The organism is Arthrobacter sp. ISL-5 (assembly GCF_018613835.1).
Taxonomy (GTDB): Bacteria; Actinomycetota; Actinomycetes; order Actinomycetales; family Micrococcaceae; genus Arthrobacter.
The window spans coordinates 55,985-110,664 of record NZ_JAGGPM010000019.1 but is presented as its reverse complement, the minus strand read 5'-3'; the positions used below and the strand labels follow the sequence as shown (position 1 = coordinate 110,664).

59 protein-coding genes and 3 pseudogenes (1 of these 62 cut by a window edge) are annotated in these 54,680 nt (G+C 65.4%); 30 read left to right on the top strand and 32 right to left on the bottom strand.

Translation table 11 applies throughout. The features are described 5' to 3' along the window. Positions 1 to 743, bottom strand: partial view of an MFS transporter gene (locus J7I89_RS11065; RefSeq protein ID WP_214969969.1) — the 5' portion only. The gene continues 613 nt to the left of window position 1, outside the view; 743 of the gene's 1,356 nt are visible here — the first part of the coding sequence; it begins with the start codon at positions 741 to 743; the stop codon falls past the left edge of the window. 49 nt (positions 744 to 792) lie between these two features. Beyond that, positions 793 to 1,596, bottom strand: a complete 804-nt coding sequence (locus J7I89_RS11060) for an SDR family oxidoreductase (protein WP_214969967.1) — start codon at positions 1,594 to 1,596, stop codon at positions 793 to 795. A gap of 164 nt (positions 1,597 to 1,760) precedes the next feature. Between J7I89_RS11060 and J7I89_RS11055 the strand changes: the two genes are divergently transcribed. Beyond that, positions 1,761 to 2,507, top strand: coding sequence for a GntR family transcriptional regulator (locus J7I89_RS11055; RefSeq protein WP_308159870.1), 747 nt, complete (start codon positions 1,761 to 1,763; stop codon positions 2,505 to 2,507). Positions 2,508 to 2,598: 91 nt separating this feature from the next. Here the strand turns inward: J7I89_RS11055 and J7I89_RS11050 are convergent, their stop codons facing one another. Then, positions 2,599 to 3,369, bottom strand: a complete 771-nt coding sequence (locus J7I89_RS11050; protein ID WP_214969963.1) for a DeoR/GlpR family DNA-binding transcription regulator — start codon at positions 3,367 to 3,369, stop codon at positions 2,599 to 2,601. Positions 3,370 to 3,561: 192 nt separating this feature from the next. Between J7I89_RS11050 and J7I89_RS11045 the strand changes: the two genes are divergently transcribed. From J7I89_RS11045 to J7I89_RS11015, 7 genes and pseudogenes are all read left to right on the top strand, one after another. Next, positions 3,562 to 4,605 carry a substrate-binding domain-containing protein gene (locus J7I89_RS11045; protein WP_214969961.1) on the top strand — a complete coding sequence of 348 codons (1,044 nt, stop codon included), beginning with the start codon at positions 3,562 to 3,564 and terminating at the stop codon, positions 4,603 to 4,605. Between the two features lie 60 nt (positions 4,606 to 4,665). Further along, a complete protein-coding gene (locus J7I89_RS11040) occupies positions 4,666 to 6,180 on the top strand; it encodes a sugar ABC transporter ATP-binding protein (RefSeq protein WP_214969959.1) in 1,515 nt (504 codons plus the stop codon). Then, complete coding sequence (locus J7I89_RS11035) at positions 6,177 to 7,232, top strand: ABC transporter permease (protein WP_214969957.1); 1,056 nt, start codon at positions 6,177 to 6,179, stop codon at positions 7,230 to 7,232. Before J7I89_RS11040 ends, J7I89_RS11035 begins: the two co-directional genes overlap by 4 nt. Further along, positions 7,229 to 8,302 (top strand): ABC transporter permease, encoded by a 1,074-nt coding sequence (locus tag J7I89_RS11030; protein WP_251045167.1) that lies wholly within the window; start codon positions 7,229 to 7,231, stop codon positions 8,300 to 8,302. Before J7I89_RS11035 ends, J7I89_RS11030 begins: the two co-directional genes overlap by 4 nt. Positions 8,303 to 8,346: 44 nt before the next feature. Next, positions 8,347 to 9,348 (top strand): dihydroxyacetone kinase subunit DhaK, encoded by a 1,002-nt coding sequence (locus J7I89_RS11025; RefSeq protein ID WP_214969955.1) that lies wholly within the window; start codon positions 8,347 to 8,349, stop codon positions 9,346 to 9,348. 3 nt (positions 9,349 to 9,351) lie between these two features. Beyond that, positions 9,352 to 9,978: a DAK2 domain-containing protein gene (locus J7I89_RS11020; RefSeq protein WP_214969953.1), complete on the top strand. Its 627-nt coding sequence runs from the start codon at positions 9,352 to 9,354 to the stop codon at positions 9,976 to 9,978. Positions 9,979 to 10,138: 160 nt separating this feature from the next. After that, positions 10,139 to 11,031: pseudogene (locus J7I89_RS11015) on the top strand (NAD-dependent epimerase/dehydratase family protein). Positions 11,032 to 11,158: 127 nt separating this feature from the next. On the opposite strand, the gene J7I89_RS11010 reads toward J7I89_RS11015, so the two are convergent. The 4 genes from J7I89_RS11010 to J7I89_RS10995 all read right to left on the bottom strand — a co-directional run bounded on the left by J7I89_RS11010 (position 11,159) and on the right by J7I89_RS10995 (position 14,622). Then, complete coding sequence (locus J7I89_RS11010) at positions 11,159 to 12,430, bottom strand: pyridoxal phosphate-dependent aminotransferase (RefSeq protein WP_214969950.1); 1,272 nt, start codon at positions 12,428 to 12,430, stop codon at positions 11,159 to 11,161. A gap of 49 nt (positions 12,431 to 12,479) precedes the next feature. Beyond that, entirely contained in the window at positions 12,480 to 13,199 is a 720-nt protein-coding gene (locus J7I89_RS11005) for a matrixin family metalloprotease (protein WP_251045165.1), read from the bottom strand. 468 nt (positions 13,200 to 13,667) lie between these two features. Then, positions 13,668 to 13,898 carry a zinc-ribbon domain-containing protein gene (locus J7I89_RS11000; RefSeq protein ID WP_214969947.1) on the bottom strand — a complete coding sequence of 77 codons (231 nt, stop codon included), beginning with the start codon at positions 13,896 to 13,898 and terminating at the stop codon, positions 13,668 to 13,670. 22 nt (positions 13,899 to 13,920) lie between these two features. Then, complete coding sequence (locus J7I89_RS10995; protein WP_214970020.1) at positions 13,921 to 14,622, bottom strand: TetR/AcrR family transcriptional regulator C-terminal domain-containing protein; 702 nt, start codon at positions 14,620 to 14,622, stop codon at positions 13,921 to 13,923. Positions 14,623 to 14,947: 325 nt separating this feature from the next. Between J7I89_RS10995 and J7I89_RS10990 the strand changes: the two genes are divergently transcribed. The 4 genes from J7I89_RS10990 to J7I89_RS10975 all read left to right on the top strand — a co-directional run bounded on the left by J7I89_RS10990 (position 14,948) and on the right by J7I89_RS10975 (position 16,322). Beyond that, positions 14,948 to 15,205, top strand: a complete 258-nt coding sequence (locus J7I89_RS10990) for a hypothetical protein (protein WP_214969944.1) — start codon at positions 14,948 to 14,950, stop codon at positions 15,203 to 15,205. Between the two features lie 4 nt (positions 15,206 to 15,209). Further along, entirely contained in the window at positions 15,210 to 15,482 is a 273-nt protein-coding gene (locus tag J7I89_RS10985) for a hypothetical protein (protein WP_214969941.1), read from the top strand. A gap of 81 nt (positions 15,483 to 15,563) precedes the next feature. Continuing rightward, complete coding sequence (locus tag J7I89_RS10980; RefSeq protein ID WP_214969939.1) at positions 15,564 to 15,779, top strand: hypothetical protein; 216 nt, start codon at positions 15,564 to 15,566, stop codon at positions 15,777 to 15,779. A gap of 261 nt (positions 15,780 to 16,040) precedes the next feature. Further along, positions 16,041 to 16,322 (top strand): hypothetical protein, encoded by a 282-nt coding sequence (locus tag J7I89_RS10975; RefSeq protein WP_214969937.1) that lies wholly within the window; start codon positions 16,041 to 16,043, stop codon positions 16,320 to 16,322. 64 nt (positions 16,323 to 16,386) lie between these two features. Here J7I89_RS10975 and J7I89_RS10970 read toward each other — a convergent pair whose 3' ends face one another. Then, on the bottom strand, positions 16,387 to 17,028 hold the full coding sequence (locus J7I89_RS10970) for an NADPH-dependent F420 reductase (RefSeq protein ID WP_214969935.1): 642 nt from the start codon (positions 17,026 to 17,028) through the stop codon (positions 16,387 to 16,389). A 127-nt stretch (positions 17,029 to 17,155) separates the two neighbouring features. On the opposite strand from J7I89_RS10970, the gene J7I89_RS25785 reads away from it, so the two are divergent. From J7I89_RS25785 to J7I89_RS10955, 4 genes are all read left to right on the top strand, one after another. Then, a complete protein-coding gene (locus tag J7I89_RS25785; protein WP_308159869.1) occupies positions 17,156 to 17,416 on the top strand; it encodes a hypothetical protein in 261 nt (86 codons plus the stop codon). Between the two features lie 18 nt (positions 17,417 to 17,434). Next, entirely contained in the window at positions 17,435 to 17,794 is a 360-nt protein-coding gene (locus tag J7I89_RS25780) for a GNAT family protein (protein WP_308159868.1), read from the top strand. Positions 17,795 to 18,428: 634 nt separating this feature from the next. Then, positions 18,429 to 19,031 carry a DUF1992 domain-containing protein gene (locus J7I89_RS10960; RefSeq protein WP_214969932.1) on the top strand — a complete coding sequence of 201 codons (603 nt, stop codon included), beginning with the start codon at positions 18,429 to 18,431 and terminating at the stop codon, positions 19,029 to 19,031. Positions 19,032 to 19,059: 28 nt separating this feature from the next. After that, positions 19,060 to 19,920 carry an HNH endonuclease gene (locus tag J7I89_RS10955; protein ID WP_214969930.1) on the top strand — a complete coding sequence of 287 codons (861 nt, stop codon included), beginning with the start codon at positions 19,060 to 19,062 and terminating at the stop codon, positions 19,918 to 19,920. Between the two features lie 30 nt (positions 19,921 to 19,950). Here J7I89_RS10955 and J7I89_RS10950 read toward each other — a convergent pair whose 3' ends face one another. Genes J7I89_RS10950 through J7I89_RS10940 form a run of 3 tightly spaced genes read right to left on the bottom strand, consistent with a single transcriptional unit; the run spans position 19,951 to position 23,065 of the window. Continuing rightward, entirely contained in the window at positions 19,951 to 20,274 is a 324-nt protein-coding gene (locus tag J7I89_RS10950) for a DUF6221 family protein (RefSeq protein ID WP_214969927.1), read from the bottom strand. A gap of 50 nt (positions 20,275 to 20,324) precedes the next feature. Beyond that, positions 20,325 to 21,242 (bottom strand): NUDIX hydrolase, encoded by a 918-nt coding sequence (locus J7I89_RS10945; RefSeq protein ID WP_214969925.1) that lies wholly within the window; start codon positions 21,240 to 21,242, stop codon positions 20,325 to 20,327. Then, positions 21,239 to 23,065 (bottom strand): ABC transporter ATP-binding protein, encoded by a 1,827-nt coding sequence (locus J7I89_RS10940; protein ID WP_214969923.1) that lies wholly within the window; start codon positions 23,063 to 23,065, stop codon positions 21,239 to 21,241. Before J7I89_RS10940 ends, J7I89_RS10945 begins: the two co-directional genes overlap by 4 nt. Before the next feature lie 316 nt (positions 23,066 to 23,381). Between J7I89_RS10940 and J7I89_RS10935 the strand changes: the two genes are divergently transcribed. Next, positions 23,382 to 23,717 (top strand): hypothetical protein, encoded by a 336-nt coding sequence (locus tag J7I89_RS10935; protein ID WP_214969920.1) that lies wholly within the window; start codon positions 23,382 to 23,384, stop codon positions 23,715 to 23,717. Between the two features lie 79 nt (positions 23,718 to 23,796). Here the strand turns inward: J7I89_RS10935 and J7I89_RS10930 are convergent, their stop codons facing one another. Beyond that, positions 23,797 to 24,096 (bottom strand): antibiotic biosynthesis monooxygenase family protein, encoded by a 300-nt coding sequence (locus J7I89_RS10930; RefSeq protein WP_214969918.1) that lies wholly within the window; start codon positions 24,094 to 24,096, stop codon positions 23,797 to 23,799. 209 nt (positions 24,097 to 24,305) lie between these two features. On the opposite strand from J7I89_RS10930, the gene J7I89_RS10925 reads away from it, so the two are divergent. Further along, the gene (locus J7I89_RS10925) at positions 24,306 to 25,343 is read left to right on the top strand and encodes an LLM class flavin-dependent oxidoreductase (protein WP_214969916.1); all 1,038 of its coding nucleotides are present in this window, start codon (positions 24,306 to 24,308) and stop codon (positions 25,341 to 25,343) included. A 37-nt stretch (positions 25,344 to 25,380) separates the two neighbouring features. Here J7I89_RS10925 and J7I89_RS10920 read toward each other — a convergent pair whose 3' ends face one another. The 3 genes from J7I89_RS10920 to J7I89_RS25595 form a co-directional block, all read right to left on the bottom strand. After that, complete coding sequence (locus J7I89_RS10920) at positions 25,381 to 25,602, bottom strand: hypothetical protein (protein ID WP_214969914.1); 222 nt, start codon at positions 25,600 to 25,602, stop codon at positions 25,381 to 25,383. Between the two features lie 129 nt (positions 25,603 to 25,731). Continuing rightward, on the bottom strand, positions 25,732 to 27,597 hold the full coding sequence (locus J7I89_RS10915; RefSeq protein ID WP_214969913.1) for a Na+/H+ antiporter: 1,866 nt from the start codon (positions 27,595 to 27,597) through the stop codon (positions 25,732 to 25,734). Positions 27,598 to 27,718: 121 nt separating this feature from the next. Then, positions 27,719 to 27,850: a hypothetical protein gene (locus tag J7I89_RS25595; protein ID WP_285290200.1), complete on the bottom strand. Its 132-nt coding sequence runs from the start codon at positions 27,848 to 27,850 to the stop codon at positions 27,719 to 27,721. A gap of 164 nt (positions 27,851 to 28,014) precedes the next feature. Here J7I89_RS25595 and J7I89_RS10910 point away from each other — a divergent pair. Continuing rightward, positions 28,015 to 28,625, top strand: a pseudogene (locus J7I89_RS10910) (NADPH-dependent FMN reductase). Positions 28,626 to 28,668: 43 nt separating this feature from the next. On the opposite strand, the gene J7I89_RS10905 reads toward J7I89_RS10910, so the two are convergent. The 3 genes from J7I89_RS10905 to J7I89_RS10895 form a co-directional block, all read right to left on the bottom strand. Next, a complete protein-coding gene (locus J7I89_RS10905; RefSeq protein WP_214969911.1) occupies positions 28,669 to 30,213 on the bottom strand; it encodes a carboxyl transferase domain-containing protein in 1,545 nt (514 codons plus the stop codon). Between the two features lie 2 nt (positions 30,214 to 30,215). Next, positions 30,216 to 31,460 carry a CaiB/BaiF CoA-transferase family protein gene (locus J7I89_RS10900; RefSeq protein ID WP_214969909.1) on the bottom strand — a complete coding sequence of 415 codons (1,245 nt, stop codon included), beginning with the start codon at positions 31,458 to 31,460 and terminating at the stop codon, positions 30,216 to 30,218. Positions 31,461 to 31,582: 122 nt separating this feature from the next. Next, a complete protein-coding gene (locus J7I89_RS10895; protein WP_214969907.1) occupies positions 31,583 to 32,974 on the bottom strand; it encodes an SLC13 family permease in 1,392 nt (463 codons plus the stop codon). 133 nt (positions 32,975 to 33,107) lie between these two features. Here J7I89_RS10895 and J7I89_RS10890 point away from each other — a divergent pair, with 133 nt between their 5' ends. Together J7I89_RS10890 and J7I89_RS10885 are read left to right on the top strand one after the other, a co-directional pair. Continuing rightward, entirely contained in the window at positions 33,108 to 33,809 is a 702-nt protein-coding gene (locus J7I89_RS10890; protein WP_214969904.1) for a FadR/GntR family transcriptional regulator, read from the top strand. Between the two features lie 4 nt (positions 33,810 to 33,813). Further along, entirely contained in the window at positions 33,814 to 34,545 is a 732-nt protein-coding gene (locus tag J7I89_RS10885) for a glutamine amidotransferase (protein ID WP_214969901.1), read from the top strand. 104 nt (positions 34,546 to 34,649) lie between these two features. Here J7I89_RS10885 and J7I89_RS25140 read toward each other — a convergent pair. Together J7I89_RS25140 and J7I89_RS25135 are read right to left on the bottom strand one after the other, a co-directional pair. Next, a pseudogene (locus J7I89_RS25140) lies at positions 34,650 to 35,246 on the bottom strand (DUF6454 family protein). Between the two features lie 134 nt (positions 35,247 to 35,380). Beyond that, on the bottom strand, positions 35,381 to 35,653 hold the full coding sequence (locus J7I89_RS25135) for a hypothetical protein (protein WP_251045164.1): 273 nt from the start codon (positions 35,651 to 35,653) through the stop codon (positions 35,381 to 35,383). A gap of 332 nt (positions 35,654 to 35,985) precedes the next feature. On the opposite strand from J7I89_RS25135, the gene J7I89_RS10875 reads away from it, so the two are divergent. After that, positions 35,986 to 36,384, top strand: a complete 399-nt coding sequence (locus J7I89_RS10875) for a cupin domain-containing protein (protein ID WP_214969899.1) — start codon at positions 35,986 to 35,988, stop codon at positions 36,382 to 36,384. Between the two features lie 51 nt (positions 36,385 to 36,435). Here J7I89_RS10875 and J7I89_RS10870 read toward each other — a convergent pair whose 3' ends face one another. Both J7I89_RS10870 and J7I89_RS10865 read right to left on the bottom strand, forming a co-directional pair. Then, positions 36,436 to 38,412 (bottom strand): amino acid transporter, encoded by a 1,977-nt coding sequence (locus tag J7I89_RS10870; protein WP_214969896.1) that lies wholly within the window; start codon positions 38,410 to 38,412, stop codon positions 36,436 to 36,438. Positions 38,413 to 38,476: 64 nt separating this feature from the next. After that, on the bottom strand, positions 38,477 to 38,992 hold the full coding sequence (locus tag J7I89_RS10865) for a hypothetical protein (protein ID WP_214969893.1): 516 nt from the start codon (positions 38,990 to 38,992) through the stop codon (positions 38,477 to 38,479). Positions 38,993 to 39,185: 193 nt separating this feature from the next. On the opposite strand from J7I89_RS10865, the gene J7I89_RS10860 reads away from it, so the two are divergent. Next, complete coding sequence (locus tag J7I89_RS10860; protein ID WP_214969890.1) at positions 39,186 to 40,202, top strand: magnesium and cobalt transport protein CorA; 1,017 nt, start codon at positions 39,186 to 39,188, stop codon at positions 40,200 to 40,202. Between the two features lie 235 nt (positions 40,203 to 40,437). Then, positions 40,438 to 42,774 (top strand): Ig-like domain-containing protein, encoded by a 2,337-nt coding sequence (locus J7I89_RS10855; protein ID WP_251045163.1) that lies wholly within the window; start codon positions 40,438 to 40,440, stop codon positions 42,772 to 42,774. A gap of 104 nt (positions 42,775 to 42,878) precedes the next feature. On the opposite strand, the gene J7I89_RS10850 is transcribed toward J7I89_RS10855, so the two are convergent. Beyond that, positions 42,879 to 43,391: a hypothetical protein gene (locus J7I89_RS10850; protein WP_214969888.1), complete on the bottom strand. Its 513-nt coding sequence runs from the start codon at positions 43,389 to 43,391 to the stop codon at positions 42,879 to 42,881. 300 nt (positions 43,392 to 43,691) lie between these two features. Continuing rightward, positions 43,692 to 44,528 carry an alpha/beta fold hydrolase gene (locus J7I89_RS10845; protein WP_214969886.1) on the bottom strand — a complete coding sequence of 279 codons (837 nt, stop codon included), beginning with the start codon at positions 44,526 to 44,528 and terminating at the stop codon, positions 43,692 to 43,694. 140 nt (positions 44,529 to 44,668) lie between these two features. On the opposite strand from J7I89_RS10845, the gene J7I89_RS10840 reads away from it, so the two are divergent. Next, positions 44,669 to 45,724, top strand: a complete 1,056-nt coding sequence (locus J7I89_RS10840) for an LLM class flavin-dependent oxidoreductase (RefSeq protein WP_214969884.1) — start codon at positions 44,669 to 44,671, stop codon at positions 45,722 to 45,724. 90 nt (positions 45,725 to 45,814) lie between these two features. Then, on the top strand, positions 45,815 to 46,603 hold the full coding sequence (locus J7I89_RS10835) for a DUF4386 domain-containing protein (protein ID WP_251045162.1): 789 nt from the start codon (positions 45,815 to 45,817) through the stop codon (positions 46,601 to 46,603). A 101-nt stretch (positions 46,604 to 46,704) separates the two neighbouring features. On the opposite strand, the gene J7I89_RS10830 is transcribed toward J7I89_RS10835, so the two are convergent. The 3 genes from J7I89_RS10830 to J7I89_RS10820 all read right to left on the bottom strand — a co-directional run bounded on the left by J7I89_RS10830 (position 46,705) and on the right by J7I89_RS10820 (position 48,322). After that, positions 46,705 to 47,370, bottom strand: a complete 666-nt coding sequence (locus J7I89_RS10830; protein ID WP_214969882.1) for a nucleoside/nucleotide kinase family protein — start codon at positions 47,368 to 47,370, stop codon at positions 46,705 to 46,707. A 43-nt stretch (positions 47,371 to 47,413) separates the two neighbouring features. Continuing rightward, the gene (locus J7I89_RS10825) at positions 47,414 to 47,914 is read right to left on the bottom strand and encodes a sensor histidine kinase (protein WP_214969880.1); all 501 of its coding nucleotides are present in this window, start codon (positions 47,912 to 47,914) and stop codon (positions 47,414 to 47,416) included. 171 nt (positions 47,915 to 48,085) lie between these two features. Then, positions 48,086 to 48,322 carry a hypothetical protein gene (locus J7I89_RS10820; protein ID WP_214969878.1) on the bottom strand — a complete coding sequence of 79 codons (237 nt, stop codon included), beginning with the start codon at positions 48,320 to 48,322 and terminating at the stop codon, positions 48,086 to 48,088. Between the two features lie 142 nt (positions 48,323 to 48,464). Here J7I89_RS10820 and J7I89_RS10815 point away from each other — a divergent pair, with 142 nt between their 5' ends. Continuing rightward, entirely contained in the window at positions 48,465 to 49,079 is a 615-nt protein-coding gene (locus J7I89_RS10815; RefSeq protein WP_214970015.1) for a TetR/AcrR family transcriptional regulator, read from the top strand. A gap of 25 nt (positions 49,080 to 49,104) precedes the next feature. Here the strand turns inward: J7I89_RS10815 and J7I89_RS10810 are convergent, their stop codons facing one another. The 4 genes from J7I89_RS10810 to J7I89_RS10795 form a co-directional block, all read right to left on the bottom strand. Continuing rightward, on the bottom strand, positions 49,105 to 49,410 hold the full coding sequence (locus tag J7I89_RS10810; protein WP_214969875.1) for a hypothetical protein: 306 nt from the start codon (positions 49,408 to 49,410) through the stop codon (positions 49,105 to 49,107). Beyond that, complete coding sequence (locus J7I89_RS10805; protein WP_214969873.1) at positions 49,411 to 49,611, bottom strand: hypothetical protein; 201 nt, start codon at positions 49,609 to 49,611, stop codon at positions 49,411 to 49,413. It abuts the gene before it with no gap. Positions 49,612 to 49,760: 149 nt separating this feature from the next. After that, the gene (locus tag J7I89_RS10800; protein WP_214969870.1) at positions 49,761 to 50,219 is read right to left on the bottom strand and encodes a hypothetical protein; all 459 of its coding nucleotides are present in this window, start codon (positions 50,217 to 50,219) and stop codon (positions 49,761 to 49,763) included. Further along, positions 50,209 to 50,691, bottom strand: coding sequence for a hypothetical protein (locus J7I89_RS10795; RefSeq protein ID WP_214969867.1), 483 nt, complete (start codon positions 50,689 to 50,691; stop codon positions 50,209 to 50,211). The genes J7I89_RS10800 and J7I89_RS10795 overlap by 11 nt, the downstream gene beginning before the upstream one ends. A gap of 329 nt (positions 50,692 to 51,020) precedes the next feature. On the opposite strand from J7I89_RS10795, the gene J7I89_RS10790 reads away from it, so the two are divergent. After that, positions 51,021 to 51,509 (top strand): Hsp20/alpha crystallin family protein, encoded by a 489-nt coding sequence (locus tag J7I89_RS10790; protein ID WP_214969864.1) that lies wholly within the window; start codon positions 51,021 to 51,023, stop codon positions 51,507 to 51,509. 33 nt (positions 51,510 to 51,542) lie between these two features. Here the strand turns inward: J7I89_RS10790 and J7I89_RS10785 are convergent, their stop codons facing one another. Further along, entirely contained in the window at positions 51,543 to 52,286 is a 744-nt protein-coding gene (locus J7I89_RS10785; protein WP_214969861.1) for a GAF and ANTAR domain-containing protein, read from the bottom strand. A 378-nt stretch (positions 52,287 to 52,664) separates the two neighbouring features. Between J7I89_RS10785 and J7I89_RS10780 the strand changes: the two genes are divergently transcribed. After that, entirely contained in the window at positions 52,665 to 53,537 is an 873-nt protein-coding gene (locus tag J7I89_RS10780; RefSeq protein ID WP_214969858.1) for an NAD(P)-dependent oxidoreductase, read from the top strand. A 62-nt stretch (positions 53,538 to 53,599) separates the two neighbouring features. Next, entirely contained in the window at positions 53,600 to 54,631 is a 1,032-nt protein-coding gene (locus J7I89_RS10775; protein WP_214969855.1) for an aldo/keto reductase, read from the top strand. Positions 54,632 to 54,680 lie beyond the last annotated feature (49 nt).

Sequence of the window (54,680 nt, the reverse complement as noted above, 5' to 3'; positions counted from 1 at the left end):
GCGGCGAGCTGCGCCTTGATGCCTTCGGTGCTTTCGCCTTGTTCGGCGTCGATCGCGTCGGTCAGCCACGTGCTTTCCGAAGGTGTGAGCCATTTAGCCTTTTGCGGGCTGTCCGGCAGCTTCACGTAGACAACAATTCCCATCAGCACCGCGGGCACTCCGGTGAGGATGAACACCCACTGCCATGAGGACAGCCCGAACCAGTGGATGTTGTCGAGGATTAGCCCGCCGAAGAATCCGCCCACCATGAAAGCGATTGGCTGCGCGAAAATCAGCCATCCGAGTGCCTTCGCCCGGTCAGAACTGCGGTACCACTGGGTGAGGAAGTAGATCATGCCGGGGAAGAATCCCGCCTCGGCAATTCCGAGGAGAAAGCGGGTGGCGTACAGCATTTCGATGCTGGTCACGAACCCGGTCAGGACCGTCACCAGTCCCCAGCTGATCATGATCCGGGTGATCCAGTTACGGGCCCCAAATTTGCTCAGCAACAGGTTGCTCGGCACCTCGAAGATGAAATAGGCGATGAAGAAGATGGAAGCGGCGAGTCCGTACGCCGCTGCCTTGATGCCGAGTTCTTCGCCCATGGACAACTGTGCGAACCCGAGATTGACCCGGTCCACATATGCAATGACGTAGGCGATAAAGATGATGGGAAGGAGGCGACGTGTGATTTTCCGGACGGTGGTGCGGGGATCCGGGTGATGCATCCTTGCAGTCAAATTGGCGGAGCGGCTCTCGCTCATATCGGAAACCTTTCTGGAACGGGCGGGATCTGGCGGTCGGGGCAACCGGTCAGGACATGAACAGGCCGCCGTCGACGTTGATCGACTGGCCGGTCATGTAATCGGACGATGATGAGCACAGGAAGCCCACGACCTCTGCGACGTCAGTGGGCGTCTGCGGGCGTCCCATGGGGATCGCGGCTGTGCGGGACCTCCAGGCCTCGCCGGGCAGCAGGTCTTCCGCCTCACTCCATTCGCGATCAATCTGGGTCCACATGTCGGTGTCGACGATCCCAGGGCAGACGGCGTTGACCGTGATCTTCGGCGCGAGGCCAAACGAGGCTGTTTGGGTGAGGCTGATGACGGCAGCTTTGCTGGCCCGGTAATGCGGAGTCATGGGTGCCATGGCGCCCGCCCCGTACCGGCCCGCGATGGACGCCATGTTGATGATTTTTCCGCTCGGGCGGCCTGGGCTGAGGGGGGTTTGTTCCCGCATAACCCGGGCGGCACTCTGGAGGGTCAGGAAGGTACCGAGTCCGTTGACGGTCATGGTCCTGTTCCAGTCCTCTGCGGTGATGTCGAAGAACGGCTTTACCTGCACGATGCCGGCGTTGCAGACTGCGACGTCGAGGCGTCCGAAGTTCTGCGTTACGGAGCGCATCAAGTCCTCTGTGGACGTTGGGTCCGTGACATCCACCCGCACTGCCATTGCATTGCGCCCCAGATCGCGGATTTCGTCGGCCACCGCTTCGGCTCCGTCCAGGTTTATGTCAGCCAGGCAAACGTCGGCGCCAAGTGAGGCGACCTTGAGTGCAATCGAGCGGCCAATACCCTGGGCAGCCCCTGTCACTGCGACAACCACATTTTCCAGCACGGATAAATCTCCTTTGATTTGGTGGGCGCACCGCATTACGTGTTCTAGGTCACGCGCAACTAGGATACTAGTTCTGCAACAATTGGAATGCAAGACGTTGGCTGCGATTAAAGGGGCTAAGCCATGGGTCACCTGCCCCGCATGGCGCTGAGCGGTCACGAGTCGTGACAAGATTTCCTCAGACGGAAAGACAAGCAGGGAGGTGCGTGTTGAGGGACTCTTCGCTCGCCTATGGTGTCGCAGCAGAGCTTCGCACGGCGATCATGGACGGCGCCTTCAACCTGGGGGAGCCGTTGTCAGAGGACGTCATCTCCGACATCTTCGGCGTAAGCAGGACTCCTGTTAGGGAGGCGCTTCGGGAACTGCAGGCTGAGGGGCTCGTGGATATCGTGCCAAAGTCGGGCACTTATATTTTCAGACCGAGTGCCGACGAGATTCTTGAGCTTGGTGATTGCCGGATTAGGTTCGAGGCGTGGGCCGTAGAGCTCGCGATAGCGGGCAACAAGGAAGGTGCCGCCAATGATCTTGCCACGCTTCTGGCTGCGATGAGCGATGCCCTGGATGCCGACGATCGCCGCGAATACAACCGCCTGGATGCCCGCTTTCACCTGACGTTTTTTGACCATTGTGGCAATAGATACCTTCAGCGGGCCTATCGAATGAACGTGGCGCGGATATCCGCTTTGCGCGCACACCTGGCCTCAAGAACAGCGGGTGCCACGGCCACGTCAATGGAAGAACATGCCCTGATCGTGGAGCGCTTCAGGAGGGGCGACGCCGCCGGGGTCGCAGCGGTGCTGGAACGTCATATCCTGCGGACCCGGGACAGTTACGCCTCGGCGCTGCGCCAGCGCGAGGTTGTGGAGTCAGGCAGCAAGAGGGACCGCCTCGTGCAGAAACTTGGCCGCTGACCGGATGAAAAGTGTGGGGCTCACGCACGGAAGAAAACGACGGCGGGAGGTTCCCGCCGTCGTCCGCTGAGAAACCGTCGCCCTCTGAAAACTATGCGCGTCGGCTTATGCCGCTGGCTTCGGCGTCATTCTTGGTGCTGGCCCGGATCAGGGGAATGGGCCAGCGCGCCGCCCGAATTGGATCAATTCCGTCGTCGGTGATGCCGGCAGTAAAGTCCTCGAATCCAAAGACCTTGAAGAGCGCCTCGCGCCCGAACTTCGTGCTGTCGGCCACGAAGAAGGCCTCCGCAGCGACGGAGCGCATTTTGCGTTTGAGCTCGATCGAGTAACTCGAGCTCGCGTAAATCCCGTCATCCATTACAGCGCCCGCTCCGAAAACGGCCACATTGATGCGCATGTTCTCGAGTTGTTGGAGCGACGCGGGGCCCCACATGGAAGTGGCGCCGGGCAGGAGCTCGCCCCCGATGAACACCAGATTGATTCGTGGCTTCCGGGATATCTCAAGTCCGACGAGCAAGTCATGCGTTACGACGGTGAGGCGTGAGTGGTCGAGATGGCGTGCTACCTCCAGGCAGGTGGATCCGCTGTCAAGAAGCACCGTCTGGTTCTCAAGGATTCTGTCCGCCGTGGCTGCGCCGATGGCTTGTTTCTCCCGTAGCTGGGTCCCCGTCGCATTGAGAGGTGCCACCGGCTCGGCAGGGGCGGCGCCGCCATGTGTCCGCCGGATCCTCTTATCCTCCGCCAGCCGCTCGAGGTCTCGGCGAATAGTAGACGCGTCCACGCCAAATTTGCGGGCGAGCGTGGTGACGCTCTGAAAACCGTGCTCTTCGATGAGCTCGACAATCTCCTGGCGGCGCGACATCGGGCCCCTTTCCCTAGGTATGACCTCAAGGTTAGACCGATGCATGATTTCGCGCAATATGTGCACGAATCTCGGCAATTTTGCACGAATCTCTCGACAGTTGCGCGAATATGTCCTAGCGTATGCACAGATCGGAGAAACCGATGCGCGGATTCAGGCATCCGCCGTGCATGATCACAAAGGAGTGAATTGATGAAGCTTTTGCGCACATCAGCAGTTGTGGCCGCTGGCGTCTCAGCCCTTCTCATGACGGGCTGCGGCTCGGTCAACGACGGGGCCGCGGCGGGAGCGGGGAACGCGAGCGGTGACGCCAAAGCGTCCGACATGACCATGGTGACCGTAGTGAAGCTCAAGGGAATCGCTTGGTTCGACCGCATGGATGAGGGCGTTGAGGCCTATGGCAAACGCACTGGCATCGACACGCGCACCGAGGGAGGCGATGACGTCAGTCCGGAGAAGCAGATCAAGATCATCCAGGACCTGGTCGCGCAGAGCCCGACAGCCATCACCGTCGTGCCGAACTCTCCTGAAGCCGTTGCCAGCGTCCTAGCCCAGGCAAAGGCGAAGGGCATCATCACGGTCGCCCATGAGGCGACCGGAATCAAAAACGTCGACGTAGACATTGAGGCGTTCGACAACGCCGTTTACGGCGAGAAAATCATGAAGAGCCTCGGTGCCTGCATGGGCGGCAAGGGCGAGTACGTCCAGTTCGTCGGCGGCCTCACGGCCAAGACGCACATGGAATGGGTCGGGGCTGCCTATGACTACCAGAAGTCGAACTTCCCGGGCATGAAGCGCGTAGAGGATCCGATCGAAAGCACCGACAACGAGGCGGCTGCCTACCAGAAGGCCAAGGAAATTCTCGCGAAGCACCCCAACATCAAGGGATTCGAAGGCTCTGCCGGCAACGACGTCCCGGGCATCGCCCGCGCGGTTGAAGAAGCCGGACGCGCGAAGGACATCTGTGTGATGGGCACGTCAATTCCGTCTGCCGCGAGCAAGTACCTGGCAAGCGGCGGAATCGACAAGATCTTCTTCTGGGACCCGGCCCTCGCCGGTGAGGCTCAGCTGGAGATCGCGCGCATCCTTGCCAGCGGAGGCAAGGTCGAAGAAGGCACCGACTTGGGCATCAAGGGCTACAACAGCCTGAAGAAGCTGAAGGGCTACGACAACGTGTTCCTGGGCGACGCATCGATCGAAGCCGACGCCGCAACCGCCAAGCAGTACAACTTCTGACCGTTCGGGGCGCGGGGGCGCCCATCACTGCGCCCTGCGCCCTCCTGAAAGGGTTTCGATATGACAAGCACTGCCCTGAAAGGGCCGTCTTCGCCTGTTCTCGAGGTGCGCAACATTGTCAAGACGTTCGGCGGAGTCACCGCGCTCAACGACGTCTCGCTTGATCTGCTGCCCGGCGAGGTACTGTGCCTGGCCGGAGAGAACGGCTGTGGAAAGTCGACGCTGATCAAGATCATCTCCGGAGCCGAGAAACCGGACTCGGGCGAGATTATTGTCGACGGCAACACCTACTCGTCGATGGACCCAACCGACGCCATCAAGAGCGGGATCCAGGTCATCTATCAGGATTTCTCGCTGTTCCCGAACCTCACCGTGGCTGAAAACATCATCCTGACATCGGCCGTAGCGGACCGTCGGCGGCTGTACAGCGGCAGGGCAGCCCGCCCGGCAGCGCAGGCGATTGTCGACGAACTCGGCTTGCATCTGGACCTTGACGCCGACGTCGAGCGGCTCTCAGTCGCTGACAAGCAGCTGACGGCCATCTGCCGTGCGCTCGTCAGTGATGCCCGCGTCCTGATCATGGATGAGCCGACGACGGCACTTACGCACACCGAGGTCGACAGGCTCTTCGTGATCGTTGAGCGGCTTCGATCCCGGGGAGTGGGTCTGATCTTCGTCTCCCACAAGCTGGACGAGGTCCTGAAGATCTCCCAGCGTGTCGCAATTCTTCGTTCCGGCAAGAACGTGGTCACCAGCCCCGCGTCGATGCTGGACCCGCGCGCCATTGCCCTTCACATGACCGGACAGGAACTCGACGAGACACGCCATGTCAGCGAGCTCGACGCCCAGTCTGAGATCGTATTGGAACTCGAGGGCCTTGGCCTGCGAGGCGCCTATGAGGACGTCTCCTTCACGTTGCGCCGCGGAGAGATACTCGGCGTGACCGGCCTGCTGGGTTCGGGGCGCACAGAGATCGCCGAAGCGCTCTTCGGTGTGGTGCCGCACGACAGCGGGGTTGTAAAGGTCAACGGAACGCCGGTCCGGCTTCACTCCATCAATGACGCCATCGATGCCGGCATCGGGTATGTGCCCGAAGACCGCCTGACACAGGGGCTCTTCATGGACAAGTCGATTGCCGACAACATCATCGCAGGATCCCCGAACGAGCATACGACTCGTTTCGGTACCCTCGACCTCCGCGCTGTACGTGAGACGATCCAGGGCCTGTTTGCCCGACTGCGTGTCAAGGCTCCGAACGTCCAAGCGCCGGTGCGGTCCCTGTCCGGCGGTAACGCTCAGCGCGTTGTGCTCGCAAAATGGCTGGCGCGCCGGCCGCGCATCCTCATGCTCAACGGGCCCACCGTCGGCGTGGATATCGGATCCAAGGCAGAAATCCTCGGCATCCTCCGGGCTGAGGCGGCTGCCGGGATGGGCGTCATCGTCATCTCCGATGACGCCCCGGAACTCGTCGCCTGCTGCCATCGCGTACTCGTCGTAAGGCACGGCAGGGTTGTTGAAATTCTCGAGGGCGACGACGTCGCCGTCGACACGATCCGAGAGAAGGTGGCTGCATGAGCGGCGCCAGTCTGGCCATTCCGGACCGTCTTCGGCTGCTGAGGGGAGCGAACAACGAAGGCGTCCTGGCGGTAGTCCTCCTCGCACTCATCGTGGCCATGTCCATCGCAAACCCCGCCTTCTTCACACTCCCGACCGCTTTCAGCATCCTGCGGAGCTCGATTGTTCCGCTGATATTTGCACTGGGCGTCCTCATGGTGATCATTTCGGGCGGCATCGACGTGTCCTTCGCCGCGATTGCCGTGTTTGCGGCCTACACCACGGTGCGGGCACTGCAGAGCGGTACGCCGGACCTTGGACTTATTGGCGCCTTCGCGCTGGCGCTGCTGATCGGAGCCTCGCTTGGCGTCATCAACGGCTTCCTGATTGCCAAGTTCCGCTTGCCAACCCTGATCGTCACCCTCGGCACCCAAGGCATCTTCAAGGGTGCGCTGCTGACCTATGTCGGCTCACGCTACATCGCCGACCTTCCAACCTCGATGGCACACGTGTCCACGACGAACCTCTTCGAAGTCAGTACGCCCACGGGCAGTGCGTACCTGCATGTCCTCGTAGTTCCGGCCGTGTTATTGGCCATGGGGCTTGCCTGGGTCCTTCGCAGCACTATGTTCGGCCGCAGCATCTACGCAATCGGCGGTGATGTTGAGGCTGCCCGCCGGGCCGGCATCCGCGTCATGCGCACACAGGTGGCGGTCTATGTCATTGCCGGCACTATGGCGGCAGCAGGCGGGATGATCTACGTCATCATGGGCCGCAGCGCGAGCCCGCAGATCCTCGTCGGCAGCGAACTGGACATCATCGCTGCAGTCGTCCTGGGCGGTGCCTCGATCTTCGGTGGCCGCGGTTCGGTCCTTGGGACGGCACTCGGCGTCATTTTGGTCCAGGTCATTTACAACAGCCTCATCCTGGCCGGAGTCCCCAGCGCGTGGCAGAGGACGGCCGTCGGCGTCCTTCTCATCATCGGTGTGGGTATCCAGGCTGTAGCCTCGCGGCGATCCTCCCGTGCCAGTGTCATCGATGAGACCCATCAGAAGCAGGAGGTTCCAGCATGAAACTCGCCGATCCTGAAACGAAGCCCCTGAGCAGGCTCAACGACTCCGTGGACGCAGGCTGGACTCGGCTGCTTGGCCTTGGACGCATCGAAGGCGGCGTCCGCCGGATGCTGATCCTCGTGGTCGTTGCCTTCGCGGTCTTTGCCGCGCTCAAACCCTCCATCTTCCTGAGCGGGACCAATCTCCGGAACATTGCGCTGAATTCGCCGGAGATCGGCGTGATCGCCATCGCCATGATGCTCGCAATGCTTACAGGCGGAATCGACCTCTCCCTAGTGGCGATGGCCAACCTGTCGGCCATTACGATGTCGACAATGTTTACGGCGGTCGCAGCGGGCGACCCCGCCCTGGCGGAGCAGCTGTTCCCGGTCATCCTCCTGGCCGGCATCGCCGTCGGCGTTCTGGGCGGTGCCATCAATGGCCTGCTGATCTCCGGGTTGGGCATCACGCCTATTCTTGCGACGCTCGGTACGATGCAGATCTACAACGGAATTGCCGTTGCCTGGACGGGTGGTAAGACGCTCTACGGCTCGCCGTCCGCACTGACGGCAATCGGTTCGTCGACAGTCGCCGGAATTCCTATCCTCTTCTATGTCTTCGTGCTCGTCGCTGTTGCCATTGGAGTCGTGGTCACTCGCACGCCGCTTGGCCTGAGGATCCAGCTCCAGGGAGCGAATCCGACGGCGGCACGATACTCGGGCATCGCCAGCCGCAAGATCCTGCTGAGTACGTACGTTCTCACAGGCTTGCTGAGTGGCATTGCGGGAGTTCTTTTCATTGCCCGAAATCCAACGGCCTCTGCGGATTACGGCGCGTCCTACGTGCTCCTCGTCATCGTTATCGCTGTACTTGGCGGTACTAATCCCAATGGCGGGTTTGCCACCGTTCTGGGCGTCGTGCTGGCAACGCTGACCCTGCAGATCGTCTCGAGCGGATTCACCGCGATGCGCCTGTCGGCCTACCAGTACGCAATAGCCCAAGGCCTGATACTGGTCGCCGCCATGGCATTCGAACAAGTCAAGTGGCGCCGCCGTCTGCGCAGCCGCAAACCTGCCGTCCAGCCAGGCTAGAGCTCACCCACAAACCTCACCCTTGCGTCAACAGAAGGAAAAACGTGAAGAAGATCATTAACAAGCCCGAGGATTTCGTCAACGAGATGATCGAAGGCATCGTCCTTGCGCACCCCGACAAGCTGAAGAATCCCGGCGACGATCCCCGGATACTGGTCCGCGCCGATGCTCCCGTAGCGGGCAAGGTCGGCATCGTCACGGGCGGCGGCTCAGGGCACCTGCCCCTTTTCAAGGGCTACGTCGGCCAGGGCCTTTGCTCGGGTGTCGCCATTGGAAACGTCTTCAGCTCACCAAGCTCGCAGCAGTGTTTTGAAGCGACGAAAGCCGTCGATGGCGGTGCCGGCGTGTTGTACCTGTACGGAAACTACGGCGGCGACGTCTTCAATTTCGACCTGGCCGCAGACTTGGCCGAACTCGAGGACATTGAGACCATGACAGTGCTCGGCCGGGACGATGTCGCAAGCCAGCCCAAGGAAAACCGCCAGGAGCGCCGCGGCGTCGCCGGCACGCTGTTTGCCTACAAGGCGGCCGGCGCCGCAGCTGAGCGGGGAGACACGCTGGAAGAGGTCGCGGCAGCCGCCGAGGACATTGTTGAGAACACCGCGACCATGGGCATCGGACTGTCTCCGACCATCCTTCCGACCACTGGAGCGTTAAGCTTCGACCTGCCCGACGGCGAAATGGAGATCGGCATCGGAATCCACGGCGAGCCGGGCATCCACCGCGGTCCGCTGGAGACTGCGGACGCGATTACGGACCGCCTGGTCGACGCCCTCGTCGCCGACCTCGAGCTTGCCGACGGCGACAGCGTCGCTGTTCTGGTCAACGGCATGGGCGCCACTCCGCTCGAAGAGCTCTACGTGATGTACCGCCGCGTGCACCACAGCCTGACTTCCCGCGGCGTGTCCATCGGGAAGAACTACGTTGGCGAATACGCCACCAGCCTGGAGATGGCCGGCGCATCGATCTCACTTCTCAAACTCAATGACGACCGGCTTGCGCTCCTCGAGGCGCCGGCGTCCTCACCGTTCTTCCAGGAGGTTTGAACCATGCACTCAACAGAGCTGATTGAACAGATCCAGCGGAGCCTGAAAGAGGTGGTTAAGCATGCCGACGAGCTGCGTGATCTCGACCAGGCACTGGGAGACGGCGATCTCGGCATCACCATCACGCTCGGGGCCGGCGCCGTAATCGAAGCCCTCGAGGAGCTCCCCGACGGCGCCACCCCTGCAGAGATCGCCCGCGCGTGCGCCAAGGCCTTCGCCAATGCGAACCCGTCGACGATGGCTGCGCTCGTGGCTGGTGGACTGCTTGCAGGGTCAAAGACGTGGAAAGACCTCGACGACGTGGACATCGCGGCGGCTGCACGCTTTGTCAAAGCTGCCGGCGACAACATCGCACAGCGCGGCAAGACCCAGATCGGGGACAAAACAATCGTTGACGCCATCATGCCGGCAGCAGAAGCGCTCGACGCCGGTGAGGACGGAGCGAGCGGACTGGACGCTGCCATCGCAGCGGCCGAAAAGGCCGTCGTCGACACACGTTCCCTGCGGTCAAGGCGAGGCCGAGCCGCCTGGCTTCAAGAACGAAGTATCGGACTTCAGGACCCCGGGGCGACCGCCATGTGGCGGTTCCTGGAATCTTGGCGCACAGCCGGAGTGCCCGCCAGGTCCTGAGTCAGCCCGTCGTCATTGTCCTGCGCCGAAAGCGAGCGCGTAGCCGACGTTTCGGCGCAGGGCGGGACGGACGGAGCCAGTTCGTCGGAGGATCCGCCGCCTCTAGCTTGGACGCTCGCATCACTGGAGGCGAGGCGCAAATTCAAAGGAAGTATGACTTATGAAAGTTCTTGTAACAGGGGCCCGCGGTAAGGTTGGCACCGCTGCAGTCCGTGCGCTGACGGCGGCCGGACATGACGTCACCGGATCAGACCTCGGCCGTCACGATTTTGACCGTATTCTGCCCGGGGAGCCCGAATACCAGCAGGCGGACCTCACGGATGCCGGTCAGGCATACGCGATAGTTCGCGGATTCGATGCTGTGGTGCACGCCGCGGCAATCCGGAGCCAACCCGCAACCCTCCGCACGTTGTCTTCCAAAACAACATCATGGGCACTTTCAACATGATTGAGGCATCCGTGCGGTCCGGGGTGGGGGTTTTCGTCAACATCTCCAGCGAGACGGTCCCGGGATTCTTCTTCCCCGAACGTCCCGTCCTTCCCGACTACGCTCCGGTGGACGAGCTCCACCCCATCCGGCCCCAAGATCCGTACGCCCTGTCCAAGTTGTTCGGCGAAGAGCTGTGCGACGCCGCAGTGCGCCGGAGCGACCTCCGCTGCATCTCCATTCGCCCCAGCCATGTGCAGCACGCGGGCAACTACGAACGAAACCTTGGCGCTCAAGTCCGCGATGCGGGAAATCTGAGTCCCAATCTGTGGAGCTACGTCGATTCGGAAGATCTCGCGGACGCAATTGTGCTGGCCGTCGAATCGAACATCCCCGGTCACGAGGTGTTCTACATCGCAAATCCTGACAACGTCGGGGGACGCGACTTCGCCGAAGTTCTCAGGGAGTATTACGGCGAACAGATTGAATTGCGGGAGCTGGACCGCGTCGACTCTTCGGGCATCTCGAGCGCGAAAGCCGAGCGCATGCTCGGCTGGAAAGCGAAGCGGTCCTGGCGGGACCATCTGGATGCCGAAGGCCGCGCCATCGCTCGCGAGACGCGGTGAGCTGATGAGGGACGTGGTGCTCGGCGTCGACATCGGAACATCAAGCAGCCTTACTGCGGGCTGAAAGTCCGGTTCGAGTCCCGTGCGTTTCATCGGGCTCCAGCGGAAGCGGCGATGGTTCAGGCGCTCAGGCGCTCAGTTCCGGCAGGACCGGCGCGGGCCGAGCGGCCCGCGTTCGATCTGCCTTGGCACGGTACGCGGCCAGGAAGGTCGCGATGCGGCGCACGGCCTCCCGGATTTCGTCCACGGGCGGCAGGATGACGAACCTGAAGTGATCGGGGGAAGGCCAGTGGAACGCTGAGCCGTGCGAGACCAGGATCTTCTGCTCCTGCAGCAGGTCAAGGACGAACTGCTCATCGTCCGCGAAGGGGTACATCTCCGGGTCCATCTTCGGGAACAGGTACATCGCCCCGGCCGCGGGCACGCAGCTGATTCCCGGAATCTCATTGAGCAGCCGCAAAGCGAGGTCGCGCTGTTCCCGCAGCCGGCCGCCGGGCTTGATCAGGTCCTCAATGCTCTGGTAGCCGCCCAGCGACGTCTGGATGGCGTGCTGCGCCGGAACGTTCGGGCAGAGCCGGAGCGAGGCCAGCAGTTCGAGGGATTCCCGGTAGGCAGCCGTGGCCGTGCGCTGCCCGGTGACGGCAACCCAGCCGGCCCTGTAGCCGGGCATCCGGTAGGCCTTGGACAGGCCCGAGAAGGTCAGCACCGGTAGGTCTCCGGCCACGGACGCGGTGTGGATGTGGACAGCGTCCTCAAAGGTGATTTTTTCGTAGATCTCGTCGGAGAAAAGCACCAGATCGTGCCGCCGGGCGATCTCGACGAACTCGGCCAGGATGTGGCGCGGATAGACGGCCCCGGTCGGGTTGTTGGGGTTGATGATGACGATGGCGCGGGTGCGGTCGGTGACCTTCGCCTCGACGTCGGCCATGTCCGGCCACCAGTTGTTCCGCTCGTCGCAGGCGTAGTGCACCGCTTCGCCGCCGCTGAGCACCGTCGCGGCCGTCCAGAGCGGGTAGTCGGGCGAGGGGATGAGGACCTCGTCGCCGTTTTCCAGGAAGGCCTGCAGCGTCATGGAGATCAGCTCGCTGACCCCGTTGCCGATGAAGATGTCCTCGACGCCGATCTGCATCAGGCCCTTGGTCTGGTAGTACTGCGAGATGGCGGTCCGCGCGGAAAAGATGCCCTTGGATTCGCTGTACCCCTGTGCCTCGCGCAGATGGTGGATCATGTCCACCACGATGGACTCGGGGGCGTGCAGCCCGAACGGCGCCGGATCCCCGAGGTTCATGCGCAGGATGCTGTGGCCCTCCGCTTCCAGCTTCTTCGCGGCATGCTGCACCGGGCCCCGGAGGTCGTACCGGACATCTTGCAATCGGCTGGAATTCTGCATGGGACGCATGAGGCATATTTTCATAGCTGCACTGCCCGAAACAACGTGAGCGGCTCCGTCACAGCTCCGGGACGCATTGACCGCCGCCCAGCACGGCCAGGCCTGCGAGGTCGCCGGCGGCGAATTCCGTGACGCCGGTGCCTTCCGGGTTCATGAGCTGGGTCGGATCGTCCACATGGTCAAGTCCCACTACATGGGCGAGTTCATGCATGATCACGGCGCGCGCATAGTGGCGTCCGTCCGGCCACTGCAGCATTTCGGCGAAATCGGGGGCGTCCAGTTCCACCTGCCCGGCCACGAGGACATACGGGCGCCCGGTGATGTACGCGTACCCGCTGCCGCCCAGCCCGTCCACGTCCCCGGCCAGATCCGGGCTCTCCTCGGGCGTGGACCACGCGATCAGAACAGGCGCCCACCTCTTGCCGTAGCGGTCCGGCTGGTAGCTCTCCCGTTCCTCGCTGGGCGCCTCCGAGGTGAAGCCGTCGTACACGAACCGCAGTCTGGTGGCGGCCGAAACCTTGGCGACGGCCTGCTCCACCAGTTCGTCGGCCCCCGGCGGCGCATTGTCTGGCCGGACCACGTAGTGCACCGGCCGGCAGGGGTCGTAGGCGGCGAACGGCTGACCGGGATCGGGTGATTCCTGCAACGCGTACGCGCGGGATCCGGTGCTGCCCGGCGCGTGCCCCAGCGGGGTATCCGCCGCCTCGAATCCGGGCGGCGGCACGGGAGCCCCGGGAAGGTACGGCAGCGCCGCCGGGAGCACAAAACGTTCAAACACCGCGGGAACGGAGTACAGGCCGGCAAGCAAAGCAATGCCCGCAGCGATGGCCCACTTCCTGCCATGACTCTTTCTGCGAGGCCGCGGATTCCAAGGCGGCGGAGAGGCCTGCCTTGGCGGCTGCGTCGGAAAGGCAGCCCCCGGACGCCACGCAGCCGGGTCCTGCGTCGTCCCCAGTGCCTCATCAATTGCCCACTGCGGTATGCGCCCGCTGGCTGAGCGGCGGACGCCCGGCGGCAGGTCATCGCCTGTCAGATGCGAACGGTCTGACGACGGATCGTCCCGCCAATGAGAAGTCGAACGCAACAGTGTCCCCCTGGTTGCTACGCCATCATGAGCGATGGACCACACCAGCATAAGGGGACGACGTCGGTGCCCTCCCGCCGTCGTCTCCTCGCCTTTGAATCGCAGCTAGTGTCTTCGCCGCTTTGCCTTCGCCGACTCAAAGGGGACCCGGCGGTCCGAACCCTAGCGGCCCAGGGCGTTTTTCTGGCGGGCGGTGATCTTCGACATCTGCCCGCAATTCGAGCAGGTGATGCGGAAGGACCTGGATGTGGTGAACAGCGGAATGAAGAACAGCGTGAATTTCGTGGCGCGTTCCTCGAGGTGATGATGAACGAAAGACCGGCAGTACTGGCACGTCCCGGCGCGCCCCGGCAGGGCACGCCGGATGGTCTTGAATCCGAACAGCAGAAGCATCGTTGTGCCTTTCGAGCGTGCGTTATTGGGGCTTTTTTGACGTTTTCGCCGCTGCGAGAGGGGCTGCGAGGCCTGCGAGCAGGATACTAATGCCCTGGTCCAGTTCGGCGGCCCCGTCGTAGTCCGTGAGTACCGGCCCGAGGGCGCGGAGCCGGGGAAATTCCTTGGGCGGCAGCCGGTGCAGGCCAAGGCGGAGCAGGGCTTCGTTTTCTTCCGGGTCCACGATGAATTCCTGCAGTTCATTGAGGATGTGGCCGTACAGGAATCCGTAGTACGCCCGGTACACGTGCAGGGCATCGGAAGGTTCAAATCCGGCGTCGATCAGCAGGGACAGGATCTGCTCGAGCGGGCGCAAGGTCCCCAGCGGGCGCAGCCCCAGGGGCGTGGACAGCGGGCGGGTGACCAGCAATGGCACCACATTCGGATGCCGGAGTGCCAAGAGGCGCAGGTCGTGGGCGATATTCCGGAGCTGTGACTGCCAGTCCGGGTCTTCCGGGAAGATCGCCAGCTCATCCAGGACCAGCTCCGTTACGCCGTCGAGCAGCGCAGCGCGGTTGGCCGCGTAGCGGTACAGGCTCATCGGGTCGCGGTTCAGTTCCTGCCCCAGCCGGCGCATGGTCAGCGCCTCGAGCCCCTCGGAATCCACGAGGGCCAATGCTGTGGACAGCACGAGTTCGCGGCTCAGCCTCGCTTTGTCCCCGGCTGGGGAAGCGCTCGGCTTCATTGAAGGCGGCACGGGTTCCATCCTGATCTGCTCGCATGGCCGCTCATTTCCACAGCGGAAATAAGCTTGCTTCCTACGTAGTCTACGCGTAACGTCTACAGCGTAGACAAATGGTCTGCCCAGGATTCCTCAGAAGCGACGTCACCGCGGCCACCGGCTGCACCTTCGCTTGAGGAGAAGCCGTGACTGCGCACTCAGACCGCCCGCACCGCAGAGTTCAAAATGACCGGGTGACCCGCTTCAGTGCTTTGTGCACGGCATTGAAGCTTCAGCTGCTGTAGCCAAATGGCGGCACAAAACGCACTCCGCGGACAAGGGCCACCCCATGGCAAATTCCCAGTTCGACCAATTCCTTGAAGAAGCCACCACCCCCAGCGACCGGCGTGACTCAGCCCTGGGCCGGGACTGCCTTTACGGCCTGTACACCAGCTGGTGTTTCCTGCACCAGGCTGCGCCCCGTCCGGAGGCCGCCTTCTGGGCGGCGATGAGGAGGAAGCGGATCCGTCCCGGGCATGACGGGCTCCGCATGAAGGGCCCCGCCGCGGCGGATTACATTCTGGCGAGCTACCCGGGTGTGGTCTGACCCGTTGAGCGCAACCCCCAGCACCTACCTCCCGCGGGGCGCTCACCAGCCGCGGGGAAGCCGCCCGTGGTGCGCAGCCTGCGACACGGACCGGCACCTCCTCGTCGATTCCGTCACCGTCTTGAACCGCCGCTTGGAAACCCTGGCCGTCGCCTTCGACTGCGCGAACTGCGGAGAGTCCCGCGTCCTGGCAACCACTGCAGCTTTCGTCGCCGCGATCCTGGCCCGCTCCGCCAGGCATGACGACGCCAGTCATCTGGAGTCGGCTCCGAATTAACGTGCCCTCCGGTTATTATTTGGGTATTTTCAGGGTCACAGAGCTGGCCAAACGACAGAATCCCGGAAGGCGGAGATAGGAATGAACAGGGCTGAGAACAAGGTTCACGCTCGTGAGGCATTGAGCCGCGCGGAGAAGCGTCTCCGGTCCGGCGGGCGGGCCTCCAGGACAGCGTGGCTGATCCTCGGCATCTTGGCCGCCGCCGTCACCGGATCGGTGATCGTGTGGCAGGTCCTGGAGCGCAGCGAAGAACCTGAAACGGCGCCGGACGGAGAATCCCGCGCGGAAAACATGTGAGGGTTCGTCGTTCCGGAGGACGACGGCGGGACCTCCCGCCGTCGTCCTCCGGAAGGAACCGCAGGGAAGCGGCTATTTTGATCTACTCAAAATAGCCGCTATGGTTTTAACCATGCCAGCTCAATAGCGAGCTGCCCGGTTCAGCCCGGGCAATCCGCGGAATCTTTTCCGCTTCCGCCGGCCTGGTCGAGTGCTTCAAGCTCGCCAAGCGGCCCCCTCCTTGAGCGCCCGGTGGGTAACAACCACCGCCACACCCCATGTGTGCTGCGCCGAACCGGAGACATCGACTGCAGTGGCCCCCATGCCTACAACCATTCGATCCCTCGGGGTCCGCTGATTCCTGCTGCCGCACCCGCCCAGGCGTCCGCCCCGGACCACCTGCCCACGACCACCGCCCACCAGCCACACCGCAGGCGCACCGAAGGCACCTACATCAGCACGCCCGGCGGCCGCGGTAACGGCAACCGCGTCCCGGGACGCTACGTCACGCTCGCCGGCGGGTTGCACGACGAAACCGAAGGTAGCTACGTCAGCGGCAGCTAACAGCGGCAGGAGCAAGCCCCTAGGGGGCGACGGCGGGAATCTCCCGCCGTCGCCCCCTTGCGTTTCAGATGGTGCGTGGAGCTTTGGCGAGGTTCTCGGCAAGCTCCGGCGCGTTCTGCCACACGACGTAGGCGGGGCGGTCCCGCTCGGCGCGCCAGCTCTCGGACAGCGGGCCGATGTTGACGGTATCGAAGCCGAACTCGTCATAGAGCCTCGTTACCAGCGCGCTCGCTTCCGCATAGTCGCTGGCGGTGGCGAGGGCCCTGCGGTTGGCCGTGCCCGCCGGCGTGCCGTCCGCGGTGATCTGCTTGGCCATGATGTGGTTGAAGCCCTTGGCCACCTTGGATGCGGGCAGGTGTTCCTGCGGCAGCCCCGAGGTGGTGGCTTCGCCGTTGTCCAGGGCCGGGAAGCGGCCGTCGCGCTCCCAGTAGTAGTTGTTCGTGTCGATCACGACCTTGCCGGCAAGCGGCCCCACGGGGATATCCAGGTAGTTCCTGAAGGGAACGGTGACGACGGCGAAATCACCCGCCGCTGCCGCTTCGGCCGGCGTCGCGGCCCGCGCCTGCGGCCCCAGTTCCGCCACCAGTTCCGCCAGGGTTTCCGGTCCCCGCGAGTTGCTGATGACCACGTCATAACCCAGCTGCACCGCCTTGCGCGCGACCTGGCTGCCAATGTGTCCTGCACCGATGATTCCGATTCTTGTCATATCCGCCCCAACAGCCGCCCCGGCACAGATATTTCGAACGTTACGCCAGACGACGACGGCGGGAGGATCCCGCCGTCGCCTGTCCCGCCGGTTGAAGCGTCCCCTCGGGATAAGTAGAGTCGCCCCGGTGACTTCAATGCTTCATTCCCTGGTTGGCGACGTCGGCGTGAGGCTGCTGCATTCCTCGGACGCGGAGGCCCAAGCGGCGGCTTACCGGCGCAACCGGGAGCACCTCGCCCCCTGGGAGCCGGTCAGGCCGGAAGAATTTTTCACGGTGGCGGGCCAGCGCCGAGAAATCGGATCAAGGCTTGCCCAGTATGACTCCGGTTTGTCGGTGCCCTGGGTTCTCGTCGACGGCGAGGGGCGATTCTTGGAAACATCACTTTGAGCCGGATTTTCCGGGCCGGTGCTCAGCGCCCACCTGGGGTACTGGGTGGACGGGGAGGTCAACGGCCGCGGAATCGCCTCCGCCGCCGTGGCTTTTGCGCTCGCATCCGCACGGGACAGTTACGGGCTGCACAGGGTCCAGGCGGGAACGCTCGTCCACAACGCGGCCTCCCAAAAAGTCCGGCCCGCGCGGGCTTCCAGAGGATCGGCCACGCCGCGTCCTACCTCAAGATTGCGGGCCGCTGGCAGGACCACATACTCTTCCAGCGCATTCTGGACTGACGCCGGCCCCGAGTGGACAAGTAGCCGCTGGGGAAAAAATTCGGGTAATGGGTACGGATGCTTCTGCCGGGCGGTAGCCATACTGTTGTTGCATTAGGTGGTTGCAAGTGCCGGCATATGCGCGATTTGCCTGCACCAGCTGGGCTGGGACGGCCGCCACGGTCGCTGTCGGAGTGGCCGATCCGCGTCGGCTTCTCCGATACTACGATGATCGACGCCGCCACTTGAGCCGGCCGGGAGCAATGCTGCACCGGCCCGCTCAAGTGACGGCACGGACATCGTCCACATGTCCCATAGTCCGGCTTTCAGTGGCCGACGATATGCGAGGGTACCGATGAATCTTCCGAGGTCTGAGCCTCCAGCCACCTCTGAACCCATGCACACGCCGCCCAGCGGGGTCGCGCCAGGCCCTGCCGGGCCCTCCACGCCTGGAGCTGTCAGCCCGGCCACGTTCGACACTGAAGGACCGTCCCGTCCCGGCGCGCATGCTGCCGGCGATTCCCACGGCGCTGCCTCCCCGGTCCGCGCGGTCATCGGAAACTGGCCTGACCCCATGTAAGCGAACGCAGAGTACGACGGCGGGAGATGCCCGCCGTCGTACTCTATCGTCCCGTTCGGGGCGGGCAATCCCGGTGGTGCGCCATGAGCCGCTGCCGTTGAAGAGCGCGGCCCTCGCCGGAATACTGGAAGTCAGGTTTATGAATCCAGGTCGGCAAGGGCGGTGGTGCACGATGGGCGGCGGGGCGGCCGGCGAGTTCAAACGGCGGATGGAACGGGGCGCCGAACTCCGCGCCGTCCGTGCCTCCGGCGGGTCGGCTCGGGAGGACTCGGAGCTTGCCGCGGCCGAGGAGGAAGACCGGCAGAAGCGCAAGAGGATCGATGACGCCGCCAGGGTTGAATACCTGATCCGGGACGCCATGGCGCAGGGGAAGTTCGACAATCTGAAGTACGCGGGCAAGCCGATTCCGGGGCTGGGGGAGGGCTACGATCCCGACTGGTGGGTCAAAGGCCTGATCCAGCGTGAACACATCACCGGCCTCGGCCCGAAAGCGATACTCCTGCGCACCGAGGACGCCGAGCTCGATGCCAGGCTCGATGCCCAGTACTCGGAAAAACAGGTGCGCGACATCGTGGCGGATTTCAACGCACGGGTGATTGATGCGCGCCGCCAGCTCCAGGGCGGGCCGCCCGTGATCACCAAAATCCGCGACGCCGACGTCGAAGTGCAGCGCTGGAACGAGCGGCGGGCAGCCAAGGCCGCCGCTGCGCCGCCGGAACCGCAGCCGGCGGCCAAGCGCCGGTGGTGGCGGCGCCTCTGGAGCGGGTCCTCCTGAATGGCCGCTCAGGTGGCACCATAAAGACATGGTGGCAGTATTGCTCGGCTGGAACCCGGGCGCCGGTACTACGTGGCCGGAGTATTCGAGAGTGGTCGATGAGCTCGCCGCGGCCGGGGTCCATCGGCGCCCGTGGCGAATCCTCAACAGCGCAAAAGTCGCGCCCGGTGCGGACGCCTGGTTGGTCCTGGTGGGGAAAGCGGGCCGCGGACTGATTGGCCACGGTGTTACCGCTTCTCCGCCGTACCGGCCCGCCCGCGAGGAGAAAACCGGCGCATCCGGCACGGTCGTCGACGTCGACTTTGACGTCCTGCTTCCGCTGGGCGACCAGATTCCCGTGGACGTCCTCACGGCCGGCGCGCCACTGTCGGGGTGGAATACCGTCAGGGCGGCTGGCCGGCGGATCCCGGAGGCAGAGGAGCGGGCGGTCCGCGCCATCTGGGCGGAGCACCTGCCGCCGGACGGGATCGATCCGATCCTGCCGGTGCCCGGGACGGCCTCGCAGGATGCCCTGACGCGGGTCGGCATGAACCGGTATGAGCGCAGCCCCCAGGCCCGGCGGATCTGCCTGGCACACCACGGCACGTCCTGCGCTGCCTGCGGATTCTCCTTCGAAGCCGTCTATGGTCCCGAGGGGGAAGGCTTCATCCACGTCCATCATCTGACGCCCGTCTCCCAGCTTGGGCCCGGGTACGAGCTGGACCCCATCGGCGACCTGGTCCCGCTGTGCCCGAACTGCCACTACATGGCACACCGCCGGCCCGTGCCCTACACGCCCGCGGAGCTCAGGGCCATGATGTCAGGAGCCGGACACATCGCCGGCTCGGTCCTGTCCCAGCATGAGCTGGAGGCGCAGGCCGATGCCCAACGGATCCTGGGCAGCAGGTGACTGCCGGTCACGGGGAAGGTGACAGCCCGGTCACGGAGACCACAGCCAGTCCTGTTCGAAGTCCGGATGGTCAGAGTACGGCAGCGCCAGGGCGTTCAGGGACAGCCCCGTCCATTCCAGGGCGCCCGGAATCCAGTGCGTGTCCTCGCCGAACGGGTCGCTGACCAGCGATGCCAGGGCGGTCTGCCGGGCCGCTTCGATGATGCCGATGAGTCTTCTCTTGGCCTCGCATTCCAGCAGAAGGCGGCGTTCATACCACTTGCCCGTTTCGGAGGTCGACCGGTCATCGAGGAGCTTGCGCGCCACCGCCTCGTCTTCCGCGATGCGATCGGACAGGAATTCCACAATGTCCACAAACTGACTGTACGCCCGGGAAATCTTCGGGGAGTAGCGCTCAGCCCCAGCTACGGTCTGCTGACGAGGTCCGCCGCCGGCAGCGGGAGATAGTAGGCGGAGTGGTAGCGGCTGTCATCTCCGGTGAGGACCCAGGCGGATCCTTTGCGGACGCGGAATCGCTTGTTCAGGATCGTGCGGTCATGGCGGATCAGGTGGTCCAGGACGCCTGCCACTACTCCCTCGTGCGTGCACAGGACCGTTCCGGTCCCGCGGGCCTGTGCAACGAGGCCGAGGGTTGCTTCGATGCTGCCACCGGTCAGGTGGTCTGAACGCTCCACCTCGAGGGACTCCCGCCGCGCCAGCTCGGCTACGGTCTCGACGCAGCGGGTCGTAGGGGCGGACAGGACCCGCTCTATTTTGAACACTGCGCCCAACGCGGCCAGTGATTGGGCGGCGTGTTCAACTTCGTCGCCCAGCGGCCAGCTGTCATCCGAACGGCCCCGTTCGCTTCGCTTGGTGACCTGGGCGCCGCGGACCAGCAACAACATTTTTTCCCGCTCAGGCACGGGACGCACTCCGAGCTGCAGCTGGAGCTGCGTGCCCAGGGCGACGATGGCCGGCCGGTCCCGCGGCTCCGTCACGGTGCGCAAGGCAGCGGGGAGGGACAGCCACCTCGCCGCGTCCACCTCGGCGTTAGCACGGAAGTGGCCTGACTCCGCGGCTGCGGCCCAGTAGCGGATCGTCTTGATCCTGTTCCTGCTGTCTTCGTACCGGATGCTGGGCAGTTCCGCGCCGAGGCGGCATTCGAATCCGGTCTCCTCCCGCACTTCCCGCGCCGCACAGTCCCGGGCCGACTCCCCAGGCTCTGCCTTGCCTTTGGGGATGGACCAGTCGCCATGCGCCGGCCGGTGAATCAGGAGTACTTCGAGGGCGCCCTTGCTTCCGATGCGCCAGGGCAGCGCACCGTAAGTGCCCGGCCTGCTCATGCGCTCGACTCCGTCGGCACCAGGCTCAAGGCCGGCGCCGGTGCATCCTTGGCGTGCTGGAGCTGATCCAGGCGGCTGTAGAGGCCGCCGGCTTCGACAAGCTCGCCGTGCCGGCCGCTTTCGACAACCCGGCCATGGTCCATGACATAAATCCGGTCGGCGCGTTTGAGCGTGGAAACCCGGTGGGCAATGACGATGACCGTGCGTCGGGCCATCAGCCGTTCGAGGCCACGCATGACGTATTGCTCCGAGATCGCATCCAGGCCGGACGTTGGTTCGTCGAGGATGACAATGGGCGTGTCCCGGACCAGTGCCCGGGCGATGGCGATGCGCTGGCGCTGTCCGCCGGAGAGGGTGACGCCTCTCTCCGCTACCGGGGTGTCATATCCCAGCGGAAGGTTCCGGACGAATTCGTCCACGTGGGCCGCCTCGGCGGCCGCAAGCACCTGCTCCCTGGCCGCCCCCTCGGAGCCGTAGGCGATGTTGTCGTAGATCGTTCCCCGGAAGAGGATGGACTCCTGCAGCACCATGGAGATCTGCTTGCGCACGGTGGCGACCTGCATATCCCTCACGTCCATGCCGTCGAGCAGAACGGCCCCCCGCGTCGCGTCGTACAGGCGCGGAATCAGACTGGCGACGGACGATTTTCCGGCTCCCGTGGGGCCGGTGATGGCCACGACGCTCCCTGGCTCGGCCTTGAGGTCAATCCCGTGCAGGACATGTCGATCCCCCTGGTAGCCGAAGCAGACGCCGCGCAATTCCACTGCGCCGGCCAGCTTCGGGGCAGGCACGGCCCCTGGCTTGTCCGAGATGGCCGGGGCCGTGTCCAGAATTTCCTGGATACGCTCGGCGCTCGCCTGCCCGCGGCTAATCACCGTTGTCAGTTTCGCCAGGGACTTCATCGGCGAATAGAGCGCCTTGAGGTAGGCGAGGAATACGAGCAACACTCCCAGCGTCATGGTGCCTTCCAGCACCCGTTGGGCTCCGATCCAGAGCACCAGGACGGTGCCCATTGTCGCGATGACGTCGACCAGGGGCGAGAACATGGACTGAAGCCGGATGACCCTCAGGCCGGCGTCCCGTCGCCCGTTATTCCGGGCGCGGAAGTCGTCCTCATGACGCGCTTCGCTCGTATACGTCTGCATCACCCGCACGGACGCGAACGTCTCGGACATGGCTGCTGCTATGTCGCTGTCCTTGCTGCGGGCCTCCCGGGAGGCCGTCTTTATCCGGCGCCGGTAGACCAGCACCGTCACGAACAGCAGCGGGGCCACTGCAAGGCCAATTAGGGCAAATGCGGGATCGACGAGCACGCAAATGGTGGTGACAAAACCCAGAATGAAGACGTTGGGAAGCAGCACCGAAAGCATCGACACCATCAGCGCGCGCACATAGTCGACGTCTGTGGTGGTCCGTGTGACCAGGTCGCCCAGCCGTTGCTTGTCGTGGAAAGACAGGGACAGCCTTTGCAGATGGGCGAAAACGTCTGCGCGGATAGTGGCCATGGTCTTCTCGCCGACGCTGTTGAGCACGCGGGTCCCCAGATAGTCCGCGGCGGCGTTCATCACTGTCATGGTGAGCAGCGCACCGGCGGCGAGGAGGAGCAGTTGGAGGGGACCGAGTGCGGCTAGTCCCAGGAAGGCCGGCGTCCCGTGTTGAGCGGGTTGGCCTAACGGCTGGAGGACGTCGTCGACAATGATTTTCATGGGCCAGGGCAATGCCACTTCCATTGCGGCGACGAAGATAACCAGCAGCGCACCTCCGCCCATTGCCCCCGCATGGGACGCGATCGCGCTGCGGAACCGCCAAAAGGTCAAGAACATCTTTCCCCCTAAATCCCTAGTGCTGCTCACTATCTCTGGCTGAGCTTTGGGAAACCTCTGCCCGAGGTTGGAGAAACCTTGTTGGCGCGGATGAAGAGGCAGGCCGGATATGCACCAAAGTGGGGGCTAGGTAGTGATGTCGTGCCGGAACCGCTCCCGAGCCACCACCCGGAAATCACGGTGCGCAGCCCCAAAAGCACGGAGCAGCGCCCCAACGGCCAGGAAGTGGCTTCTGGGGGCTTACATTCGGGCCGTCACGGGCTACCGTTTTGCTTGTGGGCAGTTCCTGCCGCGCATGGCGAGCAAAGGAGTTCCAATGGGTGACGTGTGGATCCGCACGATCAGCCAGAGCCTGGTTCGTGCGGACAGGGTCACGGAAATTGCAACCTCCCGCGGATCCGTCCACGACGATCAGGGATATTCACTCAAAGTCGTCGCGGACGGAAAAGCCTCCATTCTGATCGACAACAGCGACCTCATCGGCACCACGGGCGAACGGCTCGAGCACGCGCGGCGGATGGAGGACGCGCTGCTGCTGGCCATGGATGCTGCCAGTGGCACTAACTCGTCCGTGGTGATCAGTTACGAACAGGACGGGGAACGCTGGATCCTCAGGCCGGCGTCTGAAGTGGCCGGCGAGATAGCACCCTGAAAACCGGCGTGCGCAAGCAGGCCGTCAGCATCGGCACCGAGGCGGCGGCCAGTGCTAAACCCGTCGGCTGGATCGTCGGCTAGACCGTCGCCGCCAGCTCGTAATCAGCCCCGCGCATGTCCTCGCACAGTGCCACGCAGGCACCGATGCGGGCCTTGAACTCGGGTTGCTGCTTCCACGCGTTCCGGGAAGCCTCGTCGGTCCACTCCGAGAACGAAATATAGTGCCCGGCGGAACCGCTGTCGCGGAGGAGTTTCGCCACCACCATGGACGGGTAATTTTCCCGCGACCACTGGAGGAACTCCTTCCACCGCTCCACAAACTCGTCATCGTTGCCGAGTTTGACCTGCCAGACCCCGGAAGCGAAATGCTCTGCCATCGGTCCCACACCCTTTCCTGCGTGCTCAGATAGCACAATCTTAGGACCGGACCCCTGCGCAGGGGAGTCCCGATCACCTGCCGCCGTTCGCCGTCGTCGTCCCCCGCCGCTGAGCTGGCGCTATCCGGGGTTGCGCGGCGCCCGCATGGACTACGACCGCCTCCCCACGTTTGAGGAATGAAACCAAGTACTTGAATGTTCAATAAAACATGGACTTTGGCATCTTCACCTTTGGCGAGCTCTCCCGCAACATCAGCACCGGCGCGGCGCTGTCCCCGCAGCAGCGTCTGAAGGAAATCATCGAGCTGGCCAAGCTGGCTGACCAGGCCGGCCTCAGTTTCCTCGGCCTGGGGGAGCACCACCGCCGCGACTTTGCCCTGTCCGCCCCGGAGATCGTCCTCGCGGCCATTGCCCGGGAAACCACGAACCTGCGGCTCGGCACCGCCGTCACCGTGCTCTCCACGCAGGACCCGGTGCGGCTCTTTGAGCAGTTCGCCACCCTGGACCTGATCTCCGACGGTCGGGCCGAGATCATCGCCGGCCGCGGCGCCTTCGTGGAGTCGTATCCGCTGTTCGGCCACGGGCTGGACGACTATGACGCCCTCTTTGACGAAAAGCTGCGGTTACTGCTGGAACTCAGGGACGCCGCGGTTGTGAACTGGCAGGGAAACCTTACCCAGAGCATTCCCGGAATGGACATTGCGCCCCGTCCAGTCCAGGACAAGCTCCCCGTCTGGGTGGGCGTGGGCGGCACGCCGGCGAGCTTTGCGCGGGCGGGGCGCCTGGGGCTGCCGCTGTTCATCGCCCTGCTGTCCGGCCCGGCCAGGTTCCGCCGCCTCGTGGAACTCTACCGCCAGAGCGCCGCCGACGCCGGGCACGATTCCGCCGCCCTGCCGGTCGGGGCCGGCGGGCACTTTTACGTGGCGCCCATCTCGCAGCAGGCGCGGGATACCTTCTACCCCCACTACCGTGCCTATTTCGAACAGAACATGCCGCGCCCGGTGGACCACTTCCCGCGGTCGACTTTCGACGACTGGACCGAGCCCGGCGGCGGACTCCTCGTGGGAAGCCCCCAGCAGATCACTGAGAAGCTCCTGGACATCCACGCGACCCTCGGCACCAGCCGGTACCTGGCCCAGATCGGTTTGGGCGGGCTGCCATTCGCCGAGACCGCGCGCTCCATCGAGCTGCTGGCCACCGAAATCATGCCCGCCGTGAACAAGGAAATAGGCGTCACGGCGCGCTAAGTCGTGGCGCTAAGTCGCGGCGCGCTAATTCACCAGGCTAAGGCAACAGGCCTTTGGCGTCGTCCGGGCCCACAAAATCGCAGGACCCCTGGTGGCGCTCGGGCAGGATGCACGTGCGTCCGGTGGCCAGATGAACGTTGCCGCAGCGCCCGGTCCGCGCCACGTCTTCGCGGATGTGCAGGCTCCTTAGGTCGGGCCGTTCGCCGCTGTGCGGCTGCGTGTGGAAGGTTTCGGACGTGCCGTGTTCGTGACTATTCATGCCTTGATACTCCTCATCGAGTGGCTGCCCCCATAGCACAAGGCCAGTCGTTTGGACCCCGAGACTTAAGTCTCGCCCGGCGGAATTAACGGCGGGTTACGGCCATGTTAGATCCGGACGAGCCCTCTGTCAGCCCAGCAAACCGTCGACGTAACACCAGCGCCAGTCCTCACCCGGTTCGATGCTGCGCATGGCGGGGTGGCCCGTCGCCTCGAAGTGCCTTGACGCGTGGGTACCGGGCGAGGAGTCGCAGCAGGCCACGTTGCCGCACTCCAGGCACATCCGGAGGTGGACGGTCGTAGTGCCGTCCCGGACGCACGCGAGGCAGTAGGCGTCTCGCGGGACGGCGGGGTCCGGTGCTGATTCCAGGTGCTCGCAGCCGCCACCGGGCCGCGGAGTGCCTCCTGTCCCGGAGACGTCCGCTTCGTCGAGGGCGGTATCGAGCATGGACTCTTCGACGTCGAGCCTCTCCAGTACGTCGCTGAGGACCTCGTGCGCGTACTCGCCGCCCCGCCGAAGTTCCAGCACCCTCGTGCGCTCGGCCTCCAGCATGGCCAGCCGGAGCTGGGCGTAGCGCTGGCTGGGAGTGGCTGCTTCCGCCGTCGGCCGGCCCAGCCGTTCCCACGCCGCGAGCCCGCGTTCCTGCGTCCGCCGCTTCAGCATGGCCACGACCTCCGGAGGGTCGTTGTCCGTCCGCAGTTCGTGCAGTCGCTCGACGCCGGCTGCCGTGGCCAGATGCATCAGCGCGGCCTTGCTGAGGGCGTCTTCGCGGGGGTCCGGGCCCCGCACTCGGAGCAGCCGCACCAGCGCAGGAAGGGTGAAGCCCTGGGCGGCCAGCGTGCCCGCCACCACCACCATGGCGGCCAGGATGAGCACGGACCGGTGCTCCAGGTCTTTGGGGAGGGTCAGGACCGCCGCAAGGGTCACCACACCCCGCATCCCGGCCCACGAAACGATGGCCGGATACTGCCACGGCGGTGCGGGATCCTTGCGAGCCACCGCCGGAATGAGCCGTGGCAGGTAGGTCGCGGGAAACACCCAGACCGGCCGGAGCACCAGCACTGCCAGCAGAATTACCGCGCAGCCGGCCCAGATCCTTCCTGGGCCCAGGGGATCGTCCTGGACTCCATCGATGATGGTCCGCACCTGCAGGCCGATGAGGAGGAACACCGAATTCTCCAGCAGGAACTGCACGGTATCCCAGTTGCTCCGCTGGCTCAGCCGCGCCGCGCCGTTGGGCATGGACGGCGCCTTGGTGCCCATGATCAGGCCGGTGACCACCACGGCCAGCACTCCCGACGCGTGAATCTCCTCCGCCGGCAAGTAGGCCACGAACGGCGCCATGAGCGACGTCGACGTGTTGATCGCAACACTGCGGATTCTCAGGCGGAGCTGGGTGAGGAGATAGGCCGCAGCGAGGCCCACCGCCAGGCCGCCGCCGGCCGCCAGGAGGAATTCCCCGCCAATCTCCGCCACGGAGACTGTTCCTGAGATCGCCGCGATTGCACCGCGCAGGCACACCAGGGCGGTGGCGTCGTTGACCAGCGATTCGCCCTCCAGGATGCTGACAATCCTGCGTGGCATTCCCACCTTGCGGGCGATCGCGGTGGCGGCCACGGCATCCGGCGGCGCCACCACGGCGCCCAGCGCAATGGCCGCAGCGAGCGGTATTTCCGGAAAAAGCCAGTGGACCACCACGCCTACCGCGATGGTGCCAAAGATGACGTAACCCACCGAGAGCAGCCCGATGGCGCGCACGTTGGAGCGGAAATCGAACAGCGAGGTCCGCAGCGCGGCGGCATACAGGAGCGGCGGCAGCAGGCCTACAAGGACCAGTTCGGGGTTCAGCTCAAGAGGCGGAACGAACGGCAGGAAGGAACCCGCAACGCCGGCGAGGACCAGGAGCAGCGGAACGGAAACGTTGATTTTCCGGCCCAGCGCACTGCCTGCGCACACCACCGCCACCAGCACGACCAAGCCCAGAGCGACTTCCATGCCGCTATTCTTTCAGCTCAGTGTGCCGGTGCGGGCTGCTGTTGCCACCGGGAAATGCCCGACGGCGGCCGGTCACTTACGGCTGGCCGGGGCGCCGTCGGTGCGGGGCTTATTTCCCGCTTCAGTCATCGGCGATGTCGGCGCCTTCGGCGGGCTCCTGCGAGTGGACGCGGATGTCCGTGGGATCGGCGGTTTCGTCCCCTTCGGCCGGGGCCTCGCTGTGGATGCGCTGCACCGCTGGGTAATCATTCATGACCGCTCCTCTGCCGCAGTTGTGTGCTGTTGGCCATCACCTAATGTTCATCTAGCTCCTGCATTTGTGGACTGTCAAGAACATTCCAGCCGCTATGGCCGTACATCTTGTTGTGTGCTGGACTGTGAGGTGTTCGCACCGGCTGTTGGGAAGGATCAAACCTCATGGCAACGTACAAGATCGGATACTTCGTCGGGAGCCTGGCCAGCGGCTCCATTAACCGCACCCTCGCCAACGCCCTCATCAGGCTCGCCCCGGATGATCTGGAGTTCACGGAGATCCCCATCAAGGATCTGCCGCTTTACAGCTACGACTACGACGCCGACTTCCCGCCGGAAGGACGGGCCCTGAAGAACGCCATTGAGGGCTCCGACGGCGTCCTCTTCGTGTCCCCTGAATATAACCGGTCCATTCCGGGAGCGCTGAAGAATGCCATCGACTGGGGATCACGCCCCTGGGCACCAATTCGTTTGCCCGCAAGCCGACCGGAATCATCGGCGCCTCGCCGGGCAGCATCGGCACGGCCGTGATGCAGTCCTCCATGCGTGCCGTGCTGAGCTTCCTCGACGCGCCCCAGCTCAACGCCCCGGAAGCCTACGTGAAGTTCAACCCTGCCGTATTCGCCGACGACGGAACGGTTACCGACAAGGGCACCGCGGACTTCCTGCGCCACTACATGGAGGAATACGGCGCGTTCGTGGAACGGGTGCTCGCCGCCAACGCGCCCGGACACATCGGCGACCCCAAACCGGACGCCGAAAAGCTGTCCCGCTAGGGTCCAGCGCCTGCCCGACTATCACCTGCCGCCCGGCTTCCGGCTAGGCGGGGCCGGCTGTGCTGCCGGCGGCTTCCGCGACGAGTCCGCCGAGGCTGCGGTATTTCTCGATCCGCTGCGGCAGCAGTTCCCCCGCCCCCGCCGAGGACAGCGCGGCCAGTTCGTACTCGATCGCCTGCCCCATGCGCTGGCAGAACGCTTTCCCCTCCAGGGCGGCATCGGGGCGTTCGTCCACGATGTGCTCCACCATTCCGTTGGCGTACAGGGACGCCACGTTGACGCCCTGCGCTGCGGACATGGCCGGGGCAAAGTCGGTGCTCCGGTGGACGATGGCGCTGGCGCCTTCGGGCGGCAGCGGGGACAGCCACGCGTGCTGGGCCGCGATGGTCCGGTCGGCCGGCAGCAGGGCCAGCGCCCCGCCGCCCGCTCCCTGTCCCAGCAGAACGGAAACGGTCGGTGAGTTCAGCCCGATCAGGTCGTGCAGGGACCTGGCGATCTCGCCGGCCAGCCCGCCTTCCTCCGCTTCCTTGGACAGGGCTGCGCCGCCGGTGTCGATGACCGTCAGCAGCGGCAGCCCGAGCTCCTCGGCCAGCCGCATGCCGCGGCGTGCCTCGCGAAGGGAGGCCGGTCCCATGGCTGTCTGCTGCGAGGGCCGGGGCCGGGTGTGGCCGATCACCACGCAGGACTTCTGGCCGAAGCGGGCCAGTGCCAGCAGCAGGCCGGGGTCCTTTTCCCCCTGGCCGGTGCCGTTGAGCGGGAGCACATCGCGGGCGCCGTAGGCGAGCAGCTGGCGCAGGTCCGGGCGGCGGGGATTCCGTGAGATTTCGATTGACTCCCAGGCTCCGGCGTCGGACGGCTTCACGGCGAGGGTCCGTGGCGGGGCGACGCGCGGGTGCGGGCCGGTGACCAGGATGCTCAGGGCGCGGTCGACCACGTCGGACAGCTGCCATGGCGGCACCACGGCGTCGATGAGCCCCTTGTCGAAGAGGTTCTCGGCGACCTGCACGTTCTCCGGAAAGGGGGTGCCGTAGAGGGCCTCGTAGACCCTGGGACCCAGGAAGCCGAGCAGGGCACCGGGCTCGGCCACGGTGATGTGCCCGAGCGACCCCCACGACGCCATGACGCCGCCGGTGGTGGGATGCCGCAGGTACACGAGGTACGGCAGCCCGGCCTGGCGGTGTGCCCGCACAGCGGCGCTGATCTTGACCATGGACAGGAAGGCGATGGTGCCTTCCTGCATGCGGGTGCCGCCCGACGCCGGACCCGCCAGGAGCGGCAGGCCTTCCCGGGTGGCGCGTTCGACGGCGTCCACGATCCGTTGCGCCGCGGCGAGCCCGATGGAGCCGGCCAGGAAACGGAACTCGCTGACGATGACGGCTACCCGGCGGCCGCGGATCAGGCCTTCGCCGGTGAGGACGGATTCGTCAACGCCGGTCTTTGCCCGGGCGGCGGCAAGTTCCTCCCGGTACTCGGGACCCGGATCGGGGTCTGTGACCGGGGCGTCCCAGCTCCGGTAGGAGCCCGGATCCAGCACGGCGGCGATGAGTTCTGCGGCGTCCAGGTGGCGGACTTTCTGCTGGGTCAGCATGCTCAGTGGCCTTCCCCGCCGGTGCCCGAGGCGCTGCCGGACGCGTCGGCAGGGACCAGCCCAAGCCACCGCCGGATCTGGTCGCCGTCCTGGTCCAGCAGCGGCGGCGCCGTGTGTGCCTTGAGGGTGGTTTCGGCGGTGTCGGAGGCGCTGAAGAACCGCAGGGGCGGGCCAGGCAGGCTCACGTTGCCTAGGATCTTATGGTCCACGTCGATCACCAAACCCTGGGAGTGGACCTGCTCCCATGCGTAGACTTCATCCAGCGTCCGCACCTTGCCGGCCGGGATCCCCGCCTCGTTCAGCCTGGCGAGCAGCGGTTCGGCTTCGAAGTCGGAGAATGCCCGTTCCACCTCTTCGATGACCTTCTCCCGGTTCCGCACCCGGTCTGCATTGGTGGCGAATTCAGGCCTGGTGTTGTCGATCCCGAACGCCGAGGCGAAGGTGGACCAGAGTTTCTCACTGCCCACGCTGATCTGGACCCGGCCCTGCCGGCAGTGGAAGAGCCCGTAAGGCGCGATGGACGGGTGGTGGTTGCCCTGGGCCTTAGGGGTTTCGCCGGCCACGGTGGCCCGGGTGCCCTGGAAAGCGTGCACACCGATCAGCGCCGCGAGCAGGGAGGTGCGGACGATCTGCCCCTGGCCTGTCCGCTCGCGCTGCAGCAGGGCCGCCAGCGTGCCGAATGCCCCGTACATGCCGGACAACAGGTCGGCAATGGGGACCCCCACCCGCTGGGGGTCGTCCGGCCCGGACCCGGTCAGGGACATCAGCCCGGCTTCGCCCTGGAGGATCTGGTCGTAGCCGCTGCGCCGCGACTCCGGCCCGTCGTGGCCGAAGCCGGTGATGGACAGGACCACGAGCGCGGGGTTCAGCGCATGCATCTCGGCGGCCGAGAACCCGAGCCGGTCCAGCACCCCGGGGCGGAAGTTCTCGATCACGACGTCGGCGCGTTCCAGCAGTTCGCGCAGGACCGTCCGCCCGTCGTCGCTCTTCAGATCCAGGGCGATGGACTCCTTGTTGCGGTTGCAGGACAGGAAGTACGTGGCCTGGGGATCGTCCTCGGGCCCGACGAACGGCGGACCCCAGCCGCGGGTATCGTCCCCGGTGCCCGGGTTCTCGACCTTGATGACCCGGGCCCCGAGGTCCGCCAGCATCATTCCGGCGTGCGGGCCGGCGAGGGCACGGCTCAGGTCCACCACGAGGTAGCCCGAGAGCGGGCCTTCGGCCGGGGGCATGGATTCAGTGCTCATGAAGGCTGTTCCTTTTCTTGCTGGGCAGGTTTGTGCTGGGCAGGTTCTCGCTGCACAGGGGTTTGCCGCGCGGTGGATTCTGCGGGTGGATTCTGCGGGGTGGGTTAAGTTCCGGAGGGCGGCTACATCCAGCCCGGCACCACCATGACCAGCCAGGCGATGGCCGGGCCGGCGGCCACGACGATGCCGCTGTAAGCCAGGATCTGCTTGTAGAACTTGTCCTTGTCCATGTCCTCCGGGGCGTTGGCCAGGACCAGTGCGCCGTTGGTGGAGAACGGGGAAACGTCGACGATCGTGGAGGCGACGGCCAGGGCCGCGATCACCCCGACGGCGCCGATTTCGCCGGTGGCCAGGAACGGGACCGCGAGCGGGATGAGGGCCGCGAGGATGGCGGTGGAGGAGGCGAAGGCGGACACGACGGCGCCGATGTAGCAGATCAGCAGGGCGGCGACGAGCGGCATGCCCAGGTGGGCCACGCCGTCGGAAACGAATTTGATGGTGCCAGCTTCCTCGAGGACGCCCACGAAGGTGAGCATGCCGCAGATGAGAAGGACGGTGGACCAGCTGATCTTGTTCACGGCGCCCTTCTGGGCGGCCGGGGACACGAGGGCCAGGATGATCGCGATGGTGATCGAGACGAATCCGACGTCCACCTTGAAGCCCAGGGAGATGACGGCGAGGGCAATCAGGCCCAGGATGGTGACGAGCTGGGGAATATTGGCGCGGGCGCCGTTCGTCCCCTCTTTCGAGGCGCCGGCCGCGGAGGAGCCGGAGGTTCCCTTGGCCGCGACGCCGGACGGCGAAATGTCGGAACCGGAGCCCTGGAGGGTGACACCGGCTGCCCGGGAGCCGACGCTGACGGCCATCCGCGACTCCGCAGCCTTTTCCACCAGCCGGCCGGTCTTGGCGGTGAGGAGCTTGCTGCCGCCGAGGACGATAAAGAGCACCACGGCAATGGCGAGGTTGAAGAAGAAGCTGGCCAGGAAGATGGCCATCGGGCTGGCCTCGAGCTCGGTCTTGGCAATGATGCCGTTGACCGTGACGCCGTAGACGGCGATGGGGGAGAAGCCGCCGGCCTGGGCGCCGTGGATGACCATCATGCCCATCATCAGCGGATTGATCTTGTGCTTGGCCGCGAAGCTCAGCGCGATCGGCGCGATGATGGCGACGGCGGCGGGAGACAGTGCGCCTACGGCGGTGATCACCGCGGTGATGGCGAACATGACCCAGGGAATGAGGGCCACCTTGCTGCCCACCAGTCGGACAGCGCCCCGGACCAGCAGGTCAATGGTGCCGTTGTTCTGCGCGATGGCGAAGAGGTAGGTGACGCCGACGATCGTCAGGAAGAGGCCGCCGGGGAAGTTGGCCAGAATGTCGTTGGTGGACATTCCGAGGACTACGGAGCCCAGCAGGAAAGCTCCCACGAAAGCCAGGGCGCCCATGTTGAGGGGCAGCACCGTGGCCAGCAGGAACATCACCGCCAGGATGATGATGGACAGTACGGGAGCGGACATCTTTGTTCCTCCGGATCGAGAGATTGATGTGATGTGGATTACTGGCTCACTGGCCTAGCCTCCTAGACACTAGGTGACTTTGTCAATAGTTCTCGGCTAAGCTGGTGCCGAAGACGTCGCCGGAAGGACTTGCATGCCCAAGAAGACAGCAACGCAGCAGATCTCCCGCGTCGCGAGGCCACGCCTGTATGAACAGCTGGTGGAGCAGCTCATGGACTTCATCGAGTCCGCGCAGCTGGGCCCCGGTGACACCCTGCCCGCCGAGCGGGACCTGGCCGAACGGCTGGGCGTCTCACGGGCAACGCTGGCGCAGGCGCTGGTTGCCCTTGAAGTCCTCGGCGTCATCGACGTGCAGCACGGGACCGGAGCGGTTCTGGTCTACCGGCCCAACGTTCCGTCCGTGATCAAGGGCCTGCGCGAGCACAGCAGCAGGCTCCCTGAGATTGTTGAAGCCCGGAGCACGCTGGAGGTCAAGCTTGCGGAGCTGGCGGCCGGCCGGCGGACCGAGGCGGACATGAAAGCCATAGACAAGGCGCTCGACGCGATGGCCGACGAAGTGGCCTCCGGCGCCAAGGGAGCGCACGGCGACGAACTGTTCCATCAGGCCGTCACGGCAGCGGCGCACTCGGCAGTGCTGGCCCAGCTCATGTCCTTCATTGCCGGGATGATCCTGGAAACCCGCCTCGAGTCCCTCGGCCAGCCCGGCCGGCCGGAGCAGTCGCTGGCCTCGCACCGCAAGATTGCGGACGCCATCAGGGCACAGGATTCCGCGGCCGCGGCGGCGGCCATGCTGGACCACATAACCCTTGTCTCCGACGTCGCACTGCTGAAGTAAGGGCATGAAACCGTTTCTGTTGCTCGCGTCGCGGGCCGAGGACACCGCCGCGGAAGAAGAGTACGAGGCCTACCTGCGCTACGGCGGGCTGGACCCGAGCCAGCTGAGGCGGATCCGGATGGAACTGGCCCCGCTGCCGGCCCTGGAGCTGGACGGCTACTCCGGGGTGATCGTGGGCGGCAGCCCGTTCACGTCCAGCGATCCCGCCGAAAAGAAATCTGAAACCCAGCACCGCGTGGAACGCGAATTGGCCACGCTGTTGGACCGGATCGTGGCGGCCGACTTCCCGTTCCTGGGTGCCTGCTACGGGGTGGGAACCCTGGGGCTGCATCAGGGTGCGGTCATCGACCGGACCTACGGGGAGCAGCTGGGCGGGGTGATCATCAGCCTGAGCCCGGAAGGCCTGGAGGATCCGCTGCTGGCGGGCATGCCCGCTGAGTTCACCGCGTTCACAGGCCACAAGGAAGCGTGCACGGTGCTGCCGCCGAACGCGGTGCTGCTCGCGAGCTCGGCCGCGTGCCCGGTGCACATGTTCCGGATCAAGAAGAACCTGTATGCCACCCAGTTCCACCCGGAACTCGACGCGGAAGGGCTGGTGACCAGGATCGACATCTACCGCCACGCCGGGTACTTCCCGCCCGAATCCGCCGAAGAACTGATGGCAGCAGCCCGGACGTTCACCGCGACGGAACCGATGAAAATCCTGCGGAACTTCGTCAAGGTCTACGGCACGTAGCCCCGAACGGAAAGGAACGACGGCGGGTGTGTCCCGCCGTCGTCCGCTTCCATTTGGGCCAGTCCCTTTGGGAAAAAGGGGCCGCAAGTGTTCGTTCGCGCCGGCTAGCGCGCGGGCGTCACTGTCGCCTCGTACGTGAGGATCTCGGTGTCAGTGCCATCCCCGCCGTTGTCCGGTGCGACGCGCATGGTCAGATGGCTGCCGTCGGCGGTCATCTTGAACGGATTGCGCGTTGCCACGCCGCCGTCTGCGGTCCACTGCTGGAACGGCACGCTGTGCAGCGTGGCGTGCGTCCGGCTGTCAATCAGGGCGATGCCGCCCAGGTTGTACTTCGCGGAAGGACCGCCCGCGGCGGGCGTCTGCGGAAGGCCGGCAACGCCGGCGCAGAGCATCTTGGAGTTCGCCGCGTACTGGCAGTCCTGGTAATCGACGAAGTGGTCCGGGTTCTGCCAGGTGCTCAGCTCCTTGCCCTGCAGGGTCTATTCGGCGAAACGCCTTGAACCCCAGGTGTTGCCGATGAGGTGGCCGGTCTGCTTGTCCATGACGATGCCGCCGAAGTGGTCCTTGACTTCGAACTGCTTCTGCACGTCCAGGGACTTGGCGTCCACCCGGTAGACGATGGAGCTGCTGTTGGGCCGGTACTGCGCCACAGGGACCCAGACGTTGGTGCCGTCGAAGTCGATGCCGCCCGGGTGGTACATGTCGCCCTCGCCCAGGACGATGTCCTTCTGCAGCTTGCCCGCCTTGTCCATGTGAACAGGTGGCCCTTGCCTTTGCCGGCCGTGCGGTCGTAGCCGCCCTGCGGGCTCGGAAACTTCACCGTGGGCTCGATGATTTACACCGAGGACAGGAAGATGTGGTCCTCCGTGAAGGCGATGCCTTCGGTGTGGAAGGTCGGGAAGTCCAGCTTCAGCGTGCTGGTCAGCTGCCAGGCCGTGTTGCGGTCGACGGCGGTGAATGCGTCTGCGACGGCGGTGTCCGCCGTGTGGTGGTCACCGTTTCCGGTGTCCTGGGACGCCTGCGCGACTGCGGCGCCGCCGATGGCTGTCGCTGCGATCGCCGCCGCGATGACGGCTTTGGCCAGGCTGCCGGTGCGGAGTGTTTTCATGGGGATGGCCCTCTCGTTGGTTCGGACCGGTGTGACGGTACGGGCTGGTCATGAACCGGGAACAACGGGCGGCTTAACGCGGTTTGGCAGTTGCCTGCTCCGGGAGGAGGCGGGAGGCTCTTTTGCCCATTGACTTCGGCCGGAGGAGGGCTAACGTTGAACTACGTCAACACGGATCTGTTGTACGCACGTGCGCTGAGGGGGCGGCGGCGCAATTGCAGATTGTTCGCACACACAGGCTTCGGTCGGCAGCCCGCAACTCCTCAAGCTGGTTCACGCCAGCGCCCTCATGTCTTGATTCCAGGTCTCACCCTAGCCCCAGGTGCCGTCCCATGACCGCTAATTTCGTCACCGCCTTTGCCGTTAAGTCCTTCGATGTCCCCGACAAGAAGCGTTACCCGGACAAGGCCGAAGTGGACCTTGTCAGCGTGAACGACTATTCCGTTGCGCGGCTCATCCTTGCCCCCGGCTGGCGGTGGTCCGAGTGCTCCCAACCCACCGAAAAAACACCGTTCTGCCAGCACAACCACCTCGGCTTCTGCGTGTCCGGGGTGATGGAGGTCGAAACGCCGGAAGGCGTCCGCTCGTCGATCCACGCCAACGACACGTACGCCATCCCGCCGGGCCACAATGAATGGGTGGTGGGTTCCGAGCCGTTCGTGGCCGTGGAATTCCTGGGCGCGGCGTCGTTCGGGCGGCCGGTCAGCCGCGGCCAGCACGCCAAGATCTGACTCGGATCAGCCGACCTCGGATCAGTCGCGCGGACCCAGGGCGGAGGGCGGTCAGCCCACGTGGACCCAGGGCCGCTTTGTCACGTCCGGTTCGGCTTCGCGCAGCACTTCCCGGGTGACCGGTGCGATCTCGCCCTCGCCCAGGAAGAGGAACCGCAGGAGGTTCGCCACCGGGTTTCCCTCTGTCCAGCGGAAGTAGATGTGCGGCATCAGTCCCGTGACGTCCCTGATGTGCAGCAGCACCGAGGCGATGGTGTTGGGGACCACGGGCCCGTGCACCTCCAGGATCTGGTAGCCGTGCCGCGTCACGCCGGTGACCTCCAGGGCCGTTTCAAAGTCGGAGGAATCGTCCACGATGACCTCCAGGAACAGCGCCTGGTAGTCCAGGGGGAGATGGCTGACCTCGATGGCCGACGTCAGTTTGTCCCGGTAGGCCTGCGCGCTGAGGCGGAGCGGTTCGTGGGCAATGATGGAAATGGGTCCCTCCAGGTTCGAGGACATGAACTCGAGCGCCTGCCGGTCAAGGTGGACGTGGGTGGCGTGCAGCTCGAAGGAACGCAGGACCCGGGAGAGCAGGGAGATCGCAATGATGCCCAGGATGAAGAACGACGCGATCCGGATGCCTTCGGGCCGTTCGAAGATATTGGCGACTGTCGTGTAGATGAAGACCACTGCGATGACCCCGAAGCCGAGGGTCCGCGCGTGCTGCTGCTGGCGGCGGGCTGACAGCGTCACGGCAACCGCCGCGGAGGTCATCAGCACCAGGACGCCGGTGGCGTAGGCGCCGCCCTGGGCATCGACGTCGGCGTCGAAAAGATAGGTGACCAGGAACCCCACCAAGGTGAATACCAGCACCAGCGGGCGGACGGCCCTGGCCCATTCGGGGGCCATGCCATACCGGGGCAGATACCGCGGGACGAGGTTCAGCAGTCCCGCCATCGCGGAGGCGCCGGCGAACCAGAGGATGCCGATGGTGCTGATGTCGTAGACGGTGCCGAAGCCATTCCCCAGGTATTCATGGGCCAGGAACGCCAGGGCGCGGCCGTTCGCCTGGCCGCCGGCCTCGAATTCGTGCGCCGGGATCAGGATGACGGTGGTGAGGCTCGTGGTCACCAGGAACGAACTCATGATGACGGCGGCCGTGGTCAGCAGCTTTCGCGTTCCCTCGATCCTGCCTGCCGGGTATTCCTCGGTGTCGCCGGGCCGGCCCTGGATCTGCGGCATCACCGCAACCCCCGTTTCAAAACCGGACAGGCCCAGGGCGAGTTTGGGAAACACCAGCAGGGCAATGCCGACCACCATGAAAGGACTGCCGTGCGAGGTGGTCAGGGCCTGCCACCAGTCCCCGACGGCCGTCGGGTGGGCCGCCGCCTCGAATACCGTCGTGGCGACGACGATCACGTTCAGTCCCAGATAGATGGCCACGAGGGCAACGGCGACGCCGATGGCCTCCCTGAATCCGCGCAGGAACACCGCTCCAAGCAGGGCAAGCAGGAACAGCGTGACAGCAACGTTTTGTCCCTGCAGCCAGACCGGCGCGAAGGGATTCTGGATCGCGTGCGCCGTGGCGTCGGCGGCCGACAACGTCATGGTGATCATGAAGTCCGTCGCGGCGAACCCCAGGAGGACCAGAACAAGGAGCTTGCCGCCCCAGCTTGGCAGCAGCCGCTCAAGCATGGCGATGGATCCCTCGCCGCGGTGGCTTTCGCCGGCAACCCGGCGGTAGACGGGCAAGGCGCCGACGAGGGTGATTGCCACCAGCACCAGCGTAGCCAGCGGCGAGATCACCCCGGCAGCAAGCGCGGCGATCGCAGGCTGGTATCCGAGGGTCGAGAAGTAGTCGACACCCGTCAGGCACATGACCTGCCACCACGAATGCTTCTTGAGGTGCGGGTCCCCCACAGCGCCGGGGCCCTGATGGGAGCCTTTGGCGTCCTGCAGGCCGAATAACAGCCATCTCTTGAATTTCTCCCTGGCCCCGGGCCGCGGGGCGGAAGGATCAGCCGGAGGCCTGCTCAGCGTGGTCATTTCTGCCTCTCCGCGCGATGCACGGCGCCGCGCTCATTGCCTTGCGGGGTTTCAACGTAGATAATCAACCCTGCCGCAGCCGGCATGTACCAGTGCCTGCGGTGTAGTACCGGCCGGTAGGTGCGCCCGAAGGGGTCCCGCACGCGGGCGCGCTCCAGCCGGATTTGACCGGAGAGCGGCAGTCGATCTCCTGCAGGTTGCGCAGGCGCGTTGTGACGCCCCCGACGTCCAGGGACCACGATCGGGGCCCGGTATCTGCGGCATGTTCAAGGACGAGTACTTCGAAAAGGTCCTGCAGGAGCTGGTCGCGGGTGCCGGGGTGGAAGCGCCGAAGCCGGTGCCGCTCGACGTGCACGTTCTGGGCGGCCTGCCACGCCTGGCTGAGCCAATGGAATTCCACGGGACCGAGTGCCGGTCCGAGAATCAGGCGGCGGTCCGGATCCATGACCAGGCCGTAATCGTTGCCCTTGCGGTCGATAATGCTCCTGGCCTCGCCGGCATATTCAAATGCCGCCAGCAGCTCCCGTTCAGACCAGCGATGGCCAAAATCTCCGGTGTCATCGACAGTGACGTAGTCCACCGTTCCATGACACCACCGGCGGGGCCGTTTCCGTGACGGTCTTAACGCTTTCCATACGCCGCACGGCGTGAAATTAGCGTTCTCTTAACGTGTAGCGCCCTCCGGGGACGTGCCGGCCGCAGGTGTTGGCACTGTGTCTGGAAAGGGATAACGTCACAGCCAGGAGGCCCGATTCAATGAAGGAGTCGCTGCCATGACCATTGTCGACAATGCGGTGTATGTGGCGGGCCGCCGGACGGCGGATCCGGAGGGCCTGGAGGAGACGTATTTCCTGCTGCGGCAGCGCCAGGGGATGGCATGGATCGGGCTGTACCGGCCGGATGCGCCTGAGCTTCGCTCGGTGGCTGACGAGTTTGATCTGAGCCCGCTGGCAGTCGAGGATGCCCTGACCGGACATCAGCGGGCGAAACTCGAGCACTACGGCGACACCCTCTTCATGGTCTTGCGCCCCGCCCGGTACCTCGACGATGTGGAAAAGGTGGAGTTCGGCGAGATCCACATCTTCATTGGTCCCGACTTCGTGGTCACCGTCCGCCACGCCGAGTCGCCGAACCTGGCCAAGGTCCGCCGGCGCATGGAGTCCCAGCCGGAGTTCCTCGCCCTCGGCCCCGATGCCGTGCTGTACGCCATCCTCGACCAGGTGGTGGACGAGTATGAGCCCGTGGCAGCCGGCCTCGAGAACGACATTGATGAAATCGAAGACGGCCTCTTCGGCGCAGACCCGGAGGTGTCCCGCCGGATTTACGAGCTCTCCCGCCAGGTCATCACCGTGCAGCGCGCCACGGGGCCCCTGGCCGGCATCCTGCAGGCGCTCATGGCGGGAACGCCTGACCACCATCCCGACCCGGAGTTGCAGGACCACCTCAGGGATGTCCTGGACCACGTCCTGCGGCTGAATGACCGGATCGCGTCTTTTCGGGCCCTGCTGCAGAATGCGCTCGCGGTCAATGCGGCGCTCGTGGCCCAGCGTCAGAACGATGAAATGCGCCGCCTCACCGAATCCAGCTTCGCCCAGAGCGAGCAGGTCAAAAGGATCTCATCCTGGGCGGCCATCCTCTTCGCACCAACGCTCATCGGCACGATCTACGGCATGAACTTCCGCACCATGCCTGAACTGGACTGGATCTTCGGTTATCCCATGGCCCTTGGGCTCATGGTGGGCATGGGTCTGATCCTGTACGCCACCTTCAAGCGCAACAACTGGATCTAGGCTCCGCCGTCAACGCCCAATTTGGGTGGGCAGGGAGCCGGAATGGCACGAGCTCCAAGGTTTTCTGGAGCCGACCGGCTAAAGATGGGTCTGTTCCTTCCTCAATGCGGCGGCAGTGCAGGTATCCGGGTCCGGGCATGCGTTTCAAAGGCATCCGGGTTGCCCCTCGGGATCTGCGCTTCGGGGGATGGCAGGCCTGTGGCCCCTTCGGCCACAGGCCTGCCTTCTTATCCGCATGACCGAAAATCTGGACGAGCCCCTCAAACGCAGGATTACGCCGGGTTTTCCCCAGGATCCGAAGCTTCACCGAAGGTTATGGACAGCTGGGGGACTTCCCGGGACGGCCGAAAATACACTGGAGCTAGTCAGATTCCGGCTTCCGCGTGCCGGTCCTTACGCCCGAAGGAACCCCAAAATTCGTGCCCTTCCTGCTCTCCGTCCCACCCTTGCATCGCTGCTGCTGACGGCCCTGGCCGTCACCTCCGCGGGAGCGGCCGCCGGCGCCGCATCGCCGGCCGCCGCGGACTCCGAGGCGGCAGCGCCCGCGGGCGCAACCGCCCGGTACCTGGTGCGGTACGCCGCCGGCACCGATGTCCCGTCCGAGGTGCGGAACCTGCGCTCCCGGAATATCGCCGTCGGACGCACCTTCTCGAAGGCGCTGCGCGGCGCGGTGGTGACGGCGACGCCAGCCCAGGCCGCTGAACTGAAGCGTTCGGCGCACGTGGCCGCCGTCGAGATCGATGCGCCGGTGACAGCCGCCGAGACCCAGCAGCCCGCACCGTGGGGACTGGACCGCATTGACCAGCGCGCCCTGCCGCTGTCCGGCTCCTTCACCTCGGCCGCTTCGGGTGCGGGGGTGAGCGCGTACGTGATCGACTCCGGCGTGCTGGCTGCGCACACGGAATTCGGCGGCCGCGTTGCCGCTGGATGGACTGCGGTGGCGGACGGCCTGGGAACGGGCGACTGCAACGGCCACGGCACGCACGTCGCCGGCACCATCGCCGGGAAGACCTACGGGGTGGCCAAGGCGGCCACCATTGTCCCTGTGCGCGTCCTGGACTGCGCCGGCTCCGGCTTCAACTCGGACGTGGTTGCAGGCCTGGAGTGGGTGGCCTCGCAGCACCAAGCCGGAACGCCGGCCGTCGCCAACCTGAGCCTCGGCAGCGTCGCCAGCGCAACGGTGGACGCGGCCGTGCAGGGCGTCGTCAACGACGGCGTCACCGCGGTCGTTGCCGCCGGAAACTCCGCCACCGACGCCTGCAACAGTTCCCCGGCCCGTGTGCCGGACGCCCTGACCGTCGCGGCGAGCGACTCCTCGGACAGGCAGGCGGCGTTCTCCAACTTCGGAAGCTGCGTTGACCTTTACGCCCCGGGCGTGGGCATCACGTCCGCAGGCTCCGGTTCGACGACGGCGACCGCCTCGATGAGCGGAACGTCCATGGCGTCTCCGCATGTGGCCGGCGCCGCTGCGGCAGTGCTGTCGAGGTCGCCGGAGCTCACGCCCGCCGCCGTGGCGTCAAAGCTGGTTTCCGCCTCCACCTCCGGCGCGGTCACGGCGTCCGGCGCCGGCACGCCGAACCGCCTGCTGTATTCGGACCCGTCCGCGGGAATCCTCACGGCTCCGGTGGTGACGGGCAACAGCCCGGCAGCCAATTCCGCCGGTGCCGCAGTGGCCGGCAACGTGACCGCCACGTTCAGCAGAAACGTCCAAGGCGTCAGCGGCTCCACCTTTGTCCTGAAGAACCCCGCCGGAACCACGGTCCCGGCTGCCGTCACCTACGACGCAGCAACGCGGACAGCGACGCTGAAACCTTCGTCGCTCCTGGCCGCATCCCAGAAGTACACGGCGACACTGACGGGAGGGACAGCCGCCATCCGTGACACCGCGGGCACGCCGCTGGTCACCACCGGCTGGAGCTTCACCGCGGCCGCGGCCCCCACGGTGACTTCCCGGGCGCCCGGCGCGAACACCACCGGCGTGGCCGCCGGAAGCAACGTCACGGCCACGTTCAGCAGTGCGGTCCAGGGCCTCAGCACCGGCACATTCGTACTGAAGGGCCCCAGCGGCGCGGCGGTCCCTGCGGCCGTGAGCTACAACGCCACCACCCGGACGGCCACGCTGGATCCGGCGGCCAACCTCGCCAACGACACCAAGTACACCGCCACCCTGACCGGCGGAGCGGCAGCCATCCGCGACGCCGCAGGCACCCCGCTGGCCACCACGAGCTGGACGTTCACCACCGGCCCGGCGCCGGTCATCACGGCCATGACCCCGCGACCGGGGGCCACGTTGGTGAGGCGCGCGAACAACGTCGCCGTGACATTCAGTGAGGCGGTCCAGGGCGCGGGCACCGGCACCATTACGCTGAAGGCCACGGCCACCGGCACGAAGTTAGCCGCCACCGTTTCACGTTACGGAACCACCAACCAGTGGATCCTCGACCCCTCCGCAACGCTGGCCGCCAGGACCAGCTACACCGTGACCGTCACCGGTGGCACGGCGGCCATCCGCGACCTCGCCGGGAACAGCCTGACCTCCTACAGCTGGACCTTCACCACCGGCGCTTTCTGAGGCAGGGAGCGTTCAGACAGAGGCCGGCGGCGGCACTTTCGCGCCGCCGTCGGCCTCTGTTTATGGATGTTTACCGTAATGATGAATCAGGCGCCGGACGATCCTTACCAGTGCCCATTGTCGACACGGATGCGAGCGGTGGGACTCTTGTCAAAATCGGTCGACCAGGAGGACCACTTGCCGTTGTCCTTGAACTGGATCTTGACCGTATGGAACACCTTTACGACCTTGTCGCCGCGGTGGGCGGACACTTTCTCGTCGTTGATGATGTATTTGGTCCCGCGGACCCATACAGAGTCGTCGACGTGGCCGATGCGCTTAACTTCCCACCGTCCCTTTTCCTGGAACATCTTTTGCTTGAAGTGAACGCGAGTGCCCTTGTCGCAGTGGATCTTGAACGCGAAATTCACGCGGACGGACTTGCCGTCATTCTTCCAACCGTTGCCCTTGTCAGCGTGCGGCTTGAAGGCCGTGACGCTACAGTTGTCCCGCTTGGAATTCTCTACAGCAGCCGAGGCCGGAGAAGCCATGGCGATTGGGCCGGCAAGCAGCCCCAGTGAAACTGTGGAAACCAACGCGACCTTGGCCGCTAGGCGGGACCGCGTTGGAGGAGTCATTGTCATTGTTGCTCCCGAGATTGTGTCTTCGGGCAGCCTTGGCCAATCACGTTGCGTTTGGCAGGCTTAGTCAGCCACTTCCGCCCGTTTTAAAGAAAGGCTCCCGTGATGTGCGGGAGACCTGGAGCCGGATTCGTTTTCAAGGCATGTCCTTGGATCCGGTATCTCACTATCTTACGCCTCGGGTCCGGTTCTGGGCGAGTTTTTCCACCGATTTTGGTTGCACGAAGCCACTTCGGCGCAGCGGAGGACGGCCGACGGCGGCGGGAACCGCCGTCGGCCGTCCTCCGGCCTGTCGGGCTACTTCCGGAGGAAGCCGAGCAGGGCCTCGTTGACTTCGGCGGCGTGCGTCCAGAGCAGGCCGTGCGGGGCGCCGTCGATCTCCACGTAGCCCGCATCCGGAAGGGCCTTGCTGAATTCCCGGCCCGTGGCGTCGATCGGCAGGATGTTGTCCGCCGTGCCGTGGACGATCAGCGAGGGGACGTTGATCTTGGGAATGTCGGCGCGGAAATCGGTGATCCAGGTGGGCTGGGCGGCCACCGAGGCAAAGGCGCCGGCGCCCGCGGCAAGGTTCCAGCTGGCCTGTACGGCTTCCTCACTGAGCCGGGGCGTTCCCAGGTAGGTGTCGCTGTTGTAGAAGTTCTTGAAGAACTCGGTGAAGAAGGCGTAGCGGTCCGCTTTGACCGCGTCGGCGAGGCCGTCGAACACAGACTGCGGCACGCCCGTGGGGTTGTCTCCGGTCTGCAGGAGGTACGGCTCCAGGGACCCGAGGAAGGCGGCCTTGGCCACGCGGGCCGAACCGAAGGTGGAGAGGTACCGGGCAACTTCTCCGGTCCCCATGGAGAACCCGACAAGCACGACGTCGCTCAGGTCAAGGGTGTTGAGGAGCGTATTGAGGTCGGCTGCGAAGGTGTCGTAGTCGTATCCGGTGGTCGGCTTGCTGGATTTCCCGAAGCCGCGGCGGTCGTAGGTGATGACGCGGTAGCCGGCTTCCAGCAGAGCGGCCGTCTGCTTCTCCCAGGAGGAACCGTCCAAGGGATAGCCGTGGATGAGGACGGCGGCCTGGCCGGTCCCGTGGTCTTCGTAGTAGAGCTCGATGTCGGTGCTGTTTTCCTGTCCAACGGTGATGTACGCCATGTAAGCAGTCCCTCCGGTCTCGTGAGAACGGTCGTCCTCTGGTGGTGATACCAACCTATCCGGATTGTCTGCCGGGCGGACCAGCCCGGCGGCAGGTTCCCCGCCGGAATGGCAGCGGCCGCAGGTGCGTTGTGGACGGCATGAAACGAATTGGCTTCCTGTCCTTCGGCCACTGGGGCCCCGTGCGGGGTTCACACACCAGGACGGCGCGTGACGCGCTGCTGCAGGGCATTGACCTGGCGGTGGCCGCCGAGGAGATCGGGATTGACGGCGCGTTCTTCAGGGTGCACCACTTTGCGCGCCAGCAGGCTTCGCCGTTCCCGCTGCTCGCTGCCGTCGCGGCGCGCACCAGCCGGATTGAAATGGGCACCGCGGTAGTGGACATGCGCTACGAGAACCCGCTGTACATGGCCGAGGAAGCCGCGGCGACGGACCTGATCAGCGGCGGCAGGCTCCAGCTCGGAATCAGCCGGGGCTCACCCGAACCCGCCAGGAACGGCGCGGCCGCTTTCGGGCACGTGCCGCGCGACGGGGAGACGGACGCGGACATGGCCCGCCGGCACGCCGAGGAATTCCGCCGGGCCGTGGCGGGGGCCGGCGTCGTGGAAGCTGATCCCCGGTACGCCGGCGGAGCCACCGGCCTGCTGCCCATCCAGCCCCGCTCGGAGGGTTTGGAGCGGCGGATCTGGTGGGGCGCCGGAACCCGAAGCACTGCCGTCTGGGCGGCCGAACAGGGCATGAACCTGATGAGCTCAACACTGCTGACCGAGGACACCGGAGTGCCGTTCGACCAGCTTCAGGCCGAGCAGATCCAGATGTTCCGGCAGGCCTGGAAGGCGGCCGGCCACAGCCACGAACCACGGGTTTCGGTCAGCCGCAGCGTCCTGCCCCTGACGGACGATGAGGACCGGCAGTACTTCGGGCTCAGCGCCCTCCGCGAGAGCCGGGACCAGGTGGGACCCCTCGACGGTGCCCTGTCCCGCTTCGGCAAGAGCTACATCGGCGAGCCCGACGTCGTCGCCGCAGGCCTCGCTGCCGACGCCGCTGTGCAGGCTGCTGACACCGTTCTGGTCACCGTCCCCAACCAGCTGGGAGTGGAGTACAACGCCAAACTACTGGGCAACATCGCCCGGTACGTCGCCCCGGCCCTCGGGTGGAAACCGGCGCTGGACGCGCCGGAGGCACGGCGCGGCTAGTTCCGGAGCCGCCGCCGGGCCAATGGTTTGTTGCGTCCGACGGGCGTAACCTACTGGCATCGTACGGTTCCTGCGAGCAGGGCGAGTTCCATGAAAAAGAATCAGTACGACGGCGGCGCCCACCGTGGACACCGGCGTCCCGCCCAGGAGCCGGGCACGGACGCTGCCCGGCGGGGCGATCCGCGAACTGTTGATCGGCGAACGTTGGACGGGGCGCCGTACCGGCTGGCCGCAATCCTGCTGTTTGCCGGCGTGGTGGTTTCCCTTGTAGCAGGCATCCTGCATCCGGAGGGGGCCAGTGCGAATGACCATGTGGCCTCATTCACTGAATACGCGGGCAGCGAACTCTGGATTGGCGTGCATCTGGGCCAGTTCACGGGCATGGCCATCCTCATCGCGGGCTTGCACGTGCTGGGGTCAGCGCTCGCCGGAATGCCCGGCCGGACGGCGTGGGCCGCCCGGCTCGGCAAGTTGGCGGCGGCTGCCGCCCTTGCACTCTACGGTTGCCTGCAGGCAGTGGACGGAGTGGCCCTCAAACATTCCGTGGATGCCTGGGCAGTTGCTGAGGGTGCCGAGAAAGCCATGCGCTTCGCCGCGGCGGAGGACATGCGCTGGCTTGAGTGGGGCGTGCGGAGCTACCAGAGCTTCGTGCTGGGCGCCGCCCTGGTCCTGTTCGGCGTAGCGGTGGGGACCGCACGGGGGATACCGCGTGCGGTCGGCTACCTCATGGGCCTGTCCGGGGTGGCGTATATCGTGCAGGGCTGGGTGATCGGGACGGAAGGATTTTCGAGCAGCAACACGGTGCCGACGCTCGCGGGCATTGTGCTCATCCTGATCTGGACCATCTGGCTGCTCGGAAGCTCCTGGCGCAGGTTCTAGCCAGACCGGGCAATAGGGACTCAATCCCGGGCGTGCAGCAGCGCTAGGCGCACAGGGTCCCGGCGTGCATAGACTGAAGCTCCGCGCCGCGGCTGGCCGCGTCAGTCCCAGCGGATGATCCGGTCTGCCCGGTGGCGGGTGGCCTCGATAATCCGGGCATTGGCTTCGTCGGACCCCGAGGCCCAGGCCTCGGCGGCGGGCCGGTCCATGCCGAAGAGCATGTGCCGTTCCACGAGGCGGGACAGGCGAAGCTCCCGGGGAGTGTCAACAAACCAGACCTCGTCCAGCTGGGACCTCACCTGCTGCCATTGGGGCCCGTCGGCGAGCAGGTAGTTTCCCTCGGTGATGATCAGCGGAACGGCGGCCGGCACGGCAATCGATGCGGCCACGGGCTCGTCGATGGAGCGGCGGAAGTCCGGCGCGTAGACAACTTCCTCGTCCCGCTGCGCGAGCCGCCGCAGCAGCGAGAGATAACCGCCGGCGTCGAACGTGTCCGGAGCGCCCTTGCGCTGCTTCAGCGGGGTGCCGTCAATGATGGCATTGCCCAGATGGAACCCGTCCATGGGGACCACGAGGGCCGATCCGGGACCCAGCGCTTCCGCCAGGCAGGCAGAGAAGGTGGACTTTCCGGAGCCCGGTGCGCCGGCCACGCCGAGGAGAACCCGATGCCCTGCGGCCAGTTTGCTGCGCAGCCCGGCGACGGCCTGCTGTATGTCCGGGGATTCGAAGGCCCGGACCGCCAAGGGCCGGACGTTGCGCACTGTCATGGAAGCATCCTAGGCCAGTGCGCCGCGCATGCTCCGCGTGTGTTCAGTCCAGCGGAATGGTGACGGTGACGGCGGTGCCCGTGCCGGGCGCTGAGTCGATGGCCACTGTCCCGCCGGCGTCCTGCACCGCGACGGACATGGTGCGGAGCCCGGCACTCTGGCCTCCACTGCAGGCAGGCTTATGGGCGGACGGCACCGCCGCCGGGCCGGTGCCCTCGAAGCCCGTGCCGTTGTCGGCGACGGTCAGGCGGATCCCGTGGAAAACGGCGGCGAGACGGACTGTGACATCGGTGGCATCCCCGCGCTTGAACGTGTTGCTCAGGGCCTCCTGCGCGGTCCGGTACAGCAGCGAGGCGCAGCTGGACGAGATCTCGAGTCCGTGGTGGGGCGTCTCCCAGTGAACGCACATTCCCTGGCGGCGCAACGGTGCCGTCAGCCTGTCGATGCATCCGGCCAGCCCCAGCCGGTGGAAGTCCACGGGCTGCGGATCCGTGATGACGCCACCGACGTCGGTGACCGCTTCGAGAGTTGCTGCCGTAGTCATGGTGCCCCACGCTTCCTAGCTGCACTTGCCTGCTATCCCCTGGGAGGATCTCTCCACGGGCTGATGCATTTAAGAGTGGCGCGGGCGGATCAGCCTTGCCGCGGCTTTTCCTCAGGATCCGATCAAGTTTCCCGAAGGCGAGCCTTCCCGGCTGCGCCGTTTGCTAGGTTGCTAGGCCGGAGACGAGGGCTGAAGCGCTTGCCGCGGGTACATGACGGCGTCGGCTGCGTCCAGGACTTCCAGCGCAGTCATGTGCGCCGCTTCGGCCACCTCGCGGATCGGCTTGCCGTGGGTCACGGCTGCCGCCACCGCGGTTTGCAGGCTTATCGCCGCAGGCTCGTGCTCTGCGCTGGCGGACTCCAACGTCGCCACGGCTTCCTCCACCGCACGGATGTCGTCATCGTCCATCGCTTTACTCCCATCTCTGCTCCATTGCAGTAACGCCAGCTACGCCGGGGGGACTGCTTATCCCGAGGCGTGCGTCGTGTTGATAGATAGAATAGGACAGACAAGTCTGTCTCTGCCAGTCCCAAGGTAGACTGTTTCCTTGATGAGTGCACCTGATTCAACCGGGGACGCCTTGCTGCCTAATGAGGTGCGGACCGGTCATAGCGAACCAGTGGACCGGATACTGGCCACTGCCTACGAGCTGTTCTCCCGCCGCGGTGTCCGCGACGTCGGGATTAACGAGCTGATAGATCGTTCCGGTGTGGCCAAATCGACCTTCTACCGTCACTTTCCCTCCAAGGATGCGCTGGTTCTTGCCTTCCTGGCGGTACGCGACCAGGTGTGGACGGTCGACCTCATCATTTCGGAAGCAAGGCGCCGCGGAAATACGCCCGAGGAACGGCTGCTGGCCGTTTTCGACGTGTTCGGAGACTGGTTTCAGCGCGACGATTTCGAAGCCTGCACGTTCATCAATGTCCTCCTTGAAATGGGGCCGGAGCATCCGCTCGGGGAGGCCAGCATCGGCTACCTCGCCAGGATCCGCGGGCACATCACGGCGCTCGCTGAAGAAGCCGGCCTCCAGCGCACCGACGACTTTGCCCGGTCCTGGCACATCCTGATGAAGGGCTCGATCATCTCGGCCACGGAAGGTGATTTCCTGGCGTCCAAGCGGGCCCAGCAGATGGCCGGCTGGCTGATCGACCACCACCGGAACTAGGGCCGCGGCCGGCATTGGCCGGCGGCTAATCATCCTCCCCGCCTTTGCCTTTGCCCTTGTTGGAACCGCTGTCCCGGCCTCCGCCGGCAGGCCGCGTGCTCACGGCGGACCCGGGCCCCGTGGCCGGGGCCTGATTGACGACGGCGGATTGTGCGGCTGAGGCCTCGGCGGCGGCTTTGGCTGCTGCCTCCTTGGCCGCTGAGGCTTTCGCAGCAGCCGCCCGTTCTGCCTCGGCTTTGGCTGCCGCAGCCTTTGTTGCCTGGGCCGCCAGGAGATCGGCGCGCACCGCCTCCACCGCCTTCATGATGCTGTAGTGGCGCTTGAAAGACACCTAGCCGTTGGCCGCGGCGGCGGTCAGGCGCCCGACGAGCCCATCGAGGGACCGCAGCCCCGTGGCGGGGTCCTCCGCGGCCGCCGCCCTGCTGACCGCCAGAACCTGCGACTGCAGCTCTTTGCCGGTCCCTGAATCCAAATCCGGGGCCGAAGGGGCGCAGCCTGCCAGTGCAGCGGCGAGGCTTCCGGCAAAAGCCATCAAGCCGATTCCGCGCGGACTGCCCGCCTTGCCGCCTAGTAACTCCAATGTTCCTCCAAGCCTTCACCGAATGACGCAGGGTCACCACTGTCAGGTGCCAGTGCCGCTGTCCTGCGACGCCAACCCGTAGATCATAAGCATACTTATCTTCAATCGGGGAGTCGCAGCAGGCCCGTTCGCGAATCGGGGCATTCCGGCGACTGGCGGCCCGGGCTCCGGCCCCCGGCGGCATGTTCGCTCAGGTCGTCGGAGGCCTCTGCCGGGGCGAAACCGGGCACTGCAGACAGCGGCAGCAGTGCGTTCTCCCGCAGATGGCACAGGAGTGCCTGTTCGGGGCATCCCGGGTGGGCGACAAGATGGCGCAGCAGGCGCAGCCGTACCTCGGACCCCGGATCGGTGGCCGCAAGGATATCGAGGATGAGCTCGACCACCTGGTGGCGCATCACTGTCCGTTCAGTGACGCCCAACGAAGCGAAGAACGCAGAGGGGCTCTTGAAGGCATCAGCGTCGAATCCGTCAGCATCGAATCCGTCAAGCGCGAGTGCTCGGAGGGCCGGGGCGCCTGCGTGCAATTCAGGTTCCTCCCGGCCCCGGAATCTAGCCGTCATCGCGGCCGCCTTGGTGACCGCTACGGCCGCCTTCGGACTTCCCGCCCCGCCCGCGGCCCCTGGAACCGCCGTCGTCGTCCGCGGCATCCTGACTGCTGATCCGCGCCGGGACGGCGGGCACGAACACTGTGATCCTGTCCACGGATCCGGCTGCGTCCAGGAGCGGCGGTGACGCTGGCGCGGGTGTCCGATCGGAGGCGGGGGCCGCCGCACGAGTGACCGCGGGGTTCGTCGCGGGGTCCTTCGCGGGGTGCTTCGCCGTGGTCGTCGCGGTGGTTTCGGCGGTGCTCTGAGCGGCAGCTGCGCTGGGAATCTCTGCCGCCCGGACGTCCGCTGCCAGGTCGGGGCCTGCGCCATCCCGCACCACCACGCCCGGGCCCTGGATGTGGGCCGGTTCCGCCACCGCCTGGCTCCAAACGTTGAGCCCTGCGAGTGTAACCAATGGAAGACCAAGGAGTAACAACTTCTTCATCGGGGCTCCTTTATCGAATGGCTCGAATGACTGGATGCCGCCAGTATCCCGTGCGTCTCCTGTGAAAACCTCGGTTGGCGAGCCCCTCGATCCGGTGAGGGAGGTGAGTAATGGGGGGCCGGGGCGACGGATGGGCCCCCGCACCCCCCGTGAGCAGGGTTTCCACCAGAAACTTCCGGGATTTTCATAGTGAAATCCACCGGAACCGCGGTTGCCTTCACGGCCTTAACAACGTGGTGGCGGGGGCGTAGTTTTGGTGGTGTTGGAACCCATCCCCGGCCCCGGGCGAATCGGCCAAAAGGGCCGGAAGCAAACAGGAGGTAACAGCGATGACCAACATTCTTCGCCGCGCGGGCGTCGATATTCCGGAGCCTTTCCGGCGCTTCCTGGAAGGCGATCTGGACACCTGGCTCCGCGTGGAGGAATACCGTGATGCCGGGTTCCTGGTGGTCAAAGCCGAGGTCCCGGGCATCGATCCGGACCGGGACGTTGACATCACCTTGGCAGGCAACCAGCTGCAGATCAGCGTGCGGCGCGAAGAACGCTCCGAGCACAAGGACAAGGAAGGCTACCGCTCCGAGTTCCGGTATGGCACCTTTACCCGCACTGTGAGCCTTCCCGCTCCCGTAAACCAGGCCGACATCCGCGCTTCCTACACGGACGGCATCCTCGAAGTCCGCGTCCCGCTGCCTGAGGAATCCGCCGCCGGATCAAGGAAGATCCACGTCTCCCGCGGATCGGAGTTCTCCGGGGCGGCCGGTCAGCAGGCATCCGGTCAGCAGGGATCCGGTCAACAGGCGCCCGCCGGGCCGTACTAAACCCGCTCAGCAATAATCCCGCTGAGCGGGCGTTTATCCCTCGTAATGGGTCTTCGCCGGGCCCTGACCCAGCGCAGCGACGATCGCCGCGGCCACGCTGTGCAGCTTGGTGTTGCGGGCACTGGATGCTGCCTTCAGCAGCTCGAATGCCTCCTGCTGGCTGCACCTGTTCTGCGCCATGATGACCCCCACGGCGACGTCGATCACCGTTCGTGTCTCCAGGGTGGCCTTGAGGTTCGCCGCGGCGTCACTGTAGTGGGCGAAACGGACAGCAAGACGCAATGCCATCGAAGTCTGGCTGACAAAATCCTCGGCCAGTTCCAGGACACGCCCCTCGAAGCGGCCCGGCCTGTGCGAGTAGAGATTCAGGGCTGCCCGCGTGTCGCCTTCGAGCTGAAACGGAATGGCCAGGATGGACCGGACGCCGTGGCCCAGGACCTCGCCTGAATATTGGGGCCAGCTTTCGGTTTCTTCAAGGTCCGTGATGTGGACGGTCACCTGCTCCCGCGATGCCGTCATGCAGGGGCCGTCACCGAAGTCGTACTGGATCTCGTCCATGGCCTGGGCCTCGGGGCTGCTGCTGGCCACTGTGGCGGCCTTCCGGTGCCGCAGCAGCGTGATTCCACAGAGGACTTCGTCGCCTGGTTCGGACAGGCTGCGGGCGGAAACCCGGGCAAGCTCGTGGAGGAATTCCTCCACATCGGCGCTGGCAAGCACCTTTTCGTTCAGGTGCTCCGTAATGGACGTTTCAGATTTTGCGGTCGACTCGCTGGCCACGATTCCCGGTACCGTTTCGCTCAGGTCAAGACGAGCCGGCAGACGCAGCGCAGATTGCCCGGAACCGGGACGGGTAGCGGCAGCAAAGGCCGGATCGAACAACTATCCAACGGCCTTCTGCTAAACCGTACCGAGAAATTATATACATCTGATCGGGGGCATTATGACAGCAAGTCCGGACAATGAACATGGCTGGCTTGCCGCCCGTCCAGCCCGGGTGGCTGCGGTTTTCCTAGGACTCAGAGGGCCTGCCAAAAGGGCTGTGCAGCGGGGCCGCCGCCCCTAGGCTGGGTAAGGATGTTGACCGGCGGAGCCTGCCATGGCGCGCCCACCGTGCGCTGAACAGGCGCGCTGCCAAACCAACCAGAGGAGACCACCATGAGGATTGCCGTAACCGGCGGGAGCGGAAAGCTTGGACGCCACGTGGTCCGCAGGCTGGTTGAGGACGGCCACGCCGTCCTCAACCTGGACCGGGCAGGGGAGAGGAGCGCTCAACTGGCGGTCGTGGACCTGCGCAACTACGGCCAGGTCCTGGATGTCGTCTTGGGCCTGGACGACAGGCACCAGGGCTTCGACGCGATCGTCCACCTGGGCGCTATCCCGGCTCCGGGCCTATTTCCGGACGCCGCTACGTTCGAGAACAACATGCTCTCCACGTACAACGTGTTTCAGGCGGCCCGCAGGGCCGGCATCAAGAAAATCGTGTACGCCTCCAGTGAGACGGTGCTGGGACTTCCGTTCGACGTCGACCCTCCATACATCCCGGTGGACGAGGAATACCCGGCGCGGCCGGAAAGCACGTACTCCCTCGTGAAACACCTGGAGGAACAGATGGCGATCGAGATGACGCGGTGGGATCCCGAGCTCAGTATTACCGGCCTGCGGTTCTCCAATGTCATGGATGCCGGGGACTACGAGGACTTCCCGTCCTTCGATGCTGACGCGTCCCTGCGTAAATGGAACCTCTGGGGCTACATCGACGGACGCGACGGTGCCCAGGCGGTGGCGCGTGCCCTGGAGAACGGCAAGCCCGGATTTGAGGCCTTCATCATCGCCAATGAAGACACCGTGATGAGCCGCTCCAGCGCCAGCCTGGCCGCCGAGGTGTTCCCCAACGTCAAGGTGACCAAGGAACTGGGTGAGCACGAGACCATGCTTTCCATCGACAAGGCCAGGCGGCTCCTCGGATTCGCCCCCGAGCACAGCTGGCGGACCTACCACTCGAACCGCACCACCCCCACCGAAGACTGACCTGGCGACTGAGCACCCCCAAGACTGACCCCGAAAATCGACCCCAACGACTGAGGAGAACCATGCAATACCGCACCCTGGGCAACAGCGGCGCCGTCGTGTCCAACTACGCGCTGGGCACCATGACGTTCGGCGCCGAGGCCACCGAGGAAGCCTCCTTCGCCATCCTGGATGACTACGTGGCCGCGGGCGGCAACCTGATCGATACCGCCGACGTGTACAGCGCGGGTGTTTCGGAGGAAATCATCGGCCGCTGGCTGGCGAAGCGGCCCGAAGCCAGGGACCAGGTGGTCCTGGCCACCAAGGGCCGCTTCCCGATGGGGAAGGGCCCCAACGATCTCGGCACCTCCCGCCGCCACCTCACCAAGTCCCTCGACGATTCGCTGCGGAGGCTCGGCGTGGAGCAGGTGGACCTCTACCAGATGCACTCCTGGGACCCCGTCACCCCGCTGGAGGAGACCCTGCGCTTCCTCACCGACGCGGTCAGCAGCGGAAAGATCGCGTACTACGGTTTCTCGAACTTCCTGGGCTGGCAGCTGACCAAGGCCGTCCATCTCGCGAAGGCGCACGGGTGGAGCCCGCCGGTGACCCTGCAGCCGCAGTACAGCCTACTGGTGCGCGAGATCGAGTCGGAGATCGTGCCCGCGTCGCTGGATGCGGGCATCGGGCTGCTGCCGTGGTCGCCGCTGGGCGGCGGCTGGCTGTCCGGCAAGTACAAGCGGGACGAGCCGCCGGCCGGTGCCACCCGCCTGGGCGAAAACCCCGCGCGGGGCATGGAGGCCTGGCAGGCCAGGAACGACGACGACCGCACCTGGCAGGTGATCGGCGCCGTCGAGAAGATCGCCGCGGACCACGGAGTGACGGCCTCGCAGGTTGCCCTGGCGTGGCTCGCCGACCGGCCGGCCGTCACGTCCGTCATCCTGGGTGCCCGGACCACGGAGCAGCTGGCGGATAACCTGGCCGCGGCGGACCTCGAGCTGACCCCGGAGGAAACTGAGCGGCTCACCGAAGCCAGCCAGCCGCGTGTCGGGGTCTATCCGTACGGGCCGATGGCGCAGGAGCAGCGCAGCAGGAAGATCGCCGGCGGCCGCTAGCCAAGGCCACCCGGCGCGAACGGACACTTGAGGCCCTTCCGAGGGCCGA

Coding starts and splice junctions, on each gene's coding strand:
- J7I89_RS11050 (WP_214969963.1), bottom strand. CDS start 3,369: ATGTCGCGCCGCCAGGAGATTGTCGAGCTCATCGAAGAGCACGGTTTT.
- J7I89_RS11045 (WP_214969961.1), top strand. CDS start 3,562: ATGAAGCTTTTGCGCACATCAGCAGTTGTGGCCGCTGGCGTCTCAGCC.
- J7I89_RS11040 (WP_214969959.1), top strand. CDS start 4,666: ATGACAAGCACTGCCCTGAAAGGGCCGTCTTCGCCTGTTCTCGAGGTG.
- J7I89_RS11035 (WP_214969957.1), top strand. CDS start 6,177: ATGAGCGGCGCCAGTCTGGCCATTCCGGACCGTCTTCGGCTGCTGAGG.
- J7I89_RS11030 (WP_251045167.1), top strand. CDS start 7,229: ATGAAACTCGCCGATCCTGAAACGAAGCCCCTGAGCAGGCTCAACGAC.
- J7I89_RS11020 (WP_214969953.1), top strand. CDS start 9,352: ATGCACTCAACAGAGCTGATTGAACAGATCCAGCGGAGCCTGAAAGAG.
- J7I89_RS11010 (WP_214969950.1), bottom strand. CDS start 12,430: ATGCGTCCCATGCAGAATTCCAGCCGATTGCAAGATGTCCGGTACGAC.
- J7I89_RS11000 (WP_214969947.1), bottom strand. CDS start 13,898: ATGCTTCTGCTGTTCGGATTCAAGACCATCCGGCGTGCCCTGCCGGGG.
- J7I89_RS10995 (WP_214970020.1), bottom strand. CDS start 14,622: ATGAAGCCGAGCGCTTCCCCAGCCGGGGACAAAGCGAGGCTGAGCCGC.
- J7I89_RS10990 (WP_214969944.1), top strand. CDS start 14,948: ATGGCAAATTCCCAGTTCGACCAATTCCTTGAAGAAGCCACCACCCCC.
- J7I89_RS10980 (WP_214969939.1), top strand. CDS start 15,564: ATGAACAGGGCTGAGAACAAGGTTCACGCTCGTGAGGCATTGAGCCGC.
- J7I89_RS10970 (WP_214969935.1), bottom strand. CDS start 17,028: ATGACAAGAATCGGAATCATCGGTGCAGGACACATTGGCAGCCAGGTC.
- J7I89_RS10960 (WP_214969932.1), top strand. CDS start 18,429: ATGGGCGGCGGGGCGGCCGGCGAGTTCAAACGGCGGATGGAACGGGGC.
- J7I89_RS10955 (WP_214969930.1), top strand. CDS start 19,060: ATGGTGGCAGTATTGCTCGGCTGGAACCCGGGCGCCGGTACTACGTGG.
- J7I89_RS10945 (WP_214969925.1), bottom strand. CDS start 21,242: ATGAGCAGGCCGGGCACTTACGGTGCGCTGCCCTGGCGCATCGGAAGC.
- J7I89_RS10940 (WP_214969923.1), bottom strand. CDS start 23,065: ATGTTCTTGACCTTTTGGCGGTTCCGCAGCGCGATCGCGTCCCATGCG.
- J7I89_RS10935 (WP_214969920.1), top strand. CDS start 23,382: ATGGGTGACGTGTGGATCCGCACGATCAGCCAGAGCCTGGTTCGTGCG.
- J7I89_RS10930 (WP_214969918.1), bottom strand. CDS start 24,096: ATGGCAGAGCATTTCGCTTCCGGGGTCTGGCAGGTCAAACTCGGCAAC.
- J7I89_RS10925 (WP_214969916.1), top strand. CDS start 24,306: ATGGACTTTGGCATCTTCACCTTTGGCGAGCTCTCCCGCAACATCAGC.
- J7I89_RS10920 (WP_214969914.1), bottom strand. CDS start 25,602: ATGAATAGTCACGAACACGGCACGTCCGAAACCTTCCACACGCAGCCG.
- J7I89_RS10915 (WP_214969913.1), bottom strand. CDS start 27,597: ATGGAAGTCGCTCTGGGCTTGGTCGTGCTGGTGGCGGTGGTGTGCGCA.
- J7I89_RS25595 (WP_285290200.1), bottom strand. CDS start 27,850: ATGAATGATTACCCAGCGGTGCAGCGCATCCACAGCGAGGCCCCGGCC.
- J7I89_RS10905 (WP_214969911.1), bottom strand. CDS start 30,213: ATGCTGACCCAGCAGAAAGTCCGCCACCTGGACGCCGCAGAACTCATC.
- J7I89_RS10900 (WP_214969909.1), bottom strand. CDS start 31,460: ATGAGCACTGAATCCATGCCCCCGGCCGAAGGCCCGCTCTCGGGCTAC.
- J7I89_RS10895 (WP_214969907.1), bottom strand. CDS start 32,974: ATGTCCGCTCCCGTACTGTCCATCATCATCCTGGCGGTGATGTTCCTG.
- J7I89_RS10890 (WP_214969904.1), top strand. CDS start 33,108: ATGCCCAAGAAGACAGCAACGCAGCAGATCTCCCGCGTCGCGAGGCCA.
- J7I89_RS10885 (WP_214969901.1), top strand. CDS start 33,814: ATGAAACCGTTTCTGTTGCTCGCGTCGCGGGCCGAGGACACCGCCGCG.
- J7I89_RS25135 (WP_251045164.1), bottom strand. CDS start 35,653: ATGAAAACACTCCGCACCGGCAGCCTGGCCAAAGCCGTCATCGCGGCG.
- J7I89_RS10875 (WP_214969899.1), top strand. CDS start 35,986: ATGACCGCTAATTTCGTCACCGCCTTTGCCGTTAAGTCCTTCGATGTC.
- J7I89_RS10870 (WP_214969896.1), bottom strand. CDS start 38,412: ATGACCACGCTGAGCAGGCCTCCGGCTGATCCTTCCGCCCCGCGGCCC.
- J7I89_RS10860 (WP_214969890.1), top strand. CDS start 39,186: ATGACCATTGTCGACAATGCGGTGTATGTGGCGGGCCGCCGGACGGCG.
- J7I89_RS10855 (WP_251045163.1), top strand. CDS start 40,438: ATGACCGAAAATCTGGACGAGCCCCTCAAACGCAGGATTACGCCGGGT.
- J7I89_RS10850 (WP_214969888.1), bottom strand. CDS start 43,391: ATGACTCCTCCAACGCGGTCCCGCCTAGCGGCCAAGGTCGCGTTGGTT.
- J7I89_RS10845 (WP_214969886.1), bottom strand. CDS start 44,528: ATGGCGTACATCACCGTTGGACAGGAAAACAGCACCGACATCGAGCTC.
- J7I89_RS10840 (WP_214969884.1), top strand. CDS start 44,669: ATGAAACGAATTGGCTTCCTGTCCTTCGGCCACTGGGGCCCCGTGCGG.
- J7I89_RS10835 (WP_251045162.1), top strand. CDS start 45,815: ATGAAAAAGAATCAGTACGACGGCGGCGCCCACCGTGGACACCGGCGT.
- J7I89_RS10830 (WP_214969882.1), bottom strand. CDS start 47,370: ATGACAGTGCGCAACGTCCGGCCCTTGGCGGTCCGGGCCTTCGAATCC.
- J7I89_RS10825 (WP_214969880.1), bottom strand. CDS start 47,914: ATGACTACGGCAGCAACTCTCGAAGCGGTCACCGACGTCGGTGGCGTC.
- J7I89_RS10820 (WP_214969878.1), bottom strand. CDS start 48,322: ATGGACGATGACGACATCCGTGCGGTGGAGGAAGCCGTGGCGACGTTG.
- J7I89_RS10815 (WP_214970015.1), top strand. CDS start 48,465: ATGAGTGCACCTGATTCAACCGGGGACGCCTTGCTGCCTAATGAGGTG.
- J7I89_RS10805 (WP_214969873.1), bottom strand. CDS start 49,611: ATGGCTTTTGCCGGAAGCCTCGCCGCTGCACTGGCAGGCTGCGCCCCT.
- J7I89_RS10800 (WP_214969870.1), bottom strand. CDS start 50,219: ATGACGGCTAGATTCCGGGGCCGGGAGGAACCTGAATTGCACGCAGGC.
- J7I89_RS10795 (WP_214969867.1), bottom strand. CDS start 50,691: ATGAAGAAGTTGTTACTCCTTGGTCTTCCATTGGTTACACTCGCAGGG.
- J7I89_RS10790 (WP_214969864.1), top strand. CDS start 51,021: ATGACCAACATTCTTCGCCGCGCGGGCGTCGATATTCCGGAGCCTTTC.
- J7I89_RS10780 (WP_214969858.1), top strand. CDS start 52,665: ATGAGGATTGCCGTAACCGGCGGGAGCGGAAAGCTTGGACGCCACGTG.
- J7I89_RS10775 (WP_214969855.1), top strand. CDS start 53,600: ATGCAATACCGCACCCTGGGCAACAGCGGCGCCGTCGTGTCCAACTAC.